The organism is Tritonibacter scottomollicae (assembly GCF_003003215.1).
GTDB lineage: Bacteria > Pseudomonadota > Alphaproteobacteria > Rhodobacterales > Rhodobacteraceae > Epibacterium > Epibacterium scottomollicae.
This window is the reverse complement of record NZ_PVUF01000002.1, coordinates 113,637-169,557: the sequence shown is the minus strand read 5'-3', so window position 1 is coordinate 169,557 and position 55,921 is coordinate 113,637. Positions and strand designations below refer to the sequence as shown.

Sequence of the window (55,921 nt, the reverse complement as noted above, 5' to 3'; positions counted from 1 at the left end):
CGCTCAGCCTGTTCGCGCGCTTGCCGGAACTCCGGCGACTCTACAAATCGGTTACTCTTGATGCCTTTGTCCGTCAGCACCTGCTCACGCGCCGCGTCATCCAGAACCGGCCAATCACCATCACCGGAGATGAAACCACCCGCCTTCAACTGACGCCCGATCAGGGAGTGGTCCAGCTCGCCAAAGCTCAACCGGCTGGAGCGTTGGTTGTTCTTGGGGACCCATTCGGTGCGCAGCGCTCCGATCACCAAAGGATCGCATTTGCAGAAGTGACGGACGTTGTTTGTCAGCAGGGTATGCGCCGTGGACTTGCGCCGCAGCACCATGGCGACCTTCTGGTCCGGCCGCCCGACCATTGCAAAGAGGTGCAGCGCAGAGCCATCAGCGGCAATAACATATTTTGCCGCCTTGTAGCGGGCCAATTGGGCGCTCAGGCTGTGCTCCTGCGGGTGATAGATTTCATAGCCCTCAGCAGCCAGATAGTCTTCCATCTGCTCCTCACCAAGCAGGCCGCCTTTGCCCAGTCCTAATTTTGACCGGGAGATATAGAGCTTTTCGGGACCTTCAGGGCGCACATCGCGCGCAAACCGCGCATGTATCGCGTTCCGGTACTTTGGCGTCGCCTCGGTAATCGCGCCCAGACCGAAGCCCTGACCGGGCACCACCAACTCCTCCACCTGCGCCGGATCTGCGGCAACACGGATCGCAAGCCCGTCCTGCATCAGGCCCAGAAATTCCGAGTGAAACCCGCGCACCTGATCCCGCACGGCCGGGCGCTTGGGAATGAAGAGCACGCCATCCACCGGTGTGTCCAAGTTCTCCAATGCCCAGAGGCGCGCCGTGCTCTCCACCAGGAAATGCCCGAAATGCGCCCAGAGCACGCCTCCCCAGAGCCAGCGACCAGGAATTTTCTCCGCGACATTCTGCGGCATCTCGGGTTCGGTTGTGATTGCGCGGTGCCGTCGCCACAGCGCCCCCTGTGGGCAATAGCTGCCATCCGCGTGTAACACGCCTGCGGCCTGCACCATGCTGCTCTCCACTGGCGGCACGACAATGGCGCCGCGCAGGGTTGTCATGGATTCCGACCATCCGCCCTTCGGCGAGGGTAATATCGTCGGATCCAAATCGCCACGCATGGTCATCGGCAGCCCTACTTCGGACTACGCTTGGCAAGGATGCGTTGCAGTGTACGTCGATGCATGTTCAGGCGCCGCGCGGTTTCTGACACATTGCGATCACACAGCTCATACACCCGCTGGATATGTTCCCAGCGCACCCGGTCCGCGCTCATCGGGTTGTCCGGTGGTGGTGGCAGCGCATCATCCCCTGCCAGAAGCGCATTGGTGATGTCCGTGGCATCTGCCGGCTTCGACAGGTAATCAGTCGCACCGATTTTCACCGCGGCCACGGCAGTGGCGATCGCACCATAGCCCGTCAGCACAACAATGCGGCTGTCGGGACGTTTTTCCCGCAGAACCTCCACCACATCGAGGCCATTTCCATCCTCAAGACGCAAATCCACCACGGCATAGGCCGGCGGTCGTGCAGAGACGATCGCTTGTCCTGAGGCAACTGAATCCGCGGTCTCAACTGCAAAACCACGTTTCTCCATTGCCTTGGCCAACCGGCGCAGAAATGGCTCGTCGTCATCGACCAACAGTAGCGAGGGATCAGGTCCAATTGCGGACTGTGCTGCTTCGGCCATTCACTTTCCTTCCAGCGTCAAGCGCATTTGTTATTTGAGATACTACGTCGCGGATCCGAAACGTCAAATCTCTGCTGTGCATTAGCTGTTGTCGATGAAACAGGCGACACGCTCCGCCATCTGTTCGGGCGTCACGTCGCGGCGGAAAAAATCCACAAAACCATGTTCGGGCAGCACGAGGTAGGACATGGTCGTGTGATCCACGAGATAGTAGTCCTCATCCCCGTCCTGCGCCTTGTAATAGGTCTTATAAGCTTGGCTGGCGGCTTTCACCTGTTCAGGTGACCCGGTGAGACCGATCATTTTCTCGTGCAGGTTAAAGGCAAAATCTCCAACCACTTCTGGTGTGTCACGCTTGGGGTCGATCGAGATGAAGACCGGCGTGGTCGAGTAGCCCTTATCAGACAGCATATCCACCGCTTCAGCATTGCGCGCTGTATCGAGCGGGCAGACGTCCGGACAAAATGTATATCCGAAATAAAGAATCGAAGGTTCGGTGATCACATCCGTGTCGGTCACGGTTTCGCCTTTTGCATTCACCAATTCAAAAGGCCCGCCAATAGCACCGCTGCCACCTGCGACCGCACTCGCCCGGCATTGCGCGAATGCATCGTCCGAACCGCTCCCGCGCAGGGTCATGTACCAAACGCCACCCAGCACAGCGACGATGCCAGCGAACGCCAGAATTGCAATATTTCGAACCATGTCTCGTTTCCTCATAGAGCTGCACGGGATAGACACGCTGGGAAGACGTGCCGCAGTTGAACCCGGTTGGCGCTAGACCTATCAACAATTACCGGCGATGCAACGGGAGCAAACGTCACATGAGCGAAACCACTTTTGGATTGATGGGTGGCCAGGAACGCAGCCATTGGATTCGCCTGCGCACGTTGATCGTATTACGCTGGGTCGCGATCATCGGCCAAGCTACGGCGATCATCGCGGCGCAAACACAGTACAACCTGCAACTTTCGGTATTGCCTTGCTATTTCGCGATCGGAGTCTCGGCTCTGGCCAATCTGGTTGCGCTCATCGTGTTTCCGGAAAACAAGCGGCTGTCGGAGTTCCAGAACTTTCTGATGGTGCTGTTCGATCTGCTCCAGCTGTGCTTCCTGCTCTATATGACCGGAGGTCTGAACAACCCCTTTGCGCTGCTTGTTCTGGGCCCCGTGACAATCTCGGCCACCGTGATGGGGCTGCGATCAACCCTGATCATCGGGGCAAGTGCGATCTTCTTGGTTTCGCTCCTTGTTCCGCTGCATATCCCTTTGGAAACAGCAGAGGGCACAATCTTGCGCATGCCGTCGCTGTTCGTCTTTGGCCACTGGTGTGCGCTGGTCATCGCCATCCTCTTTATCGGGGCGTATTCCTATCGGATCAGTGCAGAAATCCGGTCGATGTCCGATGCGCTGGCAGCAACGCAATTTGCCCTGTCGCGCGAGCAAAAGCTGACGGACCTCGGCGGAGTGGTTGCAGCAGCGGCTCATGAGCTCGGGACACCGCTTGCCACTATCAAGCTGACAAGTTCGGAGTTGATCGAGGAGCTCGATGAGCTGCCCGAACTTCAGGAAGACGCACGGCTGATCCGTGAGCAGGCTGATCGCTGCCGTGACATCCTTCGGAGCATGGGGCGAACGGGCAAGGATGACCTGCATCTGCGTCAGACCCCTTTGTCCGCGTTGATGCATGAGGCTGCCGAACCACATTTCGACCGGGGCAAGGACATTCGCTTCAGTGAACATCCCGCTGACGAGGACGCCCTGCACCAGCCCAGCATTCTGCGCAAACCAGAGATCATCCACGGGCTGCGCAACCTTGTGCAGAACGCCGTGGACTTTGCGCAAACGACGGTCTGGATCGAGCTGCATTGGAGCGCTGATCATATCACGGTGCGGATCTGCGATGATGGCAATGGATTCCCCGGCCATCTGCTAGGTCGTCTGGGTGACCCGTTCATGCGGCGGCGGTCAACGCATTCTGATCGCAGTAAACGCCCAGGATACGAAGGCATGGGTCTGGGCCTATTTATCGCAAAAACACTTCTCGAACGCACGGGTGCACGGCTGGAGTTTGCAAATGCCCGCGACGTTCGAATTTCTCATAATCTGGCGCCCTCGCAAAATGGCGCACTTGTCGTTGTCACTTGGCCCCGACGCAAAATCGATGCCATCAGCGGCGACACTCCGGTTCCAGCCGGAAAAAACGTCCCGTTACAATTTTAACAATTCACTTTTGGTAAACCAGTTAAACTTCGCTTAACCATTGTCAGAGAACATAAGGCTCAAGGAGAACAAGCGAGGCTGTGTCCATGCAAGATTTGATGTCCGTTGAGTGGTTTATTCTGGCGAGCCTTTGCATCGCCAGCGCAGCCGTTGCGGTCTGGTTCCTTAATCCAAAGACGGAACGCAAGGGCATGGAGCAGGATCTTCTGCTGGCCGATGGACGCACCGATGCCGTGTTCCTCTTCGACGATCAGACGCTGATTGCCTGGTCGTCCGGTGCCCGCAAATTCCTTGGTGAAAATGCCGACGATTTCAGCTGGACCAAACTGCGCGACAAACTATCCCGCAGCTATCCTGGCCTGCCACAATCCCCCGGCTTTCTGCGCGATGTCGGCTCTCTGACACTCTCCGGCACCGCAGAGGCAGACAGCCGCGAAGCCCATTGCGAGTGGATCGATGGCGTCACCCGCGTGCAATTGCGCCGCACCTCGACCGAGCTGGGTCAGGCGGGAGATGATCAGGAGCTGACAACCCTGCGCGCCGCCGTACACCAGGCCCCCTACCCGGTCTGGCTGCAGTCCGATGACGCCCGCGTCACCTGGACCAATCTCGCCTATGACCGTTTGAACCAGAAAATCCGTGGCCGCGGCAATGATACCTCGGCGCCGTTGTTTCCCAACCTCGATGCGCCGATGAACAGCGGTCGGCCAGAACGGGTCTCGATCGAGCTGCCGGAAACCGATAAGAAGCTCTGGTACAATGTCTCCACCACCGAGACCGAAGCCGGCTGGCTCTGCCACGCGATGGATGTGAATGCCGTTGTCGATGCGGAGGTGGCCCAGCGGAACTTTGTTCAGACCCTGGCCAAGACCTTTGCCCAGCTTTCGATCGGCCTGGCGATCTTTGACCGCAACCGCCAATTGGTGCTGTTCAACCCTGTATTGATCGACCTGACCGCGCTGCCCGCAAGCTTCCTCAGCTCACGCCCCAATATGATGTCCTTCTTTGACCGCCTGCGCGATCAGCGCATGATGCCGGAACCAAAGAACTATTCCAGCTGGCGTCACCAAATGGCGGATCTGCTCGAAGCCGCAGCTGAAGGACGTTATCAGGAAACTTGGTCGCTTCCCTCGGGATCGGTCTACTCGGTCTCTGGCCGTCCGCACCCCGACGGGGCGATCGCCTTCCTGTTTGAGGATATCACCGCAGAAATCACCCTGACCCGTCAGTTCCGTTCCGAACTGGAGCTGGGCCAGTCGATCCTCGATCACATTGACGATGCCTTTGCAGTCTTCGGCACCGATGGCAGCATGGTCTACTCCAACACCGCATACCACCACATGTGGAAGACCGACCCGGAAGCGAGCTTTGCCAAGGTCTCCATCGCCGATGCCTGCCGCACCTGGCAGGAACTGTCGGGACCGACCCCGACCTGGGGTGAGGTGCGCGATTTTGTCGCCGGTGGCACCGAAGATCACAGTGACTGGTGGTCGCGTGTGGAAATGCGCAACGGCGACCATATGATTTGTCGGGTTCAATCGCTGCAGAATGGCTCCACCATGGTGCGTTTCCAGAAGGTTGGCGCGCCACTGGCCCCGCCAGAACAAGAGCGGTTTGCCGCGTCGAAGGAAGCCTGAACCCGCTTGCGGAGCCTCGCGCGCACCGTCATTGTGGCGCCATGATACAGAGCTCCGCGACCTGCAGTTTGCCCAGCAGCGCTGCAACCACAGAACTGGCCCAACGCATCGCCCGGATCCTTCTTCCGGGCGATGTCGTCTTGCTTGAGGGACCGATCGGCGCGGGCAAGACGCATTTTGCCCGCAGCCTGATCCAGTCCTTGCTGGAAGTGCCCGAGGATGTGCCCTCTCCCACCTTCACGCTGGTGCAAACCTACGATGTGTCCTGCGGGGAACTTTGGCACGCGGATCTCTATCGTCTGTCGCATGTGGACGAGGTCGAGGAACTCGGCCTCATCACCGCCTTCGATGATGCGATCTGCCTGGTGGAATGGCCCGACCGGCTGGAAGAGTTGCGCCCGGACACGGCGCTGACTCTGCGCCTGTCGCTCGACGAGACCGCCGATGACGCGCGCCATGCCGAGCTGAGCTGGCAATCCGAGAGCTGGGCGCAACGTCTCGAAGGGATTCTCTCATGAGCACCCGTAACGGTGAGATCACCGCGTTTCTGACCGCAAGTGGTTACGACAGCTGGACGGCCAAACCGCTGGCCGGGGATGCCTCCAGCCGCCGCTACCAGCGGCTGACGTCGGAGAGGGGCGCCAGTGCCATCCTGATGGACTGGCCGCCCGCAGACGGCGGCGACACACGACCCTTTGCCGACCTGGCAGAGAACTTGCGTCACAAAGGCGCCTCCGCCCCGGACATCATCGCCCGGGACCACGCGCGCGGGCTCTTGTTGATAGAAGATCTCGGAGACGCGCTTTTTACCGAGGTCATCGCGCAGGATTCCTCCGCCGAAATGCCGCTCTATCGGGCCGCGACCGATCTGCTGGTACATCTTCAGGACACGCCCGTGGCCGACCTGCCCCCACTTGGCCCTCGGATCATGGCCGAGATGACCTCGCTGGCCTTCAGAGAATATCGCCAGACCGTCCTTGGCGATCCGGCAGAGAGTGTGCAGGCGCGATTTGAGAATCGGTTCGAGGATATCCTGCGTGAACATCTGCAGGGCGACATGGTGTTCGTGCATCGCGACTACCACGCACAGAACCTGCTGTGGCTGCCCGAACGCGCGGGCATCGCGCGGGTCGGGGTGATTGATTTTCAGGACGCAAAGCTGGGGCATCGCGCCTACGATTTAGTGTCCTTGCTGCAGGACGCCCGTCGCGACGTGCCCGCCGGGGTCGAACTGCAGATGATCGATCATTACATCCACGCCACCAACATAGATGACTCGGCTTTCCGCAGCGCCTATGCGGTCATCGGAGTGCAACGCAATATGCGCATCCTTGGCATTTTTGCCCGCCTGTCGCAGAACGCGGGCAAGCACCACTATATCGACTACGTGCCACGGGTTTGGGCCCATTTCGAGCGCGGCCTGAACCATCCGGCCCTCGCACCCGTAGCGGAGGAGCTGCTAAGCGCCCTGCCCGCGCCCACACCCGACGCTCTGGAAAGGCTGCGCGCATGAGCTCGCCCACCGCCGTGATGATCTTTGCCGCAGGGTTCGGAACCCGTATGGGCGCCCTGACGGCTGATCGGCCAAAGCCGATGATCCCCGTTGCAGGACGTCCCCTGATCGACCACGCGCTGGATCTGGCCGCCGAGGTGCACCTGGAACGCATCGTGATCAATTCCCATTACAAGGCGGATGTCCTGCACGCCCATCTCGCACACCGCGACCTGCTGATCAGCCATGAGGCGGATCGGATCCTCGATACCGGCGGCGGATTGAAACAGGCGCGCCCGCTCCTGAACGCGAAGTCCGCCTATACGTTGAACCCTGACGTGACCTGGTCCGGCCCCAACCCGTTGCGCGTGTTGCAGGACATGTGGCGCCCGGATGATATGGATGCGCTGCTTCTCTGCGTGCCGACGGCGCGCGCTGTCGGGCGGCTGGGTTCGGGAGATTTTTCCACCGATGAGGCCGGTCACATCAGCCGGGGCGGTGACCTTGTCTACACTGGTGCGCAAATTCTCAAACTGGATCATATGGACCGGGTGGCGGAGACGGTGTTTTCTCTCAACCGGCTTTGGGATCTGATGATCTCCGACACACGGGCATCCGCTGTGGAGTATCCCGGCCATTGGTGCGACGTCGGCCGTCCAGAAGGCGTCACCCTCGCAGAAGAGATGATGGCAGGCGCAGATGTTTGATCCAGACCACAGCACCCCGCGGCTGTTTGCCGTGCCCTGCGGTGTGGACTTTCCGCGCGCATTGGTCGACGGGCTCAGACAACGGTTCGCCGATCACCCGCCCGAGGCGCTGGCGCGGGTCGAACTGATCCTCAACACCGAACGGATGAGCCGCCGGGTGCGGCAGCTGTTCGACAGCGGGCCGGCGGGACTCCTGCCACGAATATCGCTCCTCTCGGGTCTCAGCCGACAGGCCAACCTGCGCGGTCTGCCACCTGCCCTGCCGCCCCTGCGCCGCCGGTTGGAACTGTCGCAGCTGATCGCCAGATTGCTGGATGCGCAGCCGGATCTGGCCGCGCGCGCCTCGCTTTATGATCTCTCCGACAGCCTCGCCGAGCTGATCGACGAAATGCAAAGCGAGGGCGTCACCACAGACCAGATCCGTGCGCTGGATGTCTCTGATATGTCGGGGCATTGGAAACGGGCGCAGGATTTCATCGGGATCGCCGATCAGTTTGTGGACATGCATGAACACGCGCTCGATGTGAACGCCCGCCAGCGTCAGGTGGTCCTGGACCTGATCGCTGAATGGGAGCGCAGGCCGCCGCAACATCCGATCATCCTCGCAGGCTCCACCGGGTCGCGCGGCACCACGCTGTTGCTGATGGAGGCGATCGCCCGCCTGCCGCAGGGCGCCGTGGTGCTGCCCGGGTTCGACTTCGATCAACCAGCAGAGGTCTGGGACACTCTGACCGATGGGCTGGTTGCCGAAGACCACCCGCAGTACCGGTTCTGCAAGCTGATGCGGGATCTGGACCTTGGGCCCCGGGATATCCACCGCTGGGTCGACATGACGCCGCCCTCACTGCCGCGCAACCGTCTGGTGTCCCTCGCCCTGCGCCCTGCCCCGGTGACCGACGCCTGGATGAGCGAAGGCCCGCATTTGACGCAACTTGATCAGGCGACCGAGGCACTGACCCTGATCGAGGCCGACAGCCCACGCAGCGAGGCGCTAGCCATTGCCCTGCGCCTGCGCCAGGCCGCCGAGGACGGTCAAACCGCCGCGCTGATCACACCGGACCGAATGCTGACCCGGCAAGTCTCTGCCGCGCTGGACCGCTGGAACATCCTGCCCGACGACTCCGCCGGCCTACCCCTTCAGCTCTCGCCGCCGGGGCGTTTTTTGCGCCATGTGGCGGATCTGTTCTGCCGACCGCTGCAGGCGGACATGCTGCTGACCCTGCTGAAACACCCGCTGACCCATTCCGGCGAGGCGCGCGGACAGCACCTGTTGCACGCGCGCGATCTGGAACTACACATGAGGCGCTATGGCCCGCCGTTTCCGGACCAAGACAGCCTGATCGCATTCGGCTCCACCCGAGATCTTCTGCCCGGTTGGGCCGGTTGGCTGGCCCGGAGCTTTGCAGGGCGAGACCTGTCCGGCAGCCGCGCCCTCAGCGATTGGGTCACCGATCTTCGTCAGACTGCGGAGGTGATCGCTGCCGGATCGCAATCAGAGGGCACCGGCGAGCTGTGGGACAAGAAGGCGGGCATCGCCGCACGCGATGTGATCGACGAATTGCAGGCCGAGGCGCCACATGGCGGCGACATGACCGCGCGTGATTTTGCCGACCTTCTCGGCGCGGTCTTGTCGCAGGGCGAGGTCCGAGACCGCGATGCCCCTTATGGATCGATCCTGATCTGGGGCACGCTGGAGGCCCGTGTGCAGGGCGCGGATCTGGTGATCCTTGGCGGCTTGAACGAGGGCAGCTGGCCAGAGGCCGCACGCCCGGATCCCTGGCTCAACCGCAAGCTGCGACACGAAGCCGGGTTGCTGCTGCCGGAACGACGCATCGGCCTGTCGGCGCATGATTTCCAACAGGCGATCGCCGCGCCCGAAGTCTGGCTCACCCGGGCGGTACGGTCCGAAGAGGCCGACACCGTGCCCTCGCGCTGGCTCAACCGGCTGACAAATCTCCTGGGTGGTCTGCCGGATCAAGGCGGTCAAACCGCACTGTCCGCCATGCAGATGCGCGGTCAAGTCTGGCTCGACTGGGCCAGCGTGCTGGATGCGCCCCTGCCTACGCCACTCAGCCCGCGCCCCTCGCCGCGTCCGCCGGTTGCGGCACGGCCACGACGGTTGACCGTGACCGAGATCCCGAAACTGATCCGCGACCCTTACGCAATCTATGCCAAGCACGTGCTGCGCTTGCGCCCCGTCGACCCGCTCTTGCAGGAACCCGACGCATTGTTGCGTGGCACGGTAATCCACAAGGCATTGGAAGAGTTCATAAAATCGGCTCAAGAACGACCCGAAACCCTCTCGGCACAGGATTTCATTGAACAGTCACGTCGTATTCTTGAGGAGGATGTACCGTGGCCGGTCGCCCGTACCCTCTGGCTCACGCGACTGAAAAAGGTGGCCGATGATTTTGTGCGCGGTGAACACGAACGCCAGTCGCGCGCCCGCCCGTCGGGGTTTGAGAAATCTGGCAATGTGCGGCTTGATCCGCTCGATTTCGAGATCGCGGCCAAGGCCGACCGGATCGATGTAGACGACCGTGGCCTCTTGCATCTTTATGACTATAAAACCGGCGAACCACCCTCGGAGAAACAGCAGAAGTCCTTCGAAAAACAGCTGCTGATCGAGACAGCAATGGCCGAACAGGGTGCGTTTGCGGACTACGGTGCGGCCCGGGTGGAACGCGCACTCTATATCGGGCTGAAACCTCCCGTGAAAGAAGTCGCCGCGCCGATCCTTGATGAACCACCGGCCAAGGTCTGGGCGGAACTGCGCAGCCTGATCGAGGCCTATTTCGACGTTACCCAAGGATATAGCAGCCGTCGCATGGTACACCGCGATGACTTTTCCGGCGACTATGACCACCTCGCCCGTTACGGCGAATGGGACCGCAGTTCGGACCCGGTGCCCGAGGATCTGACATGAACCGCAACGCCGCCTCCGAAGCGCAGTTTCGCGCCGCCCGTCCCGATGCCTCCACCTGGCTTGCAGCCAACGCGGGATCCGGCAAGACCAAGGTACTGACAGACCGGGTTGCACGGCTGTTGCTGCGCGGAGTGGAGCCGCAGCACATCCTGTGCCTGACCTACACCAAGGCCGCGGCCAGCGAGATGCAGAACCGATTGTTCCAGCGGCTCGGCGAATGGGCGATGCTGCCGGATACCAAACTGCGGGCCGCGCTGGTGGATCTGGGCGCAGAGGACGCCGCATTGGGGGACGGCCTGGCACAAGCGCGGACGCTCTTTGCCCGTGCGATCGAGACCCCCGGCGGCCTCAAGATACAGACCATCCATTCGTTCTGTTCGTCACTCCTGCGGCGTTTCCCGCTGGAAGCCGGGGTGAGCCCACAGTTTTCGGAAATGGAAGATCGCGCCGCCGCGATGCTGCGGTCGGAGATCACCGAAGATATGGCGCAGGGACCAGACGCCCATGTGGTTGAGGCCGCATCCTATTACATCGGAGGGATGGATTTCGAGACGCTGACGGCAGAGATCTGCCGCCGACAAGCGGGTTTCAATCCCGATCTGAACCGCGACATGCTTGGCGAGGTGTTTGATCTGCCGAAAGGCTACAATCTGGACGCGCTGACGGCTGAGGTGTTTCTCGGCAATGAGGCGGAGATCCTGTCGCGCACGGTGGAGATGCTGAAGACCGGCGGGGCCACAGACGGCAAGAACGCCGAGAAGCTGGCGCGCATCACCGCGATCACGCCAGATGTGCTGCCACTGCTGGAGGATGTTTTCCTCACCGGCAAGGGGGCAAAAGAACCGTTCACCGCCAAGATCGGCAGCTTCCCCACCAAGAAGCTGCGCGAGAGCCATGGCGTTCTGATGGACCAGCTGGAGCCTTTCATGGCGCGGGTGGAAGCCGCCCGTCCGCGTCGCCTGGCCCTCGACGCGATGGACAAATCGCTGGTGCTGCATGATTTTGCCCGTGTGTTCCTCCCGGAATACGAGCGGCGCAAACAGCTGCGCGGTTGGCTCGATTTTGACGATCTGATCGTCAAGGCCCGCAACTTGTTGAATGATCCCGCTGTGGCGGCCTGGGTGCTGTACCGGCTGGATGGTGGCATCGACCATATCCTCGTGGACGAAGCACAGGACACCAGCCCGGTGCAATGGGACGTGGTGGAAAAGCTGGCGCAGGAATTCACCGCAGGCCTCGGCGCGCGTCAGGAAGTGGAGCGTACCATCTTTGTGGTCGGCGACAAGAAACAGTCGATCTATTCCTTTCAGGGCGCGGACCCGGACGCCTTTGACCGCATGCAGGCGGAATTTGGCCGCAGGCTGGAAGACACCGGCGACGGGCTGCAAAGCGCGAGCTTGGCGTTTTCCTTCCGCTCCTCGGCGGCGATCCTCGGGCTGGTCGACGTGGTGTTTGATGGGCAGGATCGCGCAGGCTTTGTGCAGGATGCCAAACACCAGGCGTTCAAATCCGACCTGCCAGGACGGGTGGACCTTTGGCCGCTGGTGGAAAAGACCGAGGACGAGGAGGACCGCGACTGGACCGATCCTGTTGATCGCCCCAGCCCGCGCCACCATGCGGTGATCCTGGCCGAACGCATCGCCGGGCAGATCAAGGAGATGATCGACAGCGGCGTGACCATCCCGGAAGATGGAGCCGAGCGCGGCACTTTCCAACGTCGCCCCGTGCATGCCGGGGATTTCCTGATCCTGGTGCAGCGGCGGTCCGACTTGTTTTCCGAGATCATCCGCGCCTGCAAGGCGGCAAACCTGCCGATCGCCGGGGCGGACCGGCTGAAGGTGGGGGCCGAACTGGCGGTCAAGGACATCGCGGCACTGTTGCGGTTCCTCGCTCTGCCGGAGGATTCCCTGTCGCTCGCCGAAGCGCTGAAATCTCCGATCTTTGGTTGGAGCGAACAGATGTTGTTCGACCTCGCCCATCGACGCACGGATATGCACCTCTGGCCCGCCCTACGTGCGCGCGCTGAGGAGTTTCCTGAAACGATGAAGATCCTGAACGATCTGCGTGGGCAGGCCGATTTCCTGCGCCCTTACGATTTGCTCGAACGCATACTGACACGCCATCTGGGGCGGGCCAAACTGCTGGGCCGCCTTGGCACCGAAGCTGAGGATGGCATCAACGCGCTGCTGTCTCAGGCGCTGGCCTATGAGCGCACCGAAGTGCCCAGCCTCACTGGGTTTCTCGTATGGATGCAGACCGATGATCTGGAGATCAAACGCCAGATGGGCGCCGCCAGTGCGATGATCCGAGTGATGTCAGTGCATGGGTCCAAGGGGCTGGAAGCGCCGATCGTGATCCTGCCGGACACCACCAAACGCCGCCCCTCTCCCCCGTCCGAAGTGATGGAGGTCGCAGGCACACCGCTGTGGCGGGTAAGCAGTGACCAGATGCCCCCCGCGATGGAGGCAGCCAAAGATTTTGCGCAGGAGAAACAGGCCAACGAACGGTTGCGGCTGCTGTACGTGGCGCTGACGCGGGCGGAAAAATGGCTGATCGTGGCCGGGGCTGGTGATCTCGATAAGGGCGGTGACAGTTGGTATCAGCGGGTCGAGGCTGCAATGAAGACCATGGGCGCCCTGCCCTGTGACGCCCCAGGCGGCGAGGGGCTAAGGTGGGCGCATGGGGACTGGGACGCCCTGCCCTTCGTGCCCTCCGACCTGACCGAAGAAGACGAAATCACCCTGCCGGAGGTTTTCCGCCGCGCCGCCTCGCCCTATGTCGCGCCCGCGGCCACCCTGCGCCCCTCCGAGGATCTGGGCGGTGCCAAGGCCCTGCCCGGTGACAGCGGCCTCAGCGAAGACGAGGCCAAGGCGCGTGGAACCGCGCTGCATCTGCTGCTGGAACATCTGCCCGAGATGCCCGAAGCCGAATGGGACAGCCGCGCCGAACAGATCACCCGGCATGAGGACTGGCAGGCCCTGTTGATGGAGGCGCGTCAGGTTCTGTCTGCGCCGGGCTGCGCCGAGGTCTTTGCCACGGATGCCCTTGCCGAAGTTGCAATTTCAGCAGATCTGGGTGCTGCGCGACTGCACGGGGTCATCGACCGGCTTGTCGTGACACCGGAGCGTGTGCTGGCGGTGGATTTCAAATCCAATGCGGTGGTGCCGAGCGCCCCCGGGGCCTGTCCCGAAGGCTTGTTGCGGCAGATGGGCGCCTATGATGCGGCGCTGCGCCAGATCTACCCGGACCGCAGAATCGAGACCGCAATCCTTTGGACGCGAACCGCCACTTTGATGCCGCTTCCGGTCACCTTGATCACACAGGCGCGTGAACGGGCTGGTTTCCAGCGACTGGAACCTTGACGCCGCCTGCCAGCGTCCATAGGTTCCGGGTCCAGTTGCCAAACTTCTCAGGAGACATCCCAATGTCCACCGTAGCCGTCACCGACGCGACTTTCGACGCCGAAGTCAAGAATTCCGATGTCCCCGTAGTGGTGGACTTCTGGGCCGAATGGTGCGGCCCCTGCAAGCAGATCGGCCCCGCTCTAGAAGAGCTGGCCGCCGAATATGATGGCAAGATCAAGATCGCCAAGGTCGACGTCGACAGCAACCCGAACGCTGCCGCCGCCATGGGTGTGCGTGGCATTCCCGCGCTCTTCGTCTTCAAAGACGGCCAGGTGGTCTCCAACCGCGCCGGCGCTGCCCCGAAAGCCGCGCTGAAGAGCTGGATCGACGAGTCCATCTGACTCAACCGATCACTGAAATAGAAAAAGGCGCGTCCCGCGGGAGGCGCCTTTTTTCATGGCTGATCGGCTCGCCAGCCCCGCACAAAGGAAAAGCCGCCCTGCGTCAGGACGGCTCTCACTTCACCGGATATGTCATCTGGGTTTAGATCGCTTGGATTTCGGCGCGGGTCAGGCCGATGTCTTCAAGCTGCGCGTCGGTCAGGGAGGACAGAGCCTTGCGGGTGATGCGGGCTTCGTTCCAGTCGGCCAGTTTGGTGCGCAGGTTGAAGAAGAAGTCGACTGCGCGCAGAACTGCGACAGAGCCGGCCGGTGCAATAACGTTGCTTGCGTTTGCCATGATCGTGTTCCTTGATAGATCCAGCCGACCCCTTGTCGGTTGTTGATGCTCATGTACGATCGTGCAGTGAGTCTCACAATTGCCCATTCCTCAGCCCCGGGATGCACTGGGCGCATAGCAATTAAGCAGTTTGTAAACAGTTGCGATATCCGCCGCGCACTGTCCCAGCAGAGCGCCGCCCTTGTGCCGGGGCAGTGATACTTCCATATAGGTCAGCAAAGAAACGGAGGCTTTTATGGCAGAGGATCAATTTCCCGGCTGGCACGGCACCACCATCATCGGCGTCCGCAAGGGCGGCGAGGTAGTTGTGGCCGGGGACGGTCAGGTATCGCTGGGACAGACCGTGATCAAGGGCAGCGCCCGCAAGGTGCGTCGTCTGTCGCCGGGCGGCTATGACGTGGTGGCGGGGTTTGCCGGGTCCACCGCCGATGCGTTTACCTTGCTGGAACGGCTCGAGGCCAAGCTCGAAGCCACGCCGGGTCAACTGCAGCGCGCCAGTGTCGAGCTGGCCAAGGACTGGCGCACCGATAAGTACCTGCAAAAGCTGGAAGCGATGCTGATCGTCACTGACGGCAAGGATCTCTACGTGATCACCGGCGCCGGCGATGTGCTGGAGCCAGAACATGACGTCGCGGCGATCGGCTCTGGCGGCAATTTCGCACTGGCGGCCGCCCGCGGCATGATGGACAGCGACCGCAATGCCGAAACCGTGGCACGGGACGCAATGGCGATCGCCTCGGAAATCTGCGTCTACACCAATGGCAATCTCACGGTAGAGAGCATCTCCAAATGATCTCGCGCGACGATCTCAGGGCGGCTGTCGGCTCCGGGCTGTTGTCCGAGGCGCAGGCGGTTTCCCTCACAGCGCTGGCGGACAGCCGTCGTGGCGCGCGCGAGGACCTGTCGCCCGGTGATGAACCGTTTGAACTGTTCAAAGGCTTCAACGAGATCTTCATTGTTGTTGGCCTGGTGATCCTCGCCATGGGCTGGGTTGCGGTGAACACCGCCTCCATGCTGACCGAGATCGTCAACTATCGGGCGCAGGCCACAACCGCGGCGCTGATCGGGGCTGTGCTGCTCTGGGGGCTTGCGGAGTATTTCATCCGCCGCCGTCGTATGGTGGCGCCTGCCATCGCACTGTCGGTGATGTTTGCGGGCAATGCCGCCACAGGCTTCATCGCCCAATATGCCCAGCCTTTCATGATCGCGCAGGAGGATTATTCCTCGCTGCCAATGGCCTTGAGCTTGTCGACGCTGGCGCTCTTTGTCTTCTGGTGGCGGTTCCGGGTGCCCTTTTCCATGGCGCTGATCGCGCTTGGCCTTTTTGCTGTGGCGCTGATTGTCGCGGCAGATCAATCTGGCGTGCCCACCGAACTGGGTGACCTGTTCCGCCTCAGCGCCAATGGCCCCTTCGCCTGGGTCACGCTTGTGGTGGGGCTTCTGGTCTTTGCCATTGCCATGGCCTTTGACCTCAGCGATCCGCATCGGGTGACCCGCCGTTCCGCACAAGGCTTCTGGCTGCATGTGGTGGCGGCACCGGCGCTGGTGAACACCATCGCGCTGTCGCTGCTCGAAGGCGACCAGGGCCTGATCCTGGCGCTGGTGCTTGGGATCTTTGCGCTCATCGCGATCGTGATTGATCGCCGGTCGTTCCTGATCACCGCCATCGGCTATATCGTGGCGCTCAGCACAACCGTCTTCGACAGCGAGGGCACCGGGATCAGCATCCTGGCGCTTGGCGTGGTTCTGGTGGTCCTTGGCGCCTTTTGGGCGAGGATCCGAGCCGCGCTGCTTTCGCTCCTTTCCGGCGTGCTGCCCCTTCACCGGCTGCCGCCCTCTCACTGACCTCAAGGGATAGACATGACTGATCTGACCCCCCGCGAAATCGTTTCCGAACTCGACCGGTTCATCATCGGCCAGAAGGACGCCAAGCGCGCCGTGGCCGTGGCCCTCCGCAACCGCTGGCGGCGTAAGCAGCTGCCAGATGACCTGCGCGACGAGGTGCACCCCAAGAACATCCTGATGATCGGCCCCACCGGGGTCGGCAAAACCGAGATCTCGCGCCGTCTGGCCAAACTGGCCCGCGCCCCCTTCATCAAGATCGAGGCCACCAAGTTCACCGAAGTGGGCTACGTTGGTCGCGACGTGGAGCAGATCCTGCGCGATCTGGTGGACACAGCCATCGTCCAGACCCGCGAGCACATGCGTGAAGATGTGAAATCCAAGGCGCACAAGGCCGCCGAGGACCGCGTTCTGCATGCCATCGCCGGTGAAGACGCCCGCGAGAGCACGCTCGACATGTTCCGCAAGAAGCTGAAATCCGGCGAACTCGATGACACGGTGATCGAGCTGGACATCACCGATACCTCAAACCCGATGGGCGGCATGTTCGAAGTGCCCGGACAGCCCGGCGGCAACATGGGGATGATGAATCTCGGTGATCTGTTCGGCAAAGCCATGGGCGGGCGCACCACGAAGAAGAAACTGACCGTCGCCGAAAGCTATGACATCCTGATCGGCGAAGAAGCCGACAAGCTGCTGGATGACGAGACGGTGACCAAGGCCGCATTGGAATCGGTGGAGCAGAACGGCATCGTGTTTCTTGACGAGATCGACAAAGTTTGTGCCCGCACCGATGCACGTGGCGGCGATGTCAGCCGCGAGGGTGTGCAGCGCGACTTGCTGCCACTGATCGAAGGCACCACCGTTAGCACCAAACATGGCCCCGTGAAGACCGACCATATCCTGTTCATTGCCTCCGGTGCCTTCCACATCGCCAAGCCCTCGGATTTGCTGCCGGAACTGCAGGGTCGCCTGCCGATCCGGGTCAACCTGCGCGCACTGAGTGAAGAAGACTTTGTCCGCATCCTGACCGAGACCGACAATGCGCTGACCCGTCAATACGAAGCGCTTCTGGGCACCGAGAAGGTCAAGGTCACCTTCACCAAGGACGGCATTCACGCGCTGGCGCAGATCGCGGCCGAGGTGAACCACAGCGTCGAGAACATCGGCGCGCGGCGTCTCTACACGGTAATGGAGCGGGTGTTCGAGGAAATCTCCTTTGCCGCGCCGGACCGCGGTGGCGAGGAAATCGTCGTAGATGAGGCCTTTGTTCACAAAAATCTCGGCGAACTCACCAAGTCTGCCGATCTCAGCCGCTACGTTCTCTAGATCTTTGCGCCAACTTCGCTACCTTGCCCGAGATATGTTCGGGCAAGGTCGTTATCCGGTGTGAAGGGTCATATAATGAAGAGAACAGTGCTGGCTTTTTGCGCGGCAATTGTGCTGGCGGCCTGCGCTGATCGCGATTTGATGCCGATCGTTCCCAACGCCGTCAGTATCGGTACGCCCTTCACGGTGTTTGCAACCACGACCCGGGAAGAGGAACCAGACGGAACATTAGGGTTTGGCCGATCCGACCAATTGCGGATGATGGAAATGACCGTCACCATCCCTCCCAGCCACTCGCCCGGTGAACTCTCATATCGCCACAAGAACCCCGATCCCCACAAGAATTTCACCATTGCAGAGAATGTTTCGGTCGCGTCAGTCGCAGACTTGCGTCAGCGGTTCCTTCGCGAACAGCGTGAGAATAACTGGCCGCTGCGCGAAGTGACGATCTTTGTACATGGCTACAACAGTACCCATCCAGAAACCGCATATAGAGCCGCGCAGATGGCCTATGATGTCGATCTGCCCGGGTCTCTGGTGATGTATTCCTGGCCCAGTCGCGGCCGAGCCTTTGGCTACGCCTACGATCTCGACAGCATGCTCTTCGCGCGCGATGGTCTGGAGGAAACGATACGCAGGGTGAAAGCAGCCGGCGCGCAGCGTATCATTCTGGTTGCGCACTCGATGGGCACCGCACTTGCCATGGAGATGCTGCGACAGGCGGACATGCGTCGTCCCGGCTGGGCGGCACGCACGCTGAACGGCGGCGTCATGCTGATATCACCTGATCTGGACGTGGATCTGTTTGAAAGCCAGATGGCTGATCTGAAGGTCGTACCGCAGCCCTTTGCACTCATGGTCTCGGAAAAGGATCGCATTCTGAATATTTCTGGTCGGCTCCGCGGTACCAGCCAGGGAGAGCGGCTTGGCAACATAAAGTCCGCGGATCGTTTGCAAAGCTGGCCAATCGAAGTCATTGACCTCACCGCCTTTAACGCAGACGCGGCTTCGGGTCACTTTGTTGCGGCCACATCACCAAGCCTGTTGGCAGTCCTGAAATCCGCAGGCGACATAAGCCGGGTTTTTGGTCCGGTCGATCCCAGTCTGCTTGAACAGATCCTGCCACAGTCCCAGACGATTGTAAGTGAACATGGAAAACTGATGGTCGAACGTCAGCGACGGCGCGAGGCGCGTTAAGGCCTAGCGGATACGCCGCAAATAAACATAGTACGCACCTTCACCACCATGACTGACGTGCGCGGGGGTCACTTGCAGGACCGCTTGCGCCAACGGGGGAAGCGACAGCCATTGTGGAACCTGGTGGCGCAGAATACCGCGCGGGACAGGCATCGGTCCAGGCGCGTCGCGATCCTTGCCCTTACCTGTAATGACCAAGACCAGCCGCTTGTTGGAGGCCTGCGCCGATAGGATAAAGCGGTTCAGCGCCCCGTGTGCAGACTCCATCCGCATACCGTGCAGATCGAGCTTTCCTTCCGGTTTCAGCTTGCCCCGTTTCATTCGGCGAAAGGCTTTTTCATCCATACGCACGGGATCTCCTGCCAGCTTGCGCCCGGGAGAGGGTTTGAGGTCATGAGTCGGCATTTTCCCGCGCGCATGGCTGCCCACTTCAAAATGCGGCAAGGCAGCGTTTGGTGTGCGGTGCGGTTTTGGCTTGGGTCGCGGGGCAGGGGGATCCGCATGGTCTCCGCCCATTTTCTCACGATCTGACTGAAGACGCTCTGCGTGCTTCACAACCTTCTGCCAGAGGTCGATTTCTTCATCTGTCAGTTTGCGCCGCGTCATCACAGATCATCCGGCAACATGGCATAGGCGCGCTGTATCGGCATCAGAACCATCAGACGTCCGGGGTCCTTCAACTGGCCAGCCTTGCGCCCGGCCTCATCGCCCGCACCAAAGAAGATATCGGCCCGTTGCGCGCCCTTGATGGCTGATCCGGTATCCTGTGCGATCATCAACCGCCGCATCTTGGACTGACCGTTTTTTTCGATCCAGACCGGCGCACCGAGCGGGGTATAGGCCGGGTCCACCGCGATCGACCGCATGGGGGTGATGGACCTGTTCATCGCACCCAGAGGCCCCCTGTTTGCAGCAACGCGATTGACCTCACGGAAAAAGACATAGGAGGGATTGTGCATCAACAGCTCCGCGCCAGGCTCGGGGTTGCGCCGCACCCAATTGCGAATGACACCAGCGCTGACCTGATGCAGGCTATAGATGCCACGCCGAACAAGCTCTTGCCCGATCGACCGGTAAGGATGCCCATTTGCACCGCCATACCCCACGCGAATGGTTGAACCATCTTGCAGACGAATGCGTCCAGACCCTTGGATTTGCAAAAAGAACAGCTCAACGGGATCTTCGACCCAGGCGATTTCCAGCCCGCGTCCCTTCAGTACGTCGGTGCTGAGGATGTCACGTCGTGAGAGCCAAAGCGATGTCGCGCGTGCTTCTGGCGGCATACGGTAGACAGGATAGCGATAGCGATTTGTACGGTGGCGGGAGCCGTTGAGCTCGGGTTCAAAGTAACCGGTAAACAGACCATCCTTGCCATCTTCGATCAGCACCGGACGGAAGAACAGCTCAAAGAACGCGCGCGCGCCGCTGTCATCGGCATTTTGAGCCAAGGCGCAGAGTGATTGCCAGTCCGCGCCTTCCATATCCATACAGGTTTCCCTGAAAACACGAAGGGCCTCGACATGATTGTCGAGGTCCCAGTCTAAAAGTTCGCTGAATTCCATTATCCGCAGAGACGGACCTGTTTCGGGCTGCGCTCCGGCGCCGGAACAGAGGGTCGCAGCCAGAAATGCCGCGCCCAGTCCCCGCCGAAGCGTCCCCGTCATGCGTCCGTTGCCACCAGCAACCAGTTCGGATCATCCGCGCCCATCTTGCGCGAGAATGTCCAGTTGTCCTTCTGGCGTTTAACAGCCTTTGGATCACCCTCGACAATTTCACCAGCACGGTTCCGCACTGCGGAGGTCAGCTCACCAACAAATCGAACCGTTACTTCTGCTGTCGTGGTTGCCGCATCAAAGTTGACGTCGGCGATGGTGGTTTCGCGAACCCCGATGAACTCAGCCTCAATGGTCAGCCCCTGATCTTCACGGGCCGACACGGCATCAACAAAGCTCTGGAAAATCTCATCGGAGATGAAGGGCTGAATCCCGTCGAGTTCACCGGTTTCGAAGCCCATCAAGATCATCTCATAGGCACCGCGCGCGCCTTGCACAAACTCGGCCACGTGGAACGAGGGGTCCACACGCTTCATTTCGGCGAGAGCCTGCGCCTGCGGGCTGCCTTCATCGACGTAGGCAATAATGTCGTCATCAGGGCTTCCCTCGATAACTTCAAACTTGCGTTGCGGCGATCGCGCTTCACTGCCCGCCAGAGGAGGCTTTTCAAACCCCTCGCGCGTACCCAGAACGCTCTTCAGGCGCAGGATCAGAAAAACCGCGATGCCAGCCAGGACCAAAAGCTCTACCAAGGGCGACTCCATTCATACCTCATCGTCCAATAGGACCTGTCGGTTTGAAACCGACGTGTTCTGCTCTTATGTAGGTGACAGGCGGGACCAAGTCCACCGTTCTGCCCTAAAGAGAGGACGCCTATCATGCCCCTTTTTCTGGCTTTTTTGCTAGTGCCGATTATTGAAATCGCCCTGTTCATACAGGTCGGTGGCCTGATTGGGCTGTGGCCGACCCTCGGCATCGTCATATTGACGGCTGTTCTTGGGACATGGCTCGTGCGCACTCAAGGCCAGTTGGCGCTTGGGCAACTCCGGGGATCATTTGAGAGACTCTCCGATCCGACTGAACCCTTGGCGCATGGCGCGATGATCCTACTGGCCGGGGCGTTGTTGCTGACGCCCGGTTTTTTCACCGATGCATTTGGTTTTCTGCTTCTGGTTCCCGGATTTCGCACTCGTGCTTTTGCCTACCTGCGATCCAAGGTCACCGTGGCGTCATTTCAAATGGGATCAGACCCACGCCACAGTGCCCGACCACGTCCTGCCGACTCGCGGGGCGACGTCATAGATGGCGACTATGAAGAGGTCACACCACGACCGCGCCGGAATGATCCCTCAGGTTGGGTTGAAGGGCCGAAATAAGACTTTGAGGATGGCTCTCCAAGCTGGTAAGCACGCTGCGACACGTTAAATTCAGGAGATTTCCATGGCCGAAAATGGCGCAGCCGAGGGCGCGGAGCAACCGCAAGTCCAGATGAACATTATCGGACAGTTCATTCGCGATCTGTCCTTTGAGAACGTGATGGCGCAAAAAGGCGTCGGTGGCGAAGTGCAGCCGGACGTCAACGTTCAGGTGGCGCTCGATGCCAAGAAGCGCAGCACCGAAAACCAGTATGAAGTCATCACCAAGCTGACCATCGAATCCAAGAACAAAACAGGCGGTGAAGTGCTGTTTGTTCTGGAGCTGGAATATGTCGGCATCTTCAACATCGCAGGTGTGCCCGAAGATCAGCTGCACCCGTTCCTGTTGATCGAGTGCCCGCGGATGCTGTTCCCGTTCCTGCGCCGTATCGTTTCCGACATCAGCCGCGACGGTGGCTTCCCGCCGCTGAACCTCGACAACATCGACTTCGTCGCGATCTACCGCAACGAGCTGGCACGTCGTCAGACCGAAGGTGCAAGCGAAACGCCAAACTGATTGGAAAGCTTCACATCTGTGAGCTTTGTCAGGCGCTGCGACCAGAGGTCGCGGCGCCTTTCCTATTCAGAGATCGAAGCCCAGAGCGCATCTTCGCCCAACTTGGCGACAAATTCCTCATGTGCGACTTTTTCCTCTGCCGTGAGGCGTGAGGGCAGGGGGGTCGGACGTGGTGACGGGCGCCAATTGAGGTCCACCGCACTTGGACCGCCAGAGGATCCTGACGACAGGCCAAAATCAGGCTGACGTCCACCGATCAATTCCAGATAGACATCCGCAAGGATCTCAGAGTCGAGAAGCGCGCCGTGCAATGTCCGATTGGAGTTGTCGATGCTGAAACGCCGGCAAAGCGCATCGAGCGTGGCCGGCGAGCCGGGATAGCGCTTTCGCGCCATGGCCAGCGTATCGATCGCCTGCTCCATGGGCAGCTGAGGCAGGTTCATCCATCCCAGTTCTGCATTGAGAAACTTCATGTCGAAGCTGGCGTTGTGGATCACCATTTGAGACTCGCCCACGAAATCCAAGAATGCCTGACCAACCTCGGCAAACAGGGGCTTATCCTTCAGGATCACCTGTCCGGGGCCGGGCGGTTGTGGCGGTTCGAGAAGATCAGGCCCGATACCATGCACACCAAATGCCTCATGCGGCATGGAGCGCTGCGGGTTTATATAGACATGAAAGGTCTCACCCGTAGGCATATGGTTGAGCAGTTCCACCGCACCAATTTCGACAATGCGATCACCTGAGAAGGGGTCAAAGCCGGTGGTTTCCGTATCGAGTACGATTTCACGCATGCGCCATTCTCCGTCTAATATCTGCAAGCACCTCTGCCACCTGGCTCCGGGCATGATCGGGGGTATCGGTCTCGATCTGGTAGTCGCTTCGTGCCAGTTTTTCGGCGATCGGGAGCTGCTTTGCAAGGATCTGCCGAAACTGGTCCTCGGTCATTGTTCCGCGGGCAAGAACACGATCACGCTGAACCTCCGGCGCCACATGAACACAGGCCACCGCGTGCATCTCCGCGTCGCCCCCCGTCTCAAACAACAGTGGAATGTCAAAGACCAAGATATCGGCTCGCGCGGTTTGTCTGAATAGCTCTCGATCTGCCTTCACCAGTGGATGAACGATCGTCTCCAGCTGAGAAATGACATCTTTATCCTTTGATATCAGATCTTTGAGGACAGATCGATCCACGCTGCCATCCCGCGTGGCTTGCGGAAACAGAAGAGATATCGGCTCAACCGCCGCCCCTCCATCGGCATATAGTCGATGAACGGCCGCGTCCGCATCCCAGATCGCACACCCTGCCTCTGCAAAGAGGGTCGCGGTCGTGGATTTTCCCATTCCGATCGAGCCGGTCAATCCTAGCGAAAATGTCATCCGGTTGCGGCGGTACGCGCAGACATACCAACCTCCGGCCGCTGACCAAACCAGCGCTCGAATCCGGGGGCAGCCTGATGCAACAACATGCCAAGCCCATCAACGACCGTGCATCCCGCGTCTTCGGCAGCGAGCAACAATTTGGTCTTGAGCGGCGCATAAACCAGGTCGGTAACGACGATCCCGGCGTGCAACCCGTCCAACGGAACGCGCAAGGGCCGCTGGCCCATCATCCCGAGCGACGTCGTATTCACGATAAGTGCCGCGTCCTCGATGATGTTGCCTGCCTGAACCCAATCAATGACAGTTATTCGAGCGCCAAACGTTTCTGCCAAATCCTCGGCGCGCGAGCGCGTGCGATTGGTGATACGGATCTCAGGCACGCCAGCTTCGATCAGCGAGGCAATCACGGCACGGCTGGCACCGCCGGCACCAAAAACCGTCGCGGGTCCGGACTTAGGATCCCAATCGGGTGCGCCCTCATGCAGGTTGGTGATAAAGCCGTATCCATCCGTATTGTCAGCGACGATAGACCCGTCGTCCCGGAAGATCAGGGTATTGGCCGCCCCCATCAACTTTGCCCGGTCCGTGACCTTATCCGCGATCTCCATGATCGCTTCCTTGTGAGGAATAGTCACATTTGCCCCGACAAAGCCCATACGCGGCATCATGCGTACAACCGCCTCTAGATCGTCTGGCTCCACATGCATCGGCATATAATGTCCCGCAATCTCGTTGGTCGTGAGCCAATGTCGATGCAGTTGCGGGGATTTGGAGTGGGCGATCGGGCAACCGATCACAGCAGCGAGCGGGATCTTGTGCTCTGTCATTGTTCGATAATCCCCTGCAGTCCCAGATAGTTCATGAGTTCCAACATCGGTAGCCCCAGGACATTAAAGTAGCTGCCGTCAATGGTTGTAAACAGTCGCACACCCTCTTCTTCGAGTTTGTACGCGCCCACCGCATGTCTGATACTGTCCCAGTTGCGGTCGACGTACCCCTCTAGATAGGCATCACTCGCCTGTCGCATCACAAGTCGCACCTGACCTACGTGCCGCCAGAGCGGCTCTCCGTCTTTATAAATCACGGCAGCGGACAGAAGCATATGACGTTTGCCGCGCATCGCCCGGAGTTGTTTCAGCGCATCGTCGGCGGTTTCTGGCTTCGACAGCAATCGCCCTTCAAAATCCAACACCTGATCGCATCCCAGGACCATGTCACCGGGACACTTGCCCGAAATCTTGCGTGCTTTGGCTTCGGCCAGTGTATCCGCGATATCACGCGGTGCAGCCTGCTCGGCCAACAGCGCTGCCTTTATCGCATCTTCGTCAACGCGCGCGACCTCTACGCGAAAGTCCACGCCAGCCTGACGGAGCAACTGAGCGCGGATCTCGGAACGAGACGCCAAGATGATGTGGGTATTCATGTGGACAACCCTATGGGAAAACGTCTGATCATTCAGGGACGTTTTGTATGATTTCCCCCCCTCAACGCAAGGGTGGGATAAACCTCGAAATCTCAGGTGATTCCTCCGCGATTCCTCCATCCGGTATTGGGATAACTTTGAACAAGTGGATAAGTCGGTCACTCCCAGCTTCTCCCAACCTTATCCCCACCTTCACCTTCGTAAAGAAACCCTTAACGCCCCCATGTTTTATGGCGTTAACCAAAAATTCATCCTCAAGGCAGGAACAGGGCGCTGAGATTATCCACGCTGTGCAGAACCGGTATGAAAACTAGATAATCCACTGTTTTCGGGGTGCACTACAAAAACATCATCCTTATAAAACTTATATATTTATATAGGGTGGCCCAACGAGACCGCTCAGCATGAGGACACGTCATGGATCTCACTGATCTGATGTTTACGCTCTATCCTTACGCGAAGTCGCTCCACATCATGGCCGTGATCAGCTGGATGGCAGGGTTGTTCTACCTTCCACGCTTGTTCGTCTATCACGTGGAGGAGGCAGAGAAGGTCGAAGAGGTGAAACCAATCTTCCTCACCATGGAGGACAAACTCCTCAGAGTGATCATGGGGCCAGCAAGCGTCGTCACATGGGCTGCAGGGCTGTTCATGGTGTTCACGCCAGGGTTGGTGGACTGGTCATACGTTTGGCCCTGGACCAAGGGCATCTCAGTGCTTGGGATGACTTGGTTTCATCACTGGCTGATGTTTCGCCACAAAGACTTCAGAGAAGGGCAAAACAAGCTCACAGGGCGCCAGTATCGCCTTATGAACGAGGTTCCCACGCTCTTGATGGTCGTCATCGTGATCTCGGTCATCTTCAAGTTCTAACGCCGCGTTTGACTCGCTCACAGAGACCCACTATCAAGCGTGAAAGCGGACCCGTCCGGGATTCCCGCGTTTTCCGTATTTTATACTGTGACGCCCTCTGTTGGCAGAGGGAACAAGGGCCGTGTGCATATGACCGAGCAATCTCTGAACCTTTCTGATCTCAAAATCCAAAGCCCCAAAGCGCTGTTGACCATGGCAGAGGAGCTTGAGATCGAAAACGCTTCCACCATGCGCAAGGGTGAGATGATGTTCCAGATCCTGCGTGAGCGCGCGGATGAAGGCTGGAATATCTTTGGGGATGGGGTTCTCGAGGTTCTGCAGGACGGGTTTGGCTTTCTGCGTTCGCCCGAAGCGAACTATCTTCCGGGCCCGGATGACATCTACGTCTCGCCTGACATGATCCGCCAGTTTTCCTTGCGCACCGGTGACACGGTGGATGGGCAGATCAAGGCTCCATTGGAGAACGAGCGCTATTTTGCGCTGACCACGGTGACGAAGATCAACTTCGAAGAGCCCGAGAAAACGCGTCACAAGATTGCTTTCGATAACCTGACACCGCTCTATCCGGATGAGCGTTTGAATATGGAAATCGAAGACCCCACTGTGAAGGACCGCTCGGCACGTGTGATCGATCTGGTTTCTCCGATCGGTAAAGGCCAGCGTTCGCTCATCGTGGCTCCGCCGAGGACGGGTAAAACCGTTCTGTTGCAGAATATTGCGCACTCGATCGAGCAGAACCATCCTGAGTGCTATCTGATTGTTCTGTTGATCGATGAGCGTCCGGAAGAAGTCACTGACATGCAGCGATCGGTGAAAGGGGAGGTCGTGTCCTCGACCTTTGATGAACCCGCTACGCGCCACGTTGCGGTATCCGAAATGGTCATCGAGAAGGCGAAGCGTCTCGTTGAGCACAAACGAGATGTAGTAATTCTTCTCGATTCGATCACAAGACTTGGTAGAGCATTCAACACGGTTGTGCCATCCTCGGGTAAGGTTCTGACCGGCGGTGTGGATGCCAACGCCCTGCAACGTCCAAAACGCTTCTTTGGTGCTGCGCGTAATATCGAAGAAGGTGGCTCGCTCACCATCATCGCCACCGCGCTGATCGATACGGGCAGCCGTATGGATGAGGTTATCTTTGAAGAATTCAAAGGGACGGGTAACTCTGAGATCGTTCTGGACCGTAAAATTGCGGACAAACGTGTCTTCCCGGCGATCGATATTCTCAAATCCGGCACCAGGAAAGAAGAGCTGCTGGTGGACAAAGTGGATCTCGCTAAGACATTTGTCCTGCGTCGGATTCTGAATCCGATGGGAACCACAGATGCGATCGAGTTCCTTCTTTCTAAACTCAAGCAAACAAAGACAAATTCAGAGTTCTTTGATTCAATGAATACCTGACCAGCGTCGGTGGAGAGAGAGGCCATCCCATGGATACGATCTTTGCGTTGGCCACCGCCCAGGGAAAGGCCGGTGTCGCCGTCATCCGTGTATCTGGACCAGAGGCACGCCTCGTCGGAGAAAAGCTGTCGCGAAAGTCATTGCCCAGTCGGGGGATGACTTTTTCGCGTTTAAGCGACAGTCATGGCGATCTTCTTGATGAGGCGCTTGTGTTGTCGTTTACAATGCCTGACAGCTTTACTGGTGAAGATACGGTCGAGTTTCAGTGTCATGGCAGCAGCGCGGTCGTATCGTCGATTTTGCAGGCGATCAAAGAAACGAGCTTGGCGCGTATCGCCGAGCCGGGAGAATTCACGCGACGCGCGATGGACAATGGCAAACTCGACTTGACCCAGGTTGAAGGTCTCGCAGATCTCATCGATGCAGAGACCGAAGCACAGCGTAAGCAGGCGCAAATCGTACTGTCAGGTGGATTAGGGAAACTCGCTGATCGTTGGAGATCTGACCTCATTCGAGCGGCATCCCTGATTGAAGTCACGATCGACTTCGCGGATGAAGAGGTGCCGGTGGATGTGACGCCAGAGGTGACGGACCTCCTCAATGGCGTTGCTCGGGATCTCAAACGAGAAATTGACGGTGTTTCCATAGCGGAGCGAATTCGGGACGGCTTTGAAGTTGCAATCATCGGCGCTCCGAATGTAGGAAAATCGACGCTGCTGAACGCACTTGCCGGTCGAAATGCGGCAATCACCTCCGAATACGCCGGCACAACCCGTGATGTTATCGAGGTCCGTATGGACCTGGCGGGCCTTCCGGTTACACTGCTTGACACGGCTGGCCTTCGCGATACTGACGACCACGTAGAAGGAATAGGCATCAAACTTGCACAAGAGCGAGCAGAGGCCGCGGATCTACGTATATTTCTCGCAGAACACGATGAACTACTCGACGTCGAATTTAAACCCGGCGATCTCCGGTTGTTGCCGAAGGCTGATGTGAGAGTAAGTTCGGAAGGGGCGATCTCCGGAAAGTCAGGGCAAGGGGTTGATGAACTTGTGACACATGTTTCTATGACGTTAAAGGATCGGTCAGCTCATACTGGGATTGCGACACGTACGCGCCATCGTGACGCACTGCGACGTTCATCAGAAAGCTTGGCTCGTGCGATGGAACGCCTCCACGATGGACCGGAGTTCTATGATATTTTGGCCGAGGATGTGAGATCTGCGATACGGGCTCTTGAACTGTTGGTAGGTCGTATCAATGTAGAGAATCTCCTGGACGAGATATTCTCGAGTTTTTGCTTAGGAAAGTAGGGAGTGTTTCACGTGAAACATCCGCATTACGATGTCATCGTCATAGGCGGCGGGCATGCCGGAACCGAAGCAGCCCATGCTGCAGCAAGAATGGGCGCCCGAACTGCTATGGTAACGCTCCGCCGTGATGGTATTGGTGTCATGTCCTGCAATCCTGCAATTGGTGGCTTGGGAAAAGGACATCTCGTCAGAGAAATCGATGCGTTGGACGGTGTAATGGGCCGCGTCGCGGACCTCGCAGGTATCCAATTCAGACTTTTGAATCGTCGGAAAGGTCCTGCTGTGCAAGGACCGCGCGCCCAAGCTGATCGTGCTATATACAAATCTGAAATGCTTCGGGCCACCGAAGAACAGAGAAATCTTGACATTGTCGAAGGTGAAGTTGTTGACTTCATTATGAAAGGGGAGAACGAGGTCACCGGCGTAGTTCTTTCTGATGACGTTGAACTCACAGCTAAAGCCGTCGTACTTACGTCTGGTACGTTTTTGAACGGGGTCATACACATCGGTGATGTCGCTCGATCCGGTGGTCGCATGGGCGATAAGCCATCAATCAAGCTTGCTGATCGATTGAAGTCATTTGATCTACCGTTGGGACGTTTGAAAACGGGAACACCGCCCCGACTAGATGGCCGGACCGTCAACTGGGATATCCTTGATCAACAACCTGGTGACGACGATCCTACTCTATTCTCTTTTTTGAGTAGATCCGTATCGGCTCAGCAAATATCTTGTGGGATTACGCACACAAACGAAAAAACCCACGATATTATTCGTACGAATCTTGAGCTGTCCGCAATGTATGGCGGGCACATCGATGGGATTGGACCAAGGTACTGTCCATCGATCGAAGATAAAGTTGTGCGTTTCGCAGATAAGTCATCTCATCAGATATTTCTTGAGCCTGAGTCACTTTCTGATCACGCCGTATATCCAAATGGGATCTCGACGAGTTTGCCCGAGCGGGTTCAAGAAGAGTATGTCCATTCCATTGTCGGATTGGAAAGCGCCGTCATTATGCAACCCGGGTATGCGATCGAATATGATTATGTCGATCCACGAGCCTTGAAAGCGACACTGGAGCTTCGAGAAGTAACAGGTCTTTATCTTGCTGGTCAAATTAATGGAACTACAGGCTATGAAGAGGCAGCGGCGCAAGGACTTGTCGCCGGACTGAATGCCGCAGCGAAATGTTTGGAAAGTGACAAAATCATCTTTAGTCGCGCCTCTAGCTACATCGGTGTTATGATTGATGATTTAACAACCAACGGTGTTACCGAGCCTTATCGCATGTTTACGTCGCGTGCTGAGTTCAGGCTATCTCTACGAGCCGACAACGCTGATCAGCGTCTCACGTCGCTCGGGATTTCCGTAGGTTGCGTCGCGCCAGAGAGGCGCCGTATCTTCGAAAGTAAGATGGAACGTCTTAATTCTGTCAAAAGTGTTCTGACGTCTGCAAAGCTGACACCGAACCAACTGTTGGGTGCGGGAATACAAGTTAACCAGGACGGAAACAAACGTGACGGTATGGAAGTACTTGCCTTCCCCAAAGTTGGGTTTGACGAAATTCTCCCACTCTTTCCTGAGTTGGCGACAACAGAAGCAGAAATTCGAAGTCAAATTGTTCGAGATTCGCTTTATGTCAACTATATTGAACGTCAGGAGAAAGAAGTCGCGGCGCTGAAGAAGGACGAGGAACATTGTATTCCTGCAAGCTTTAGCTATGAGATTGAAGGGCTTTCGCATGAACTTCGGCAGAAGCTCAGTCGTTCCCGTCCTGAAAACCTTTCCCAAGCAGCCCGAATTGATGGCATTACTCCAGCCGCTTTGGCGCTAATTTTGGGAAACTTAAAGCGACAAGCGCGTGTGCGGGCGAAGTCCGCATGAGTGTTGATGTTATTCAATCGAAATATGATGTTTCACGTGAAACATGCGAGCGTCTACAGATATTCGCAGAAACTCTTGAAAAGTGGAATCCAAAGATAAATCTGGTTTCCAAAAACAGCTTGGGTGATCTGTGGACGCGCCACATTCTTGATAGCGTTCAGGTGTTTGGAGTTCCAACATTGGGCACGAGCTGGCTCGATATTGGAAGCGGCGGAGGCCTTCCTGGGATTATCATCGCTATTCTCGCTGCAGAGAAAGCGCCTGACATGAAAGTCACTTTGATTGAAAGTGATCAGCGCAAATGTGCTTTCCTGCGGAATGTTGCGAGAGAATGTTGCGTGAAGGTATCTGTCAAGTCGCAGCGGATAGAGGCGGTTGAGGGCATTCAGGCTGATGTTCTTTCCGCACGTGCGCTCGCTGATCTGAGTGACCTCCTGTCGTTCTCGGAGCACCATCTTGCCCAGTCTGGAACTGCAGTGTTCCCAAAGGGTGCCAACTGGAAAAAAGAGGTGGATAACGCGCGCAAAAGATGGCGATTTGAGTGCGAAGAGATTACAAGTCTTACTGAGCCTGAGGCTGTCATTCTCAAGATCAAGGGAGTAGCGCGTGTCTGACATGTCCCGTTCGGGAACGCCCCGCATTATTGCCATCGCAAATCAGAAGGGTGGGGTAGGAAAGACAACTACAGCGATTAACCTCGCCGCGGCCATGGTCGAAGAGGGTATGAGAGTGCTCCTCGTTGATCTGGATCCGCAGGGGAACGCGTCTACTGGCCTGGGAATCGAGGCTGAAGATCGGGAACACACGACGTACGATCTGTTGGTGGATGAAGTCGAACTTTCTGCAGTTATTCGACAAACTGACCTAGAGGACCTGTGTATCATACCAGCGACCGTGGATTTGAGTTCCGCTGATATTGAACTGTTCTCCAACGAAAAGCGTAGCTATCTCCTTCATGACGCGCTTCGTCAGCCCGCGATGACGGATTATGACTGGGACTATATCCTGATTGATTGTCCGCCTTCTCTCAATCTATTGACCGTTAACGCGATGGTGGCGGCGGATTCTGTTTTGATTCCACTGCAAAGTGAATTTTTCGCGCTCGAAGGGCTCTCGCAGCTGATGTTGACTATTCGCGAAGTTCGTCATGCTGCAAATCCAAGTTTGAGGATCGAGGGAGTTGTGTTGACAATGTACGATCGTCGCAACAACCTTTCTCAACAGGTGGAGCAGGACGCGCGTGATAACCTTGGTGATTTGGTGTTTAGAACCAAGATACCGCGTAATGTGCGTGTTAGCGAAGCGCCTTCATATGCCATGCCGGTGTTGAACTACGACTCCGCATCGTTGGGTGCTAAGGCTTATCGTCAATTGGCGGATGAAATTATATCTAAACATCAAAAAATTGCGGCCGAATAAGAATAGAAGGGGCACAGAATGGCAGATAAGAAACCCAAACCGCGCGGCCTGGGGCGTGGCCTCTCTGCATTGATGGCTGACGTGAACGCGGAACCTGTCAGCACAGATGGTGTACGGACGCCACGCAATGCTGAAATTCTTGTCCCGATTGAGAAAGTTCAGGCAAACCCTGATCAGCCGCGTCGCCAGTTTTTGCAGGAAGACCTCGACGATCTTACCGCGTCTATCAAGGAAAAGGGTGTTCTCCAGCCTTTGATCGTGCGCCCACGCGATGGCGGAATGTACGAGATCGTGGCAGGGGAACGTCGGTGGCGCGCTGCGCAGGCCGCGCAGCTGCATGAAGTTCCTGTCCTCATTCGCGACTATTCTGACGTCGAGATGTTTGAAGTTGCGATCATCGAGAACATTCAACGTTCCGATCTTAATGCTCTCGAGGAAGCTCAGAGCTATAAGCAATTGATGGATAAATTTGGGCATACGCAAGAAAAGATGGCAGAGGCGCTTGGGAAGAGCCGAAGCCATATCGCGAATTTGGTGCGGCTGCTCCATCTACCTGAGGATGTTCAAGGTCTTGTCCTAGATCGAAAATTGTCTGCGGGGCATGCGCGAGCATTGATCACGTCAGACAATGCATCAGAGCTCGCTAAGAAGATCGTAAAAGGTGGGCTTTCGGTTCGTGCAACCGAGTCGTTGGTTAAGAAGGACGCGGCCGGTATCTCCGGTAGTCCTGCTACAAAGAAGCCGAAAACTCAGGCGGAGAAAGATGCCGATACACGTGCATTGGAGGCTGATTTGTCTGCGATGATCCGAATGAAGGTATCAATCGATCACAAACCAGGTGGCGAGGCCGGTGCTGTGACGATATCCTACGAAACTTTGGATCAGCTGGATGACTTGTGCAATCGTCTTAGCCGTTAGGCCGGGTCCAAATGAAAATCATCACCGCACAAAGCGTGATCGCCTGTATCGCTATGATATGAAAAGATAGTTCAAGTAATAGCGAAATGCAAAGAACGGCGGCAACTGATAAGGTTGCCGCCTTTTTTGCTCTTGGACGGATGGCACCATATTGATGCCAGTCCTGAATCATCGGTCCAAAGGTCCCATGGCTGGTAAGCCATACATGTAGTCGTTCCGATGATCTTGCGAAGAAGAAGGTAGCGAGAAGCAGGAAAGGCACCGTCGGCAGGAGAGGAAGCGCAACGCCCACCACTGCCAGAAGGAGGCTGAGAAGACCAAGGCAGAGGTAAATAGCTTTCATTTATCAATCCGTCAGGAGTTCTCGGAGCACGGCGTTCAGAACCGCGCGACCTTGGGAGGTCGCACACAGTCGGTCATTGATGATTTCTATCATACCGAGATCACGAAGAGCGTGTATTTTGGCGTCGGAAATGGGGGATGAAGCGAGTTGGCTGTGGCGTTCAAGGTCTAGCCCCTCATGTAGTCGAAGCCCCATCATCATGTGTTCGACGACCTGATCTTCTTGGGAAAGCCGTTCAAACGGGAGTGTTCCGTTTCCTTGGCGAACCGCTTCAAGCCAAGCACCTGGTGCCTTAGGCGCTTCTGTCGCCATCCGCTGGCCGTTCAGAGATAATCTACCATGCGCACCCGGTCCAATCCCGAGGTAGTCTCCGTACCGCCAATAGATGAGATTATGACGGCTCTCGGCGCCCGGTCGGGCATGGTTAGAAATCTCATAGCCTGGTAGCCCGTAGGATTCGCAAATCTCTTGGGTGGCGAGGTACATGTCAGCTGCATTGTCGTCTGTGGGCAGGTGGCGTAGCTTGCCTCTTGCGTAGCGATCCCCAAATGCGGTGCCGTCTTCGATCGTCAGCTGATAAAGTGAAAGATGGTCGATCGCCATGCTGAGCGCCTCTGAGAGCTCAGCTTTCCACGCATCAAGGGTCTGACCTTGGCGGGCGTAGATCAGGTCGAAACTGACACGGTCGAAGCAGTTCCTGGCGACGTCAAAGGCTTTGCGTGCTTCTTCCACTGAGTGAATGCGGCCAAGACGGCGGAGATCCTCGTCGTTCAGCGCCTGAATACCCATGGAAATCCGATTGACGCCGGCGTCGCGATAGCCGGCAAATCGACCGGCCTCGACCGATCCTGGATTGGCTTCCAGCGAGATTTCGATGTCATTGGCGAAGGGCCAGATCTCACGTGCAGTGTTGATCACCGCGGCAACCGTGTCAGGATGCATCAGGGACGGGGTGCCACCTCCAAAGAAGATGCTGTTCAGAAGCCGATCAGGGACCAATTCGCCCATACGGCGCAGCTCGGTCTGGTAGGCGGTGACCCAGGCCGACTGATCGATCTGGGACACCACATGGCTGTTGAAGTCGCAGTAGGGGCATTTGGCCTGACAGAACGGCCAATGCACGTAGAGACCAAAGCCCCCATTCCGCCAATCATCCACCAAAGCAGCCCTGCACGAACCGGGCCAATGCACGGCCTCGGTGGCTGATGCGGTTCTTTTCCGCCTTATCCATCTGAGCGCAGGTCACGTCATACCCCTCGGGCATAAACATGGGATCGTAGCCAAATCCACCTTCGCCACGGATGGGCCAGACCAGCGTACCGGGCATTACACCCTCAAACACCTCGTCATGGCCATCGGGCCAGGCCAGAACCAGCGTGCAACGAAACTGGGCGCTGCGGGGGGCGTCTGGCCCTTTTGCGGTAATTTCATCATTGGCGCGGGTCATGGCCATCATGAAATCAAGTCCCTGACTGGTCTCGGCCCAATCGGCGGTGTAGACCCCCGGCGCGCCGTCCAGCGCGTCGATGGTGATACCGCTGTCGTCGGACAGCGCGGGCAGGCCCGTGGCCTTCGCCGCTGTATGGGCCTTGATCCTTGCATTGCCTACAAAGCTGTCTTCGGTTTCCTCTGGCTCGGGCAGGTCCATCGCTGCCGCGCCAACCACTTTGACCCCAAAGGGGGCGAGGATCTCGGTGATCTCGCCCAGCTTCCCTGAGTTGTGTGTGGCGACCAACAAGGTGTCGCCCTCGAACTTGCGGGTCATGCGCAGGCGGCCTTTTGCATCTCGGCGAGTTCAGATGTGCCCTTGGTGGCCAGGTCCATCAGTTCATTCATCTGATCCCGGGAAAAGACCGAGCCTTCAGCGCTCATCTGAATTTCGATTAGTTTGCCGGAGCCAGTCATGATGAAGTTACCGTCAACGCCTGCCTCGGAATCCTCGGGGTAGTCCAGGTCCAGGATCGGCTGACCGGCGTAAATGCCGCAGGAAATTGCTGAAACCGGATCCACCAGCGGATCCATCTTCACGTCTCCGGCCTTCATCAGCTTGTTGACGGCCAGTCTCAGAGCAACCCAACCACCGGTGATGGAGGCGCAGCGGGTACCGCCATCGGCCTGCAACACATCGCAATCGACTGTGATCTGACGTTCGCCAAGGGCGACGCGATCAACGCCAGCCCGCAGGGCGCGGCCGATCAGCCGCTGAATTTCGACGGTACGTCCGCCTTGCTTGCCGGAGGCAGCCTCACGGCGCATGCGGGTGTTGGTTGCGCGCGGCAGCATGCCGTATTCTGCCGTCACCCAGCCAAGACCGGACCCCTTGATAAATGGCGGCACACGGTCTTCGATGGTGGCGGTGCACAGAACATGGGTATCGCCCATCTTGATCAGGCAGGAGCCTTCCGCGTGTTTGGTAAAGCCGGTTTCGAAAGTAACGGTGCGCATTTCGTTCAGGGCACGTCCGGAGGGTCGCATGTGGATATCCTTTTGCTGTTGCCCCGTCGATACCGTCCGGGGGGTTGGCGATGCAAGGGTCATTGACCATATCTAGCAATGCGCTTTAGTGACAAAAGGGAGGTACGTTCACCGTATCTGTCGGGAACAGTGGGATTGAGATGACGGACGCAAATTCCATACTGCAAGACATGAACGATCGCTCGCGCGAGGTGTTTCGTATTCTTGTGGAAAACTACCTGGATACCGGTGGGCCAGTCGGCAGCCGTACCCTGACGCGTTCGCTGAGCGAGAAGGTCAGTGCCGCCACTGTGCGTAACGTTATGCAGGATCTGGAATATCTAGGGCTGCTGGACAGCCCGCATGTGAGCGCAGGCCGTATTCCGACCCAAATGGGATTGCGACTGTTTGTCGATGGGTTGCTGCAAATGGGCGATCCCAGCATGCAGGACCGTGAGACGATCGACCGGACGCTGGGTGACAATTCCAGCGACGTCAGTGGCATGCTGGACCGTGTCGGCGCGGCGCTGTCGGGGGTGACGCATGGTGCCTCTCTGGTGCTGACGCCCAAGCATGAGGCTGAGTTGCGCCATATCGAGTTTGTGTCTCTGGCGCAGGACCGGTCGCTGGTGGTTCTGGTGTTCTCGGACGGGCATGTGGAAAACCGTCTGTTCACACCACCGCCAGGGCAAACCCCCAGTTCGATGCGGGAGGCGGCGAATTTTCTCAATGCGCTGATCGAAGGGCGCACGCTGGGGCAGGTGCGCAAGGACGTGCAGTCCGAAATCGAAAAACGCCGGCAGGAAATCGACACGCTTGCCAGTGACATGATCGAAAGCGGGCTCGCCGCGTGGGAAGATGATGGCAGCGATCAGGCGCGGCTTATCGTGCGGGGACGGGCGAATCTCCTCTCGGAAGAGGGGGCTCCGGATGAGTTGGAGAAGATCCGCAGCCTGTTCGACGATCTGGAGCGCAAACGGGACATCGCCGAATTCCTGGAACTGACCGAAGATGGCGACGGTGTGCGCATTTTTATCGGCTCGGAGAACAAACTTTTCTCACTTTCGGGTTCCTCTTTGGTGGTGTCTCCCTATATGAACGCGGATCGAAAGATCATCGGCGCGGTGGGGGTCATTGGCCCGACGCGCCTGAACTACGGACGGATTGTGCCGATCGTGGACTACACGGCACAGCTGGTCGGGAAAATGGTATCCGACCGGAGCTAGAGGTGGATTATGGCAGAGCCCAAGAACGAAGACTTTTTGGATGATATCGAGGCAGCCGAAGCCGAGGAGCTGTCGGCTCAGACCGAGGAATATGACGACGAGGCGCTGGAGCTGGACAGCCTGCGTGCCGAGCGTGACGAATACAAGGACCGCTTCATGCGCGCCCTTGCCGATGCCGAAAACTCCCGCAAGCGCGGTGACAAGGCACGGCGCGAGGCAGAGCAATATGGTGGCTCCAAACTGGCACGCGACATGCTGCCGGTCTATGACAACATGAAACGCGCTGTCGAAGCCGCAAGTGACGAGCAGAAGGCGGTTGCAGCCGCGCTGATCGAAGGGGTCGAACTGACCATGCGGGCGCTGCGGGATGTGTTCCAGAAGCACGGCATTCAGGTGATCACGCCCGAGGTCGGAGATCGCTTTGACCCGCAGGTGCATGAGGCGATGTTCGAGGCACCGGTGCCCGGCACCAAAGCTGGCGACATCATTCAGGTGTCGGCAGAGGGCTTCATGTTGCACGACCGTCTTCTGCGTCCGGCGCAGGTTGGCGTATCGTCCACGCCGGCGTCGTGATGTAGTCGGGCCCATACGGGCCCGGGCCTCCGGCGGGGATATTTTTGAAAAGATGAAAGTGCGGCGTGCCTCAGGCTCGCCGTTCTTTCTTGATCAGGGCCTCTTCCTTGAGGCGATAGAGGGTCTCGAGCGCCTCCCGCGGGCTGAGGTCATCGGGATTGATCCCCTCAAGCAGGTCCAGCACCGGTGAAGCGGTCGGGGCTGTTGGTTGCGGCGGCGGAGCGGCGGCAAAAAGCGGCAGGTCGTCGATCTGCACCTTGCCTGCGCCACCACCTTCGCGGCTGCTTTTCTCCAGCATGTCGAGAACACTGCGCGCGCGCTCCACGACGGAGGCTGGCAGGCCAGCGAGCTGGGCTACTTGTACACCGTAGGACCGATCTGCAGCGCCTTTCTTGACCTCATGCAGGAAGATAACCTCGCCTTCCCATTCCTTGACGGTGACGGTGGCATTGTCGACGCCGGGTAGCTTGGCGGCCAGCTGTGTCAGCTCGTGGTAGTGGGTGGCAAACAGCGCGCGCGAGCGGTTGACCTCATGCAAGTGTTCCAGCGTTGCCCAGGCGATCGAGAGGCCATCATAGGTGGCGGTGCCGCGACCGATCTCATCAAGGATCACCAGCGCGCGGTCGTCGGCCTGATTCAGGATGGCGGCAGTTTCGACCATCTCTACCATGAAGGTGGAGCGACCGCGGGCGAGGTCATCCGACGCACCGACGCGGCTGAACAGTTGGCTGACCATGCCCACATGCGCGGCCTCTGCCGGGACATAGCTGCCCATCTGGGCGAGCACGGCGATCAAGGCGTTCTGGCGCAGGAAGGTCGATTTACCCGCCATGTTGGGACCGGTCAGCAACCAGACTGCGGCGCCATCCTCGGTGCTGAGGTCGCAGTCATTGGCCACAAATGTCTCGCCGCCCTGTTGGCGCAGGGCTTGCTCGACCACCGGGTGACGGCCACCATCCACGTGAAACGCGCGGCTCGCGTCGACCTTTGGCCGGGTCCAGTTTTCACCCCGCGCCAGATCGGCAAGGGCAGTGATCAGATCCAGTTCGGCAAAGCCCCGCGCGGCTTGGTTAAGTCGGGCGGCACAGTCGAGAATGGCGCAAGAAAGCCTTTGATAGAGCCGCTTTTCGATCTCCAGAGCCTGATTTCCGGCGTTCAGGATCTTGGTCTCGATCTCGCTCAGCTCCACCGTGGTAAAGCGCACCTGATTGGCGGTGGTCTGACGGTGGATATAGGTTTCCGACATCGGTGCGGATTGCATCTTGGCGGCATGGGTCGCTGTGGTTTCGATGAAATAACCCAACACGTTGTTGTGCTTGATCTTCAGCGAGGTGACACCGGTGTGTTCGGCATATTTCTTCTGCAAGCCGGCGATTACGGATCGCCCTTCGTCACGCAGGGTGCGGGCCTCGTCCAGCTCGGGATCGAATTCCGGCGCGATGAAGCCGCCATCCCGCGCCAACAGAGGCGGCTCCGCAATCAGGGCGGCGTCCAGCAGGGCCAGCAGGTCATCAAAGCCGCGCAAGGCCTGTGCCGCCTCGGTCAGCAGAGGCGGCAGGTCCTGACCCTGCAGCTCGCGTTCGATCTCTTCGCCCTGGGTCAGCGCGTTGCGGATACCGGCAAGGTCACGCGGGCCACCTCTGTCCAGCGCGAGGCGGGACAGGGCGCGGTCAATATCGGGCGTCTTACGCAGCATGCCGCGCAGCGCATCGCAGCGGGTAGGGTCCTCGACCGTTGCGTCCAGCGCGGCGAGGCGTGCGGAGATCACGTCGAGATTGCGCGAGGGGCTTGAAAGGCGTTGCTCCAGCAGACGCCCGCCGCCGGGCGTAACAGTTCGATCCACCACCGAAAGCAGTGATCCAGCGCGGCCACCGGAGAGAGACCGGGTGATTTCCAGATTGCGGCGGGTGGAAGCGTCGATCTGGACGGTGCGGTCCTCGGCCTCCTGTAGAGGGGGTTGCAGCAGCGGCAGCTTGCCCTTCTGGGTGATCTCCAGATAGTCGACCACCGCGCCCATGGCGGAAATCTCCGCCCGGCTGAAGCTGCCAAACCCATCGAGCGCGCCGACATTGAACAGGGTGCAGAGACGTTTTTCCGCGGCGCTGCTGTCAAAGCTCGCCTTGCCCAGCGGCGTCAGCGGGATCTTGTATTCATCAGCGAGGGGCCGTGTGGCGTCAAACACGGGGCCATCGGCAACGATCAGCTCCGAGGGGGCCAGCCGGGCCAGTTCCGGGCTGAGGCGCACGCGGGCGATCGGCATCACGTGGAACACGCCGGTGGAGATGTCGGCCCAGGCGAGTGCGGCCTGATCGCGCAACTCGGCATAAGCCACGAGAAAGTTGTGGCGGCGGGCCTCCAGAAGCGAATCCTCGGTCAGGGTGCCGGGGGTCACCAGACGCACCACATCGCGTTTCACCACGGATTTGGCACCACGTTTCTTGGCTTCTGCCGGGCTTTCCAGCTGTTCGCCCACGGCGACGCGAAATCCCTTGCGGATCAGGGTCAGTAGATAGCCCTCGGCGGCATGTACCGGCACACCGCACATGGGGATGTCCTGATCCTCATGTTTACCGCGTTTGGTGAGCGCGATATCCAGCGCTTCGGCCGCGTTGACCGCGTCCTCAAAGAACATCTCGTAGAAATCGCCCATGCGATAGAACAACAGGGCATCAGGATATTGCGCCTTGATTTCGAGATACTGCGCCATCATCGGCGTAACGGTCATGCGGGCCCCCATCGGTCACGTCGCATGACGTTTACATGGCTCGAGTCGTGAGGAAAACCCGGCAATCCAAAGGCCGAACCCTACAGTCGCGGAGTTCGGCCAAAGACGTTGTTTCAGGGTCGTCGTCAGTAGAGCGACAGAAGCGAACCCGGGGATGCATTGGCAATCGACAGCGACAGGCCACCTAACTGCTCCTGAGCGCTCAGCGCCTCATAACGAGCTGCAGCATCTTCCATGTCGGTGTCGGTCAACTCGCTGATGCCCATCTTCACGGCATCGCTGAGCTTGTCGAGGAAGACATCCTGTTCGGCCATCTGCTGCGCACCGGCCCCAAGGGCGGCGGCGCCATCGGTGGCGTAGCGCAAGAAACCCTCGATTTCACCAAGTGCGGTGCGTGCGGATGCGGCATCGGTCACCGCCGTGCGGTTGTTGATGTCAAAGCTTGTGCTGCCCTCGAAATCGACGCTGTCCACGGTGATGGTGGATTGCGTCGGCGCGTTGTCACCAGCGCGATCCTGCGAGGCCGCAACTGCCAAGCCGGTGCCGCCATTGCCATCCGCATTGGTGGCCAGAAGGTTGACCCCGTTGAAGGAAGAGGAAGAGATGATGGTGTTGATCTGCTCCGTCTTCTGGGCCAGTTGCTCCTCTATCATGGCATAATCCGCCACGCCGGAGCCGGCCTGGATTGTCAGCTCCTTCATGTCGGTCAGCAGTGAGGTGACCTGTTCCGCTCCGGCAGAGGCCACTGCGACCGTGGCTTCGCCGATGTTCAGCCCGTTCGAGGTGGCCTCGAACCCGGCCAGATCGGACCCCATGATTTCGGAAATCGCCCAGATCGCTGGCGCGTCCTTGGCCTTGTCGACCTCCTTGCCGGTAGAGATGTCGTCTTGGACATCCTCCTTCTCTACCTGATTGTTTGACAGAACCCGAAGCGCGATCTCGGCGCCTGGATTGGTGTTGATACTTGTCATACGTACACCCCTATATAACCAAAAAACTGGCATGCGTGTTTCATTGGTCTGCTGGAACAGGTCCCGAACAGACGGGGGCGCCATTCTGGCATATGCAGCCGACAGGTCTGCCGTTGCGCCACTTGGTCAACAAGTGCGGTTAAGAAACACCAAAGAACTATAGCGAATGCGGGTCTGAAATGGGGCCGAAATTTGACAAACCCTTTCGATTTTAAGGTGCGATTTGAAAGAAATGCAAAACAGTGAATTGTGAAAGCCGTGCATTGAGGGGATCTCGGCACTGGGATATGACGGTTTTTGACTAGGAGAGGACGTAGACCGACATGCCCAAAGCCAAGATCACCAATGAAGAGGCGCTGGCCTTTCACCTGGAGCCCACGCCGGGCAAATGGGAAGTGTCGGCGACAGTGCCGATGACCACGCAACGCGACCTGTCGCTGGCCTACAGCCCCGGCGTTGCGGTTCCCTGCGAGGCGATCGCCGAAAACCCGGAGCTGGCCTATGACTACACCAACAAAGGCAACCTGGTTGCGGTAATCTCCAACGGGACGGCGGTTCTGGGGCTCGGCAACCTTGGCGCGCTCGGCTCCAAGCCGGTGATGGAAGGCAAATCGGTTCTCTTCAAACGTTTTGCCGATGTGAATTCCATCGACATCGAGCTGGACACAGAGGATCCGGATGAATTCATCAAGGCGGTGAAGCTGATGGGGCCGACCTTCGGTGGCATCAACCTTGAGGACATCAAGGCGCCTGAATGTTTCATCATCGAGCAGAAGCTCAAGGAAGAGATGGACATCCCGGTCTTTCATGATGACCAGCACGGGACTGCGGTGATCTGTGCTGCCGGTCTGATCAATGCTCTGCACCTCAGCGGCAAGAAGATCGAGGATGTGCGCATCGTCCTCAACGGTGCAGGCGCTGCGGGCATTGCCTGCATCGAATTGCTGAAATCCATGGGCGCGCAGCACGACAATTGCATCGTCTGCGACACCAAGGGCGTGATCTACCAGGGTCGTACCGAGGGTATGAACCAGTGGAAATCTGCCCATGCTGTCAAGACGGAGCTGCGTTCCCTCGAAGACGCCATGAATGGTGCGGACGTCTTCCTCGGCGTGTCGGTCAAGGGTGCTGTGACCCAGGAGATGGTCAAGTCCATGGCCGACAACCCGGTCATCTTTGCCATGGCCAATCCGGACCCGGAGATCACTCCGGAAGAGGCGCATGAGGTGCGTGTGGATGCCATTGTTGCCACTGGGCGGTCTGACTATCCGAACCAGGTCAACAACGTGCTGGGCTTTCCCTACCTTTTCCGCGGGGCGCTCGACATTCACGCCCGTGCTATCAATGACGAAATGAAGATCGCCTGCGCCCACGCGCTGGCGCGTCTTGCACGAGAGGATGTGCCAGACGAGGTGGCGCTGGCCTATGGCAAATCGCTGTCCTTCGGGCGCGATTACATCATCCCGACCCCCTTTGATCCGCGCCTGATCCACCGCATTCCGCCTGCTGTCGCCAAGGCGGGCATGGACACCGGCGTGGCGCGTCGTCCGATCATCGACATGGATGCCTATGAGCACGGTCTGCGTGGTCGCATGGATCCGACGCAATCCATCCTGCGCGGCCTCAATGCCCGTGCCCGTGCTGCCCAATCCCGGATGATCTTTGCCGAGGGCGACGATCCCCGTGTGCTGCGCGCGGCGGTAACCTATCAGCGCTCCGGTTTTGGCAAGGCGCTGGTCGTGGGACGGCCGGACGACGTCAAAGCCAAGCTTGAAGAGGCCGGACTTGGCGATGCGGTGCGCGAGCTTGATGTGGTCAACGCGGCCAACACCCAGCATTTCGACACCTATCGGGATTTTCTTTATAACCGACTGAACCGCAAGGGGTTTGACCGGAAAGACATCCACCGTCTGGTGGCGCGTGACCGGCATGTGTTCTCGGCGTTGATGCTGGCACATGGGCATGGGGATGGTCTGGTGACGGGCGCGACGCGCAAGTCTGCGCATGTGTTGGAAAAGATCAACCACGTCTTTGATGCGGATGCCGACCATGGGGCTGCTGGGGTCACAGCGCTTTTGCACAAGGGGCGGATCGTTCTGATCGGCGATACGCTGGTGCATGAATGGCCAAACGAGAATGATCTCGCCACCATTGCGGAACGCGCCGCCGGTGTTGCCCGCCATATGGGTCTGGAGCCGCGCGTGGCCTTCGTCAGCTTCTCCACCTTCGGCTATCCGGTCTCGGAACGCGCCGAGAAGATGCATATCGCGCCAACCGTGCTTGATAAACGCGGGGTGGATTTCGAATACGAAGGCGAAATGACCGTGGATGTGGCGCTGAACGCCAAGGCTCAGGAGCACTACCCGTTCCAGCGTCTGTCTGGCCCCGCCAACATTCTGGTGGTTCCAGCGCGGCACTCGGCCTCGATCTCGGTCAAGTTGATGCAGGAAATGGGGGGTGCGACCGTTGTGGGTCCGATCCTGTCCGGCGTCGACAAGCCGATCCAGATCTGTTCTACCAGTTCGACCGCCAATGACGTGCTGAACATGGCCGTTCTGGCGGCTTGTAATATCGGCTGACGCACGGGGAGACGCATCACCATGGCAATCTGGAACCTCGGGTCGATCAACATCGACATGGTTTATGCTCTGCCACATATGCCGGAGCCCGGTGAAACACTTGCGGCCAGCTCCTTTGATCAGGGGCTGGGCGGCAAGGGAGCCAATATGTCCGTTGCTGCGGCCCGGGCCGGGGCGCATGCTTGCCACATTGGTGCGATCGGTCCGGAGGGCAAATGGACCGTTGATCGCCTGACTGAATATGGTGTCGATACGCGTTACATAGCGCAGCTGGACACCGCCACCGGTCACGCGATCATTGCAGTTGATCCAAGCGGTGAGAACCAGATCATTCTCTACCCGGGTGCCAACCGTGCCCTGACCGAAGATCAGATCGGTCAGGCACTCACGGCTGCCAATGCCGGGGACATACTGCTGATGCAGAATGAAACCAACATGCAGGCCGAAGCCGCACGGATCGGTCATCAGATTGGCCTGCGTGTCGCCTACGCCGCCGCGCCTTTTGATGCCGAGGCGGTGCAGGCCGTGCTACCGTTCATCGATCTGCTGTTCCTGAACGAGGTCGAAGCGGCGCAGCTACAAGCTGCCACCGGCAAGGCCCCGCAAGATCTCGGTGTTGACGATGTGATCGTCACTCTGGGGGCAAAGGGGGCACGCCATTTCAATGGTCGAGACGGTTCAAAGATAGATGTCCCAGCGCAACGCGTTACGCCCGTGGATACCACTGGGGCAGGGGACACGTTTACGGGCTATGTGCTGGCGGCGCTGGATCGAGGGTTGCCGATGGCACAGGCGATGACACAGGCGTCGCGGGCAGGTGCCTTGATGGTCACGCGCCACGGCGCTGCGGATGTGATCCCGGATCTGAAGGAAGTCCAGGAGGCGAAATTCTAGGCACCGTGGATTCCATCACAAGCTGCACGGGGTAAAAAGGATGAAGGGGCCACTGCGGCCCCTTTTTCATATCTGTCAGTAGAGCTTGGCGAAGGGGGCAGCGTCACCCCAGAGATCGGAAACCCGCGCGTCACGCCCGCATGCCGTGCGATAGCGTTTGTAAGCCTTGGATTGCCGCAAGGGACCGAAACGCGTGAATACCAACCCGTCGCCCTTGTAGTAGTCCTGATGGTAATCCTCTGCCTCGTAGAACCTCGCAGTATCGAGGATCGGCGTCACAATATCGCGGCTCAACTCTGCCTGAGCTTCACCCTTGACCTGATCAGCTAGGGCCTTTTCCTCTTTGTTAGAGACAAATATGGCTGTGCGGTAAGGCTCGCCGCGATCACAAAATTGACCACCCGCATCGGTTGGATCGATGGAGCGCAGGAACAGGTTCAACAGCGCCTCGCGACTGACGATCACAGGATCAAAAAGGATTTTGACGGCCTCGTAGTGACCGGTTCCGCCACGTCCGACCTGCTTGTACGTCGGGTTCTTGGTGGTCCCGCCGGTGTATCCGGAGATTGCTTCGCTGACGCCTTTCACCGATTCAAAATCGCTTTCGACGCACCAGAAACAGCCACCGGCGACGATCAAACTTTCTTGTGATTGAGCGCGCAGTTCAGCGCCCTTGCTGAGTGAACCAATAACAATCAGGGCGGCAAGCGCGACATGCTTCAGTGTATCCAGATGTCCCATTCTGTGCTCCTGACTGCTAGGGCCTCCGTTGTCTGACCACCAAACTGCCTGACGCTGCACGACTGGCCAAGGCGTTGTCATCGAATGTCACGCATCGGTGACGGTAGTTTACTGGTTGGAACCACCCTGCGTTTCTTTTAGCGTCTGGCAAAAACCAATAGAGGTCAGGGAGTAGTAGAATGCGGATAGCCATGTGGTCCGGCCCGAGGAACCTGTCGACTGCGATGATGTATGCCTTTGGCGCTCGGAGCGATTGCGCTGTGGTCGATGAGCCTTTCTACGCGTCTTATCTGGCACAGACCGGGCTGCAGCATCCCATGCGGGAAGAGATATTGGAGAGCCAATCGCAGGACCCGAATGCGGTTTCCGAACAGCTTCTGGGTCCCATTCCAGGTGCCCGTCCGCATTTTTACCAAAAGCACATGTCGCAGCACATGATTGAATCAGTGCCCCGTGACTGGATGCGCGAGGTGACCAATGTCTTTCTGATCCGCCATCCGGCAAGGGTGATTGCCTCCTTCGCAGCGAAGTATGACAGGGTTGGCCTGGAGGATATCGGGTTCACCCAGCAGGCGGACCTAATAGCTATGCTGCGCGGTTGGGGGCATAGGCCAGTCGTGATCGACAGCTATGACATTCGTCAAAATCCTGCCGAAAAACTGGAACACCTTTGCGAAGCGATCAACCTGCCGTTCTCGCCCGAGATGCTGAGTTGGCCGCGTGGCGGTCACAAGGACGACGGTGCCTGGGCTGCGCATTGGTACGGGGCCGTGTGGAATTCTACCGGATTTGCCGGCCCTGAGGGGGATCTGCCATCCGTTCCGGAGGCCCTGCAGCCTGTTCTGGATGACGCACTGTCGCTCTACGAAGAGATGCGGGCAATCAAGATCTGAGAGTTCACCTGATACTTGTGGCGACCTCAGCCGATCAGCTTTCCCAGCTTCATCGCGACGGCCATGTCGCCGGAAATCTTGATTTTCCCCATCATGACCGCTGTCATCGGGTTCAGTTGACCACGCAACAGTTTCTTGAGGTTGTCGGTGCTCAAGCGAAGTGTGCAATCTGTTGATTGGTCGTCGGTTGCAACATGACCATTGTCGAGGATAATCACGCCATCGTCACCACAGTCGAATTTCAGAGATCCGTCAAAGCGTTTCCCGTCCAGGCCTTTGCGAATATCACCTGCGATGTCTTCCAGCATAATGTCCCTCCCACAACGATAACGCCCACAGCCATAGGAGCTGCGGGCGCGATGTGACAAGCGTGACCGAAGGGAAGGGGAGCCACTGGCGCTCAGTCTGTCAGGTTCTGTGTCCAGTCGAGTGCATTGCCGGTATCGACCTCAAAGAAGCCACCGGTTTTGTACCCGCGTGAAGTGCAGTTCTCGTCACCGCGAATGGTGTACTCATCGTTGATGTAGCAAAAGGAATAATCGCCCGTCCAATTGCCGGTCTCGCTCTCGGCACGGATGTAGTAGTAGCGATTCTCTAGATCCCCGACGACAGGGATGCTGCAGTCTCCGGGTTGAATGGTCCACCAGCCCTCGGACACCCAGTCATCACCGTCCTTGTAGCCGATCGACGCAAACGCCTTGCTTGCAGTCTCATTGCAGATCTCAAAATCCGCGAATGCAGGGGCAGCCAGAAACACCATCAGGCCGCTCAGGATAAAAGGCTTCATGCTGCCCTCCTATTCTTCTCACTCAAGGTGAAGTTACCAAACCTCGCCAGTTCGGCGACAGGCCTACTACGTGTAAATCTTCCTATCACCGCCAGAATAGGTCAGGCGACCTCTTCAGCTGTATGAGGGCAGGGCGTCGCCGCATAGAACACCTGCAGGATCATAGCGCATTGTTCTGGTGCATTGGGGGCCGCGGCAAACAACGTCATTGATGACCTTAGTTTTTTTGCGTCAACCGGTCCCAGAATCGTTGCGGCATCCGCTCCCTCGTGGGTCAGCATCAAATCGCATACTTCGATCAGGCGCTGGCGCAGGATCGGATGATCCAGATACACGCGGGCTTCGTTCAAGTCTTCCAGCCCGTAGAGTTGCGCCATGTGCGATTTGCCGAGGCTCGCGAGCTGGGGAAAGACGAACCACATCCAGTGGCTCGTCTTTTTTCCAGCTTTCAACTCTGTGACGACATCCGCCCAAACCGCGTCCTGAGCTTCGACAAACATGTCGAGCTCTTCTTCCAGATCGTCTTCCGGGAACTCTTCTTCGAAGTCGTCGTCGATACTCATCACTTCACCCGGCGATCACGTGCTGCCAACAGCTTCAGGCGGAGCGCGTTCAGCTGGATGAAGCCAGCAGCGTCCTTTTGATCGTAGGCGCCTGCATCTTCTTCGAAGGTCACATGCGCCTCGGAATAAAGCGAATGATCCGACCAGCGGCCTACGGTCTTGGCAGAGCCCTTGTAGAGCTTCAGACGCACAGTGCCGGTGACATGCTTTTGGCTCTCATCAATCAGGGCCTGCAGCATTTCGCGTTCGGGGGAGTACCAGAAGCCGTTGTAGATCAGCTCAGCATAGCGCGGCATGATCGAGTCCTTCAGGTGGCCGGCACCGCTGTCGAGGGTGATCTGCTCGATGCCCCGGTGCGCTTCCAGCAGGATATCACCGCCGGGGGTCTCATAGATGCCGCGGGACTTCATGCCAACGAAACGGTTCTCGACGAAATCCAGACGACCGATGCCGTGCTTGCGGCCATACTCATTCAGCTGGGTCAGGATCGTTGCCGGGCTCAGTGCCTCGCCGTTGATTGCAACCGCGTCGCCCTGCTCAAAGGTGATCTCGATGAATTCCGGCTCATTCGGCGCATCCTCGGGATTGACGGTGCGCTGGTAGACGTAATCTGGTGCCATTTCGGCGGGATCTTCCAGCACCTTGCCCTCGGAGGAGGTGTGTAGGAGGTTCGCATCGACCGAGAAAGGTGCCTCGCCGCGTTTGTCCTTGGCGATCGGGATCTGATTGGCTTCGGCGAACTCCAGCAGACGGGTGCGGGAGGTCAGATCCCACTCGCGCCAGGGCGCAATCACCTTGATGTCGGGGTTCAGCGCATAGGCCGAAAGTTCGAACCGTACCTGATCGTTGCCCTTGCCAGTTGCCCCGTGAGACACCGCATCGGCGCCGGTGGCTTCGGCGATCTCGACCAGACGTTTGGAGATCAGCGGCCGGGCGATCGAAGTACCCAGCAGATAGAGCCCCTCATAGACCGCATTGGCGCGGAACATCGGGAAGACGAAGTCGCGCACGAATTCTTCGCGGATGTCCTCGATGAAGATGTTTTCCGGCTTGATACCGAGCAGTTCGGCTTTTTTTCGCGCCGGCTCCAGTTCCTCGCCCTGACCGAGATCGGCGGTGAAGGTGACAACCTCGCAGCCGTACTCGGTCTGCAGCCATTTCAGGATGATCGAAGTATCAAGGCCACCGGAGTAGGCCAACACAACTTTCTTGGGCGCGGACATGGGTTTTCCTCTTGATCAGAACGTCAAGCGCCGTAGCGCCTTTTGCATCGGGTTGCAAGGTTTACGGGGTTTCGCACTGGTGAACTGATGATATTGTACGCTTCGAGTTTCTAGACCTAGAGGGTATTTAAGTGACTGGTTGGAAAATATTTTCTCATTCTTTGAACATGGTACTGCGCAATTTGGGCTGGGCAGTGCGTATCGCGCTGGTTCCCGTCCTGATTGGGCTTGCCTGCGTCACTGCCCTTATGTGGGGGCAATTCGGTCAATTGGAGCAGATCCAGCGAAGTGCAGGTTACGTGCCAAGCGGCGGATTTGTTGGGGCGCTTCTGTTATCGATCATCATCTTTATCGCAGTGGAGATGTGGGTGTTTGTCAGCTGGCATCGTTTTGTCTTGCTGGAGGAATACCCGACGGGCTGGATCCCGAAGTTTCACGTAGACCGAGTTCTGGCGTATTTCGGAATGGGTTTGTTGCTGGGATTGTTCATGATCCTGTTTTGGATGTTGGCCAGCTTCGTCATCGCAGGGGTCGCAGCGGCCATCGGCTCTCCGATATTCTCGCTCATTTTGCTGGTTCCCGCCGTGATTGGGATCGGAGTGTTGTTGTTCCGGCTTCTGCCGGTGCTGCCTGCAGCTGCGATCGGCGAAAAGCTGACATTTAGCGCGTCTTTTGACGCCACAAAAGGGTCCGCTGGTACGGCGATCATTCTATTCCTGGTTCTTATTGGCGTTCAGCTGCTCCTTCAGGTTATCACCAGCGCTTCGATCTACATCTTCGCACCGCTCGGGTTCGTGTTTGCTATCGCGATGGCCTTGATCATGACCCTTGTAAATGTATCGATCCTGACCACCGTTTATGGGCATTACGTTCAGGGGCGCCCAATCTGATCTCTTCTCTAAGATCGACTGCATACGAACGAATGCTTTGCCGCGCCCTCTTGCCTTGGGCGCGGCTTTCGGTCACCAAATCCCCATGACCAACTTCCGGACCCAGGCCAAGGCGGCCGAGGCGGCGATGCGCGATGTCTTCCCGCCCACGCCGCTGCAACGCAACGAACTCCTGTCCCAGCGCTTTGGCGCGGACATCTACCTCAAGCGTGAGGACCTGAGTCCCGTGCGATCCTACAAGATCCGCGGCGCGCTGAATGCGATGCGCAAGCAGGCGGGCAAGGATCTGTTTGTCTGCGCCTCGGCGGGCAATCACGCGCAGGGCATGGCCTATATGTGCCGCCAGATGGGCAAAAAGGGCGTGATCTTCATGCCCGTGACGACGCCGCAGCAGAAGATCCAAAAGACCCGGATGTTCGGCGGCGACACAGTGGAAATCCACCTGATCGGCGACTACTTCGACGACACGCTGAAGGCCGCTCAGGAGTGGTGCGCTCAGGAGGGTGGTTATTTCCTGTCACCCTTTGACGATGCAGATGTGATCGAAGGCCAGGCCTCGATCGCCGTGGAAATCGAGGCTCAGCTGGGCAAGGCACCGGACCATGTAGTGCTGCCGGTCGGTGGCGGTGGCATGTCTTCTGGCGTGGTGCAATATTTCGGCGAAGAGGTGCACGCGCTGTTTGTCGAACCGCGGGGCGGTGCCTGCCTGAAGGCCGCGCTGGAGGCAGGGCATCCTGTGCCGCTTGGCCATGTGGACACCTTTGTGGACGGCGCTGCCGTGGGTCGCATCGGCGCGCAGCCCTTCGACATACTGCGCAACGTGCCGCTGCCGGATGTGTTGACCCTGCCTGAGGATCGGATCTGCAACACGATCCTCGAGATGCTGAATGTCGAGGGCATTGTGCTGGAACCGGCGGGCGCGCTTGCGGTTGAGGCGCTGGGCGACCTACGTACGTGGATCAAGGGCAAAACAGTGGTGTGCCTGACGTCTGGCGGAAACTTCGACTTCGAACGGCTTCCGGAGGTCAAGGAGCGTGCTCAGCGCTATTCCGGGGTGAAAAAGTACTTCTTGCTGCGTTTGCCGCAGCGCCCCGGTGCGCTGAAAGAGTTCCTCAACATCCTCGGTCCCGAGGATGATATCGCAAGATTTGAGTATATGAAAAAATCGGCGCGAAACTTCGGGTCAGTCTTGATCGGGATCGAAACCAAGCGACCGGAGAATTTTGCGCCGCTGTTTGCGCAGTTGGACGCGGCTGGGTTTACCTACACGGATATCACCAGCGACGAGACACTTGCTCAATTCGTGATCTGACATCGCCAGTGCAATCAGGCTTGGCTGTTCACTTCCGCAAGAAATTCCGACTTGGATTGGTCGTAGCTGGAAAACACCTGGGACAGATTTACGTTGTCGGCCTTTCCGTTGGCGGACAGGCGCTCACCATCAAAACACAGGCTGGAAAAGTGACGAAACCCCAGGTTCAGGGCGCTACCCTTGAGAAAGTGAAGATCCTGCTCGAGCTGGGATCGGTCTCCCGATTTCAGCTTCTCGATGACGCCTTCAACTTCTTCGAGAAAGAGCTCGATCACCTCCTCAAAGCCGTCTTCACCGACTTCATCTTTCAGTTCGCGTACACGTGGCCAATCAATCATCGTCTTCTTCCAACACTTCCGGGCGAGACGTGTGTAGCCTATGTCAAAGCAAGTAAAAGTATAGTAAAGAAAAAAAAATCGACTAAAATTATATTTTTCATCAGCTATTAAGCCGATCAAGTGTTTTCTAAGACGGTCATAAGGGGACACGCCGCGTTAATGAGGGATTGTCGGTGCTGCCAGAGCATTCAGTTAAAGGTGAAGACGTGCATATGAGCGGCTCCATCCGACGCGTGTTGGTGGTGGATGACAGCCGTTTGCAACGTCGCATCCTGGTGGCCTCGCTCAAAAAGTGGGGCTTCGACGTCGTTGAAGCCGAAGGTGGTGAAGAAGCGATGGATATCTGTCGTGCCGATCCCCCCGATCTCATTCTCAGTGACTGGATGATGCCCGGCATGAACGGGATTGAATTCTGCCGGTCGTTTCGCGCGGAAGCAAATGAGGCCTATAGCTACTTCATCCTGCTGACCTCCAAGAGCGAGAAGAACGAGGTCGCCGAGGGTCTCGACGCGGGCGCTGATGACTTCCTCACCAAACCGGTCAGCTCTGATGAGCTACGTGCGCGTATCTCTGCGGGCGAACGGATCCTGCGTATGCAGCGGGAACTCTTTGAAAAGAACCGTATCGTTTCGGAAACACTGGATGAGCTGCAAACCGTCTATGATGCGATCGACAAGGACCTGATCCAGGCGCGCAAGATCCAGGAATCCCTGGTGCCAGAGTTGACGCGATCCTTCGGTGCGTCCGAGGTCAATCTGTTGCTGGAGCCCTGTGGCCACATCGGAGGTGATTTGGTGGGGATGTTCTCACCGGGTATAAACCGCCTCGGCTTCTATTCGATCGACGTGTCTGGCCATGGTATCACCTCTGCCATGATGACTGCCCGTTTGGGTGGTTATCTTTCGTCGACCTATTTTGACCAAAATGTCGGCATGGAGAATAAATTCAACCGGTTCTATGCATTGAGGCCCCCCGAGGATGTGGCCAGCGTCCTGAACGCTCGTCTGATCGCAGACACTGGTATCGAAGAGTATTTCACCATGGCCTACTGTATCGCAGACCTGCGCACAGGTCTGGTTAAGATGGTACAGGCCGGTCATCCCCACCCGCTGCTTTTGCGCGCTGATGGCTCAATGGAGTTCATTGGCAAGGGCGGCGTTCCGGTCGGACTGGTGCCGGATGTCACCTATGATCAGGAAGAATTTACGATGGAGAAGGGCGATCGCCTACTTCTCTATTCGGATGGGTTTACCGAGGCACATTTGAAAAACGGTGCGATGCTCGACACCGAAGGCTTGGTCGAGCTGGTGAAGCGGTGCGACCCACATCAAAGCGGCAAGGCGTTCCTTGATGAACTCTATTGGCAGCTGACACAGGTCATGGGGGACGATAAGGGGCTGGAAGATGATATCTCTGCCACCCTGTTTGAGTTTCAGGGCCCCTGAAACGACCCAGCTCAAACTTTAGCTGCAATCCGAAAGCAGCTTGCAAAAATGACGATCTCCCGCATTTCCCAATATACGAGACGCTGCCTGTGCAGGCATCCAAAGCGCGCTGTGACCGTCTTCTGTCGGTGCGCCGAGGCATAGAACGGGGCGTGCGAGATAGATATGGCAGATTTTTTCTGCCCAAAGGTCATATTCCGGCATGTAGACAAACCGGCGAAACGCACCGACGCGCCGTGGCGTGGATATTTTCCAACCAGTCTCTTCCATGACTTCACGATGGAGGGCCGGGATTGGCGCCTCATTGGGATCTATACCTCCTCCTGGCAGCTGAAAATCCGGTGCAGGATCGTACTGGCAGGTCAGCAGCAGCTGACCATCACGGGGCAATAACGCATAGACACCGGGGCGGATACGATAGTGCTGATCCTTGCGCGGCACCTCTCCAAAGCGTTTGATCACTGGCTCCCCCCTTTCCTCTGATGCTGAAAAGCCTATATAGCGTCGGTATGCCAATAGCCGGCCGTTAAGGAAACCCCATGACACTTGGTTCGAAAATCGCGTGGGACGATACCGTCCTGCCCTTCCAACTTGATGCATCCGACATGCGCGGCCGCGTGGCGCGGTTGGACGGTGTGCTGGATGGGATACTGAAACAACACAATTACCCACAGGCGGTAGAAGCGCTCGTGGCAGAGATGGCGTTGCTGACCGCGCTGATTGGGCAGACTATGAGTTTGCGCTGGAAACTGTCGCTTCAGGTTCAATCCAAGGGCCCTGTGCGGATGATCGCCACAGATTACTACGCCCCCGAAAAAGAGGGTGAGCCTGCTCGTATCCGTGCGTATGCCAGCTTCGATGAGGAGCGTGTTACCGATGGTGCACCTTTTGAGCAGGTCGGCGAGGGGTACTTTGCCATCCTGATCGATCAGGGCGAGGGGACGCAGCCATATCAGGGCATCACACCGCTTGCAGGAACGTCGCTGTCGCAATGTGCCGAAGCGTATTTTGCGCAGTCCGAGCAATTGCCGACACGGTTCTCGCTCAGCTTTGGGAAATCGTCAGAGCCGGGCCGACCGGAGCATTGGCGCGCTGGCGGCGTCATGTTGCAACACATGCCAAAAGCGTCGCCCTTTGCCGCTCAAGGTGAAGGCACCGGCGAAGTCCTGACTGCCGAAGATCTGGTCTCGGGCGATGAGCAAGAGCAGTGGAACCGGGTCAACATGCTGCTGGCGACCGTCGAGGATCTTGAGTTGATCGGCCCCTCGGTTTCGCCGACAGAGTTGCTGTTGCGATTGTTTCACGAGGAACAACCGCGCGTCTATGACACGCAGGCGGTCCGCTTCGGATGCACATGCTCGGAAGATCGTGTTCGGCAGAGCCTGTCGATCTATTCGGCCAAGGATATCGCAACGATGACGACGGATGAGGGTCGTGTGACAGCGGACTGTCAGTTCTGCGGCGCGCACTATGATTTGGATCCGGCCGAAGTGGGCTTTGAGGCCACCAAGGAGTAAAAACGTGTCAGCGCTGGCGGCGAAAATCACCAAGGCGCTGACGCGCAATCCCGAGGCGACCTCAGATTTCGATTTGAATCCGGGCACCGTGCTGCCGGTTGAGCGTGAGCTGCGTTCAGCCGGAGTGTTGATCGGAATCGAGACGTTTGACACGGTACCGCAGGTTATCCTGACCAAGCGATCATCTGCGTTGAAGCATCACCCCGGGCAGATTGCCTTTCCCGGGGGCAAGGTAGATGCCGGAGATCGCGATGTGACTGATGCGGCCCTGCGCGAGGCTTGGGAAGAGATTGCCTTGCCGCGCGATTTGCCTCGCATTCTTGGCCAACTGCCTGCACATGAAACCGTGACCGGGTTCCAGGTGACCCCGGTGGTTGCGTTGATCGAGCGCCCATTTGAGGTGCGCGCCGAGGTTGGCGAGGTCGCAGAAGTGTTTCGCGCGCCCTTGGCTCACGTGCTTGATATTGAACGCTATCAAATTCAATCTCGCCGCTGGCGCAAAACGCGTCGGCACTATTTTACGGTTCCCTTTGGTCCCTACTACATTTGGGGTGCTACCGCGCGCATGTTGCGTGGCTTTGCCTCCATGCTGGATGCGACATGAAAATCGACCAGCCCTGGCTTCACGCATCATCCACCCGCAGGGTCTGCGACGCTCTCAGCGACGCTGGGGCAGAGATCTATTTTGTCGGAGGATGTGTGCGGAATGCCTTGCTGGGCGCGGATGTGTCGGACCTCGACCTCTCGACCAATGTGGTCCCGCAGGCGGTGATCGCCGCCGCCGAAGGCGCTGGCCTCAAGGCGATCCCGACCGGGATCGATCATGGCACGGTCACGGTCGTCGCCGAGGGTGTTCCCCATGAGATCACCACTTTCCGTAAGGATGTGGCGACCGACGGGCGGCGTGCCGTTGTGGCCTTTGCCACGGATATTGCAGAGGACGCGCGGCGCCGGGATTTCACCATGAATGCGCTGTACGCCCGCCCAGATGGCGAAGTCGTTGATCCATTGGGTGGATTGGATGATCTGCGGGCGCGCCGTGTGCGGTTTATCGGCCAAGCCCGTAATCGTATCAAAGAAGACTACCTTCGGATACTGCGCTATTTTCGTTTTCACAGCTGGTACGGCGACGTTGGCCTTGGGTTTGACCCCGAAGCGCTGGCCGCGATTTCGGAAACGCAGGAGGGGCTCGATCAGCTGTCA

At 58.3% G+C, this 55,921-nt stretch carries 56 protein-coding genes (2 of these 56 only partly in view); 32 read left to right on the top strand and 24 right to left on the bottom strand.

All coding sequences use genetic code 11. The annotated features are described in order from the left end of the window. The 3 genes from CLV89_RS04715 to CLV89_RS04705 all read right to left on the bottom strand — a co-directional run. Positions 1-1,076 carry the 5' portion of a glycosyltransferase family 61 protein gene (locus CLV89_RS04715; protein WP_341477104.1) on the bottom strand. Its footprint begins 76 nt before the window's first position, so the window shows 1,076 of its 1,152 coding nt (coding positions 1-1,076); the start codon lies at positions 1,074-1,076; its stop codon lies off the left edge, out of view. 74 nt (positions 1,077-1,150) lie between these two features. Continuing rightward, positions 1,151-1,705: an ActR/PrrA/RegA family redox response regulator transcription factor gene (locus CLV89_RS04710; RefSeq protein ID WP_106162488.1), complete on the bottom strand. Its 555-nt coding sequence runs from the start codon at positions 1,703-1,705 to the stop codon at positions 1,151-1,153. Between the two features lie 81 nt (positions 1,706-1,786). Next, the gene (locus CLV89_RS04705) at positions 1,787-2,410 is read right to left on the bottom strand and encodes an SCO family protein (RefSeq protein ID WP_106162487.1); all 624 of its coding nucleotides are present in this window, start codon (positions 2,408-2,410) and stop codon (positions 1,787-1,789) included. Between the two features lie 119 nt (positions 2,411-2,529). Here CLV89_RS04705 and regB point away from each other — a divergent pair, with 119 nt between their 5' ends. The 8 genes from regB (at position 2,530) to trxA (ending at position 14,434) form a co-directional block, all read left to right on the top strand. After that, a complete protein-coding gene (gene regB / locus CLV89_RS04700) occupies positions 2,530-3,927 on the top strand; it encodes a sensor histidine kinase RegB (RefSeq protein WP_106162486.1) in 1,398 nt (465 codons plus the stop codon). A gap of 86 nt (positions 3,928-4,013) precedes the next feature. Beyond that, entirely contained in the window at positions 4,014-5,564 is a 1,551-nt protein-coding gene (locus CLV89_RS04695) for a PAS-domain containing protein (protein WP_106162485.1), read from the top strand. 41 nt (positions 5,565-5,605) lie between these two features. Then, positions 5,606-6,082: a tRNA (adenosine(37)-N6)-threonylcarbamoyltransferase complex ATPase subunit type 1 TsaE gene (gene tsaE / locus CLV89_RS04690; RefSeq protein WP_106162484.1), complete on the top strand. Its 477-nt coding sequence runs from the start codon at positions 5,606-5,608 to the stop codon at positions 6,080-6,082. Then, the gene (locus tag CLV89_RS04685; protein WP_106162483.1) at positions 6,079-7,077 is read left to right on the top strand and encodes an aminoglycoside phosphotransferase family protein; all 999 of its coding nucleotides are present in this window, start codon (positions 6,079-6,081) and stop codon (positions 7,075-7,077) included. Before tsaE ends, CLV89_RS04685 begins: the two co-directional genes overlap by 4 nt. Beyond that, complete coding sequence (locus CLV89_RS04680; RefSeq protein WP_243394930.1) at positions 7,074-7,763, top strand: nucleotidyltransferase family protein; 690 nt, start codon at positions 7,074-7,076, stop codon at positions 7,761-7,763. Before CLV89_RS04685 ends, CLV89_RS04680 begins: the two co-directional genes overlap by 4 nt. Continuing rightward, complete coding sequence (gene addB, locus CLV89_RS04675) at positions 7,756-10,689, top strand: double-strand break repair protein AddB (RefSeq protein WP_106162482.1); 2,934 nt, start codon at positions 7,756-7,758, stop codon at positions 10,687-10,689. The genes CLV89_RS04680 and addB overlap by 8 nt, the downstream gene beginning before the upstream one ends. Continuing rightward, positions 10,686-14,051, top strand: a complete 3,366-nt coding sequence (gene addA, locus CLV89_RS04670; RefSeq protein ID WP_106162481.1) for a double-strand break repair helicase AddA — start codon at positions 10,686-10,688, stop codon at positions 14,049-14,051. The genes addB and addA overlap by 4 nt, the downstream gene beginning before the upstream one ends. 62 nt (positions 14,052-14,113) lie before the next feature. Beyond that, a complete protein-coding gene (gene trxA, locus CLV89_RS04665; RefSeq protein ID WP_106162480.1) occupies positions 14,114-14,434 on the top strand; it encodes a thioredoxin in 321 nt (106 codons plus the stop codon). Positions 14,435-14,576: 142 nt separating this feature from the next. Here trxA and CLV89_RS04660 read toward each other — a convergent pair whose 3' ends face one another. Next, positions 14,577-14,771: a DUF1127 domain-containing protein gene (locus CLV89_RS04660; RefSeq protein WP_106162479.1), complete on the bottom strand. Its 195-nt coding sequence runs from the start codon at positions 14,769-14,771 to the stop codon at positions 14,577-14,579. A 235-nt stretch (positions 14,772-15,006) separates the two neighbouring features. Between CLV89_RS04660 and hslV the strand changes: the two genes are divergently transcribed. From hslV to CLV89_RS04640, 4 genes are all read left to right on the top strand, one after another. Then, complete coding sequence (gene hslV, locus CLV89_RS04655) at positions 15,007-15,564, top strand: ATP-dependent protease subunit HslV (protein WP_106162478.1); 558 nt, start codon at positions 15,007-15,009, stop codon at positions 15,562-15,564. Further along, positions 15,561-16,616 (top strand): hypothetical protein, encoded by a 1,056-nt coding sequence (locus CLV89_RS04650; protein ID WP_106162477.1) that lies wholly within the window; start codon positions 15,561-15,563, stop codon positions 16,614-16,616. Before hslV ends, CLV89_RS04650 begins: the two co-directional genes overlap by 4 nt. Before the next feature lie 15 nt (positions 16,617-16,631). After that, positions 16,632-17,942, top strand: coding sequence for an ATP-dependent protease ATPase subunit HslU (gene hslU, locus CLV89_RS04645; RefSeq protein ID WP_106162476.1), 1,311 nt, complete (start codon positions 16,632-16,634; stop codon positions 17,940-17,942). A gap of 75 nt (positions 17,943-18,017) precedes the next feature. Continuing rightward, the gene (locus tag CLV89_RS04640; RefSeq protein ID WP_106162475.1) at positions 18,018-19,139 is read left to right on the top strand and encodes an alpha/beta hydrolase; all 1,122 of its coding nucleotides are present in this window, start codon (positions 18,018-18,020) and stop codon (positions 19,137-19,139) included. 3 nt (positions 19,140-19,142) lie between these two features. Here the strand turns inward: CLV89_RS04640 and CLV89_RS04635 are convergent, their stop codons facing one another. From CLV89_RS04635 to CLV89_RS04625, 3 genes are read right to left on the bottom strand one after another with little or no spacing between them, the layout of a single operon-like run. Then, positions 19,143-19,745 carry a Smr/MutS family protein gene (locus tag CLV89_RS04635; RefSeq protein WP_106162474.1) on the bottom strand — a complete coding sequence of 201 codons (603 nt, stop codon included), beginning with the start codon at positions 19,743-19,745 and terminating at the stop codon, positions 19,143-19,145. Then, on the bottom strand, positions 19,745-20,803 hold the full coding sequence (gene mltA / locus CLV89_RS04630) for a murein transglycosylase A (RefSeq protein WP_106162473.1): 1,059 nt from the start codon (positions 20,801-20,803) through the stop codon (positions 19,745-19,747). Before mltA ends, CLV89_RS04635 begins: the two co-directional genes overlap by 1 nt. Then, positions 20,800-21,456: a Tim44/TimA family putative adaptor protein gene (locus CLV89_RS04625; RefSeq protein ID WP_106162472.1), complete on the bottom strand. Its 657-nt coding sequence runs from the start codon at positions 21,454-21,456 to the stop codon at positions 20,800-20,802. Before CLV89_RS04625 ends, mltA begins: the two co-directional genes overlap by 4 nt. A 114-nt stretch (positions 21,457-21,570) precedes the next feature. On the opposite strand from CLV89_RS04625, the gene CLV89_RS04620 reads away from it, so the two are divergent. Both CLV89_RS04620 and secB read left to right on the top strand, forming a co-directional pair. Then, positions 21,571-22,068, top strand: coding sequence for an FxsA family protein (locus CLV89_RS04620; RefSeq protein ID WP_106162471.1), 498 nt, complete (start codon positions 21,571-21,573; stop codon positions 22,066-22,068). 64 nt (positions 22,069-22,132) lie between these two features. Beyond that, positions 22,133-22,624 (top strand): protein-export chaperone SecB, encoded by a 492-nt coding sequence (gene secB / locus CLV89_RS04615; RefSeq protein ID WP_106162470.1) that lies wholly within the window; start codon positions 22,133-22,135, stop codon positions 22,622-22,624. Between the two features lie 62 nt (positions 22,625-22,686). Here secB and dnaQ read toward each other — a convergent pair whose 3' ends face one another. From dnaQ to CLV89_RS04595, 4 genes are read right to left on the bottom strand one after another with little or no spacing between them, the layout of a single operon-like run. Continuing rightward, positions 22,687-23,418 carry a DNA polymerase III subunit epsilon gene (gene dnaQ / locus CLV89_RS04610; protein ID WP_106162469.1) on the bottom strand — a complete coding sequence of 244 codons (732 nt, stop codon included), beginning with the start codon at positions 23,416-23,418 and terminating at the stop codon, positions 22,687-22,689. Next, a complete protein-coding gene (gene coaE, locus CLV89_RS04605) occupies positions 23,411-24,004 on the bottom strand; it encodes a dephospho-CoA kinase (protein WP_106162468.1) in 594 nt (197 codons plus the stop codon). Before coaE ends, dnaQ begins: the two co-directional genes overlap by 8 nt. Next, positions 24,001-24,834, bottom strand: coding sequence for a shikimate dehydrogenase (locus tag CLV89_RS04600; protein ID WP_106162467.1), 834 nt, complete (start codon positions 24,832-24,834; stop codon positions 24,001-24,003). The genes coaE and CLV89_RS04600 overlap by 4 nt, the downstream gene beginning before the upstream one ends. Further along, positions 24,831-25,430, bottom strand: coding sequence for a Maf family protein (locus CLV89_RS04595; RefSeq protein WP_106162466.1), 600 nt, complete (start codon positions 25,428-25,430; stop codon positions 24,831-24,833). Before CLV89_RS04595 ends, CLV89_RS04600 begins: the two co-directional genes overlap by 4 nt. 417 nt (positions 25,431-25,847) lie before the next feature. Here CLV89_RS04595 and CLV89_RS04590 point away from each other — a divergent pair, with 417 nt between their 5' ends. The 7 genes from CLV89_RS04590 to CLV89_RS04560 all read left to right on the top strand — a co-directional run bounded on the left by CLV89_RS04590 (position 25,848) and on the right by CLV89_RS04560 (position 33,244). Then, the gene (locus CLV89_RS04590; RefSeq protein WP_106162465.1) at positions 25,848-26,303 is read left to right on the top strand and encodes a CopD family protein; all 456 of its coding nucleotides are present in this window, start codon (positions 25,848-25,850) and stop codon (positions 26,301-26,303) included. A gap of 129 nt (positions 26,304-26,432) precedes the next feature. Continuing rightward, a complete protein-coding gene (gene rho, locus CLV89_RS04585; RefSeq protein ID WP_106162464.1) occupies positions 26,433-27,704 on the top strand; it encodes a transcription termination factor Rho in 1,272 nt (423 codons plus the stop codon). 29 nt (positions 27,705-27,733) lie between these two features. Continuing rightward, the gene (gene mnmE / locus CLV89_RS04580) at positions 27,734-29,020 is read left to right on the top strand and encodes a tRNA uridine-5-carboxymethylaminomethyl(34) synthesis GTPase MnmE (RefSeq protein WP_106162463.1); all 1,287 of its coding nucleotides are present in this window, start codon (positions 27,734-27,736) and stop codon (positions 29,018-29,020) included. 3 nt (positions 29,021-29,023) lie between these two features. Next, positions 29,024-30,907: a tRNA uridine-5-carboxymethylaminomethyl(34) synthesis enzyme MnmG gene (gene mnmG, locus CLV89_RS04575; protein ID WP_207796882.1), complete on the top strand. Its 1,884-nt coding sequence runs from the start codon at positions 29,024-29,026 to the stop codon at positions 30,905-30,907. Continuing rightward, positions 30,904-31,521, top strand: a complete 618-nt coding sequence (gene rsmG / locus CLV89_RS04570) for a 16S rRNA (guanine(527)-N(7))-methyltransferase RsmG (RefSeq protein WP_106162462.1) — start codon at positions 30,904-30,906, stop codon at positions 31,519-31,521. Before mnmG ends, rsmG begins: the two co-directional genes overlap by 4 nt. After that, positions 31,514-32,326 (top strand): ParA family protein, encoded by an 813-nt coding sequence (locus CLV89_RS04565; RefSeq protein WP_106162461.1) that lies wholly within the window; start codon positions 31,514-31,516, stop codon positions 32,324-32,326. Before rsmG ends, CLV89_RS04565 begins: the two co-directional genes overlap by 8 nt. An 18-nt stretch (positions 32,327-32,344) precedes the next feature. Next, positions 32,345-33,244, top strand: coding sequence for a ParB/RepB/Spo0J family partition protein (locus tag CLV89_RS04560; RefSeq protein WP_106162460.1), 900 nt, complete (start codon positions 32,345-32,347; stop codon positions 33,242-33,244). On the opposite strand, the gene CLV89_RS04555 is transcribed toward CLV89_RS04560, so the two are convergent. From CLV89_RS04555 to rph, 4 genes are read right to left on the bottom strand one after another with little or no spacing between them, the layout of a single operon-like run. Continuing rightward, the gene (locus CLV89_RS04555; RefSeq protein ID WP_106162459.1) at positions 33,234-33,587 is read right to left on the bottom strand and encodes a YbaN family protein; all 354 of its coding nucleotides are present in this window, start codon (positions 33,585-33,587) and stop codon (positions 33,234-33,236) included. The genes CLV89_RS04560 and CLV89_RS04555 overlap by 11 nt on opposite strands. Before the next feature lie 3 nt (positions 33,588-33,590). Further along, the gene (gene hemW / locus CLV89_RS04550) at positions 33,591-34,745 is read right to left on the bottom strand and encodes a radical SAM family heme chaperone HemW (RefSeq protein ID WP_106162717.1); all 1,155 of its coding nucleotides are present in this window, start codon (positions 34,743-34,745) and stop codon (positions 33,591-33,593) included. Continuing rightward, on the bottom strand, positions 34,738-35,352 hold the full coding sequence (gene rdgB, locus CLV89_RS04545; RefSeq protein ID WP_106162458.1) for an RdgB/HAM1 family non-canonical purine NTP pyrophosphatase: 615 nt from the start codon (positions 35,350-35,352) through the stop codon (positions 34,738-34,740). The genes hemW and rdgB overlap by 8 nt, the downstream gene beginning before the upstream one ends. Continuing rightward, positions 35,349-36,062, bottom strand: coding sequence for a ribonuclease PH (gene rph, locus CLV89_RS04540; protein ID WP_106162457.1), 714 nt, complete (start codon positions 36,060-36,062; stop codon positions 35,349-35,351). Before rph ends, rdgB begins: the two co-directional genes overlap by 4 nt. A 140-nt stretch (positions 36,063-36,202) precedes the next feature. On the opposite strand from rph, the gene hrcA reads away from it, so the two are divergent. Both hrcA and CLV89_RS04530 read left to right on the top strand, forming a co-directional pair. Next, on the top strand, positions 36,203-37,267 hold the full coding sequence (gene hrcA, locus CLV89_RS04535) for a heat-inducible transcriptional repressor HrcA (protein WP_106162456.1): 1,065 nt from the start codon (positions 36,203-36,205) through the stop codon (positions 37,265-37,267). A 9-nt stretch (positions 37,268-37,276) separates the two neighbouring features. Next, a complete protein-coding gene (locus tag CLV89_RS04530; RefSeq protein WP_106162455.1) occupies positions 37,277-37,840 on the top strand; it encodes a nucleotide exchange factor GrpE in 564 nt (187 codons plus the stop codon). Between the two features lie 70 nt (positions 37,841-37,910). Here the strand turns inward: CLV89_RS04530 and mutS are convergent, their stop codons facing one another. Both mutS and CLV89_RS04520 read right to left on the bottom strand, forming a co-directional pair. Beyond that, a complete protein-coding gene (gene mutS, locus CLV89_RS04525; protein WP_106162716.1) occupies positions 37,911-40,565 on the bottom strand; it encodes a DNA mismatch repair protein MutS in 2,655 nt (884 codons plus the stop codon). 125 nt (positions 40,566-40,690) lie between these two features. Next, positions 40,691-41,536, bottom strand: coding sequence for a flagellin (locus CLV89_RS04520; RefSeq protein ID WP_106162454.1), 846 nt, complete (start codon positions 41,534-41,536; stop codon positions 40,691-40,693). Between the two features lie 323 nt (positions 41,537-41,859). Here CLV89_RS04520 and CLV89_RS04515 point away from each other — a divergent pair, with 323 nt between their 5' ends. Both CLV89_RS04515 and CLV89_RS04510 read left to right on the top strand, forming a co-directional pair. Then, entirely contained in the window at positions 41,860-44,115 is a 2,256-nt protein-coding gene (locus tag CLV89_RS04515) for an NADP-dependent malic enzyme (RefSeq protein WP_106162453.1), read from the top strand. Positions 44,116-44,136: 21 nt separating this feature from the next. After that, on the top strand, positions 44,137-45,009 hold the full coding sequence (locus CLV89_RS04510) for a ribokinase (protein ID WP_106162452.1): 873 nt from the start codon (positions 44,137-44,139) through the stop codon (positions 45,007-45,009). 75 nt (positions 45,010-45,084) lie between these two features. Here CLV89_RS04510 and msrA read toward each other — a convergent pair whose 3' ends face one another. Next, positions 45,085-45,750 carry a peptide-methionine (S)-S-oxide reductase MsrA gene (msrA, locus tag CLV89_RS04505; RefSeq protein WP_106162451.1) on the bottom strand — a complete coding sequence of 222 codons (666 nt, stop codon included), beginning with the start codon at positions 45,748-45,750 and terminating at the stop codon, positions 45,085-45,087. 179 nt (positions 45,751-45,929) lie between these two features. Here msrA and CLV89_RS04500 point away from each other — a divergent pair, with 179 nt between their 5' ends. Beyond that, positions 45,930-46,643 (top strand): sulfotransferase-like domain-containing protein, encoded by a 714-nt coding sequence (locus tag CLV89_RS04500; protein WP_106162450.1) that lies wholly within the window; start codon positions 45,930-45,932, stop codon positions 46,641-46,643. 26 nt (positions 46,644-46,669) lie between these two features. Here the strand turns inward: CLV89_RS04500 and CLV89_RS04495 are convergent, their stop codons facing one another. The 4 genes from CLV89_RS04495 to CLV89_RS04480 form a co-directional block, all read right to left on the bottom strand. Continuing rightward, a complete protein-coding gene (locus CLV89_RS04495) occupies positions 46,670-46,951 on the bottom strand; it encodes an SCP2 sterol-binding domain-containing protein (protein WP_106162449.1) in 282 nt (93 codons plus the stop codon). Between the two features lie 92 nt (positions 46,952-47,043). After that, on the bottom strand, positions 47,044-47,430 hold the full coding sequence (locus CLV89_RS04490; protein ID WP_106162448.1) for a DUF1036 domain-containing protein: 387 nt from the start codon (positions 47,428-47,430) through the stop codon (positions 47,044-47,046). A 101-nt stretch (positions 47,431-47,531) separates the two neighbouring features. Beyond that, on the bottom strand, positions 47,532-47,993 hold the full coding sequence (locus tag CLV89_RS04485; protein WP_106162447.1) for a DUF1810 domain-containing protein: 462 nt from the start codon (positions 47,991-47,993) through the stop codon (positions 47,532-47,534). Next, positions 47,993-49,216, bottom strand: a complete 1,224-nt coding sequence (locus CLV89_RS04480; RefSeq protein ID WP_106162446.1) for an argininosuccinate synthase — start codon at positions 49,214-49,216, stop codon at positions 47,993-47,995. Before CLV89_RS04480 ends, CLV89_RS04485 begins: the two co-directional genes overlap by 1 nt. A 131-nt stretch (positions 49,217-49,347) precedes the next feature. Between CLV89_RS04480 and CLV89_RS04475 the strand changes: the two genes are divergently transcribed. Together CLV89_RS04475 and ilvA are read left to right on the top strand one after the other, a co-directional pair. Further along, entirely contained in the window at positions 49,348-50,106 is a 759-nt protein-coding gene (locus CLV89_RS04475; protein WP_106162445.1) for a hypothetical protein, read from the top strand. Positions 50,107-50,191: 85 nt separating this feature from the next. Then, positions 50,192-51,418, top strand: a complete 1,227-nt coding sequence (ilvA, locus tag CLV89_RS04470; RefSeq protein ID WP_106162444.1) for a threonine ammonia-lyase IlvA — start codon at positions 50,192-50,194, stop codon at positions 51,416-51,418. A gap of 14 nt (positions 51,419-51,432) precedes the next feature. Here ilvA and CLV89_RS04465 read toward each other — a convergent pair whose 3' ends face one another. After that, a complete protein-coding gene (locus tag CLV89_RS04465) occupies positions 51,433-51,756 on the bottom strand; it encodes an Hpt domain-containing protein (protein ID WP_106162443.1) in 324 nt (107 codons plus the stop codon). A gap of 212 nt (positions 51,757-51,968) precedes the next feature. On the opposite strand from CLV89_RS04465, the gene CLV89_RS04460 reads away from it, so the two are divergent. Then, positions 51,969-53,201 carry a PP2C family protein-serine/threonine phosphatase gene (locus tag CLV89_RS04460; protein WP_106162442.1) on the top strand — a complete coding sequence of 411 codons (1,233 nt, stop codon included), beginning with the start codon at positions 51,969-51,971 and terminating at the stop codon, positions 53,199-53,201. A gap of 18 nt (positions 53,202-53,219) precedes the next feature. Here CLV89_RS04460 and CLV89_RS04455 read toward each other — a convergent pair whose 3' ends face one another. Then, on the bottom strand, positions 53,220-53,663 hold the full coding sequence (locus CLV89_RS04455) for an NUDIX hydrolase (protein ID WP_106162441.1): 444 nt from the start codon (positions 53,661-53,663) through the stop codon (positions 53,220-53,222). A 77-nt stretch (positions 53,664-53,740) separates the two neighbouring features. Between CLV89_RS04455 and hslO the strand changes: the two genes are divergently transcribed. The 3 genes in view from hslO to CLV89_RS04440 are tightly spaced (at most 4 nt apart) and all read left to right on the top strand, a layout consistent with a single transcriptional unit that may run on beyond the window. Continuing rightward, positions 53,741-54,718, top strand: coding sequence for an Hsp33 family molecular chaperone HslO (gene hslO / locus CLV89_RS04450; protein WP_106162440.1), 978 nt, complete (start codon positions 53,741-53,743; stop codon positions 54,716-54,718). Positions 54,719-54,722: 4 nt separating this feature from the next. Further along, positions 54,723-55,322: a CoA pyrophosphatase gene (locus tag CLV89_RS04445; protein WP_106162439.1), complete on the top strand. Its 600-nt coding sequence runs from the start codon at positions 54,723-54,725 to the stop codon at positions 55,320-55,322. Next, a protein-coding gene (locus CLV89_RS04440) for a CCA tRNA nucleotidyltransferase (protein ID WP_106162438.1) crosses the window boundary here: on the top strand, positions 55,319-55,921 show its 5' portion. It continues 552 nt past the right edge of the window; only the first 603 of its 1,155 coding nucleotides appear in the window; it begins with the start codon at positions 55,319-55,321; the stop codon falls past the right edge of the window. Before CLV89_RS04445 ends, CLV89_RS04440 begins: the two co-directional genes overlap by 4 nt.

What these genes read in the sequence shown, in the direction of transcription:
- ilvA (WP_106162444.1), top strand. Translation starts at nt 50,192, where the DNA reads ATGACCAACTTCCGGACCCAGGCCAAGGCGGCCGAGGCGGCGATGCGC.
- regB (WP_106162486.1), top strand. Translation starts at nt 2,530, where the DNA reads ATGAGCGAAACCACTTTTGGATTGATGGGTGGCCAGGAACGCAGCCAT.
- mutS (WP_106162716.1), bottom strand. Translation starts at nt 40,565, where the DNA reads ATGACCGTTACGCCGATGATGGCGCAGTATCTCGAAATCAAGGCGCAA.
- CLV89_RS04685 (WP_106162483.1), top strand. Translation starts at nt 6,079, where the DNA reads ATGAGCACCCGTAACGGTGAGATCACCGCGTTTCTGACCGCAAGTGGT.
- CLV89_RS04705 (WP_106162487.1), bottom strand. Translation starts at nt 2,410, where the DNA reads ATGGTTCGAAATATTGCAATTCTGGCGTTCGCTGGCATCGTCGCTGTG.
- CLV89_RS04680 (WP_243394930.1), top strand. Translation starts at nt 7,074, where the DNA reads ATGAGCTCGCCCACCGCCGTGATGATCTTTGCCGCAGGGTTCGGAACC.
- rdgB (WP_106162458.1), bottom strand. Translation starts at nt 35,352, where the DNA reads ATGACCCGCAAGTTCGAGGGCGACACCTTGTTGGTCGCCACACACAAC.
- trxA (WP_106162480.1), top strand. Translation starts at nt 14,114, where the DNA reads ATGTCCACCGTAGCCGTCACCGACGCGACTTTCGACGCCGAAGTCAAG.
- dnaQ (WP_106162469.1), bottom strand. Translation starts at nt 23,418, where the DNA reads ATGCGTGAAATCGTACTCGATACGGAAACCACCGGCTTTGACCCCTTC.
- hslO (WP_106162440.1), top strand. Translation starts at nt 53,741, where the DNA reads ATGACACTTGGTTCGAAAATCGCGTGGGACGATACCGTCCTGCCCTTC.
- CLV89_RS04515 (WP_106162453.1), top strand. Translation starts at nt 41,860, where the DNA reads ATGCCCAAAGCCAAGATCACCAATGAAGAGGCGCTGGCCTTTCACCTG.
- CLV89_RS04530 (WP_106162455.1), top strand. Translation starts at nt 37,277, where the DNA reads ATGGCAGAGCCCAAGAACGAAGACTTTTTGGATGATATCGAGGCAGCC.
- CLV89_RS04460 (WP_106162442.1), top strand. Translation starts at nt 51,969, where the DNA reads ATGAGCGGCTCCATCCGACGCGTGTTGGTGGTGGATGACAGCCGTTTG.
- mnmE (WP_106162463.1), top strand. Translation starts at nt 27,734, where the DNA reads ATGGATACGATCTTTGCGTTGGCCACCGCCCAGGGAAAGGCCGGTGTC.
- CLV89_RS04640 (WP_106162475.1), top strand. Translation starts at nt 18,018, where the DNA reads ATGAAGAGAACAGTGCTGGCTTTTTGCGCGGCAATTGTGCTGGCGGCC.
- mltA (WP_106162473.1), bottom strand. Translation starts at nt 20,803, where the DNA reads ATGACGGGGACGCTTCGGCGGGGACTGGGCGCGGCATTTCTGGCTGCG.
- addB (WP_106162482.1), top strand. Translation starts at nt 7,756, where the DNA reads ATGTTTGATCCAGACCACAGCACCCCGCGGCTGTTTGCCGTGCCCTGC.
- CLV89_RS04600 (WP_106162467.1), bottom strand. Translation starts at nt 24,834, where the DNA reads ATGACAGAGCACAAGATCCCGCTCGCTGCTGTGATCGGTTGCCCGATC.
- CLV89_RS04480 (WP_106162446.1), bottom strand. Translation starts at nt 49,216, where the DNA reads ATGTCCGCGCCCAAGAAAGTTGTGTTGGCCTACTCCGGTGGCCTTGAT.
- tsaE (WP_106162484.1), top strand. Translation starts at nt 5,606, where the DNA reads ATGATACAGAGCTCCGCGACCTGCAGTTTGCCCAGCAGCGCTGCAACC.
- CLV89_RS04590 (WP_106162465.1), top strand. Translation starts at nt 25,848, where the DNA reads ATGGATCTCACTGATCTGATGTTTACGCTCTATCCTTACGCGAAGTCG.
- CLV89_RS04635 (WP_106162474.1), bottom strand. Translation starts at nt 19,745, where the DNA reads ATGACGCGGCGCAAACTGACAGATGAAGAAATCGACCTCTGGCAGAAG.
- msrA (WP_106162451.1), bottom strand. Translation starts at nt 45,750, where the DNA reads ATGGGACATCTGGATACACTGAAGCATGTCGCGCTTGCCGCCCTGATT.
- addA (WP_106162481.1), top strand. Translation starts at nt 10,686, where the DNA reads ATGAACCGCAACGCCGCCTCCGAAGCGCAGTTTCGCGCCGCCCGTCCC.
- CLV89_RS04465 (WP_106162443.1), bottom strand. Translation starts at nt 51,756, where the DNA reads ATGATTGATTGGCCACGTGTACGCGAACTGAAAGATGAAGTCGGTGAA.
- coaE (WP_106162468.1), bottom strand. Translation starts at nt 24,004, where the DNA reads ATGACATTTTCGCTAGGATTGACCGGCTCGATCGGAATGGGAAAATCC.
- rph (WP_106162457.1), bottom strand. Translation starts at nt 36,062, where the DNA reads ATGCGACCCTCCGGACGTGCCCTGAACGAAATGCGCACCGTTACTTTC.
- CLV89_RS04520 (WP_106162454.1), bottom strand. Translation starts at nt 41,536, where the DNA reads ATGACAAGTATCAACACCAATCCAGGCGCCGAGATCGCGCTTCGGGTT.
- rho (WP_106162464.1), top strand. Translation starts at nt 26,433, where the DNA reads ATGACCGAGCAATCTCTGAACCTTTCTGATCTCAAAATCCAAAGCCCC.
- CLV89_RS04595 (WP_106162466.1), bottom strand. Translation starts at nt 25,430, where the DNA reads ATGAATACCCACATCATCTTGGCGTCTCGTTCCGAGATCCGCGCTCAG.
- CLV89_RS04660 (WP_106162479.1), bottom strand. Translation starts at nt 14,771, where the DNA reads ATGGCAAACGCAAGCAACGTTATTGCACCGGCCGGCTCTGTCGCAGTT.
- CLV89_RS04695 (WP_106162485.1), top strand. Translation starts at nt 4,014, where the DNA reads ATGCAAGATTTGATGTCCGTTGAGTGGTTTATTCTGGCGAGCCTTTGC.
- CLV89_RS04650 (WP_106162477.1), top strand. Translation starts at nt 15,561, where the DNA reads ATGATCTCGCGCGACGATCTCAGGGCGGCTGTCGGCTCCGGGCTGTTG.
- CLV89_RS04560 (WP_106162460.1), top strand. Translation starts at nt 32,345, where the DNA reads ATGGCAGATAAGAAACCCAAACCGCGCGGCCTGGGGCGTGGCCTCTCT.
- CLV89_RS04500 (WP_106162450.1), top strand. Translation starts at nt 45,930, where the DNA reads ATGCGGATAGCCATGTGGTCCGGCCCGAGGAACCTGTCGACTGCGATG.
- hrcA (WP_106162456.1), top strand. Translation starts at nt 36,203, where the DNA reads ATGACGGACGCAAATTCCATACTGCAAGACATGAACGATCGCTCGCGC.
- hslU (WP_106162476.1), top strand. Translation starts at nt 16,632, where the DNA reads ATGACTGATCTGACCCCCCGCGAAATCGTTTCCGAACTCGACCGGTTC.
- CLV89_RS04625 (WP_106162472.1), bottom strand. Translation starts at nt 21,456, where the DNA reads ATGGAGTCGCCCTTGGTAGAGCTTTTGGTCCTGGCTGGCATCGCGGTT.
- CLV89_RS04555 (WP_106162459.1), bottom strand. Translation starts at nt 33,587, where the DNA reads ATGAAAGCTATTTACCTCTGCCTTGGTCTTCTCAGCCTCCTTCTGGCA.
- CLV89_RS04495 (WP_106162449.1), bottom strand. Translation starts at nt 46,951, where the DNA reads ATGCTGGAAGACATCGCAGGTGATATTCGCAAAGGCCTGGACGGGAAA.
- secB (WP_106162470.1), top strand. Translation starts at nt 22,133, where the DNA reads ATGGCCGAAAATGGCGCAGCCGAGGGCGCGGAGCAACCGCAAGTCCAG.
- rsmG (WP_106162462.1), top strand. Translation starts at nt 30,904, where the DNA reads ATGAGTGTTGATGTTATTCAATCGAAATATGATGTTTCACGTGAAACA.
- CLV89_RS04485 (WP_106162447.1), bottom strand. Translation starts at nt 47,993, where the DNA reads ATGAGTATCGACGACGACTTCGAAGAAGAGTTCCCGGAAGACGATCTG.
- CLV89_RS04710 (WP_106162488.1), bottom strand. Translation starts at nt 1,705, where the DNA reads ATGGCCGAAGCAGCACAGTCCGCAATTGGACCTGATCCCTCGCTACTG.
- CLV89_RS04620 (WP_106162471.1), top strand. Translation starts at nt 21,571, where the DNA reads ATGCCCCTTTTTCTGGCTTTTTTGCTAGTGCCGATTATTGAAATCGCC.
- CLV89_RS04490 (WP_106162448.1), bottom strand. Translation starts at nt 47,430, where the DNA reads ATGAAGCCTTTTATCCTGAGCGGCCTGATGGTGTTTCTGGCTGCCCCT.
- CLV89_RS04510 (WP_106162452.1), top strand. Translation starts at nt 44,137, where the DNA reads ATGGCAATCTGGAACCTCGGGTCGATCAACATCGACATGGTTTATGCT.
- hslV (WP_106162478.1), top strand. Translation starts at nt 15,007, where the DNA reads ATGGCAGAGGATCAATTTCCCGGCTGGCACGGCACCACCATCATCGGC.